Below are 56,880 nucleotides of genomic sequence, written 5' to 3' on the forward strand. Positions count from 1 at the left end.
AGATTCGATACCTCGGCGTCGGCGCCATGATCATAGGCGGCCTGTGGGCGCTTTTGTCGTTGCGCGGTTCCCTGGTTGAAGCCTTCCGGCGCGGCTTCGGAAAATCGGGCGCAGCGGCGTCCATAGCGGAAACCGATCGGGACACGCCGATGCGGATCGTCGTGATCGGCGTCGCCTGCATGGCGCTGTTCATGTGGCTGATCTACTACAACGTCGTGGAAAACGCGGGCATCTCGCTGGCCATGACGCTCCTGATGGCCACTACCGGTTTCCTGTTTTCCGCGGTGGCCGCGTACATGGCGGGCCTGGTGGGTTCCTCCAATAACCCGGTATCGGGCGTAACCATCGCCACCATCCTGTTTTCGTCCCTGCTGATGTTGTTGATGGTGGGCAGAGGCGACGTCACCGCGCCGGCGGCCGTGATCATGATCGGCGCCGTGGTCTGCTGCGCGGCTGCGATCGGCGGTGACAACATGCAGGACCTCAAGGCCGGGCGAATGGTGGGATCAACGCCCTGGAAACAGCAGATCATGCAGGTGGTTGGTGTCGTCTCCGCCACTTTCGTGCTCGCGCCCATACTGAACGTGCTGCTCAGCGCATACGGAATCGGGCCCGCCACCGACGAGAATCCCGATTCCCTGCTTGCGCCACAGGCTACGCTGATGGCCTCGGTTGCGCAGGGAGTCCTCGGCCAGGGTGCAGACCTGCCATGGGGGATGATCTATACCGGCATAGGCGTGGGCGCCGTGATCATCATCTGCGATGAAGTGCTCAGAGTGCGAAAGGCGTCATTCCGGATGCCGGTTCTGGCCGTGGCGGTGGGCATTTACCTGCCGGTCGAATTGGCGGTTCCGATCTTCATCGGCGGGCTGGTGTCGTACATCGCCAAGCGGGCTCGCGGCGGCGAAGCGGCGCGTCCGGGTTCGCTCTACGCGGCGGGACTCATTACCGGCGAGGCCCTGATGGGCATTCTCATCGCCGTCCTGATCGTCGGTTTCGAGAATCCGGCGCCGTTGGCGCTGGGGTTATCGGCCGGAGTGTTGCCCGGCATCGTTGCGCTTGCGGTGATCGTGGCCCTGCTGTACCGTGCTGGCGCGCGCAACAGAGCCGCAGGCTGAGTTTGCGTTTCATTGGCTTTCTGACGGGGAGGATCTTTCACCCATGTCCCATTACCTGGTGGCGGTGTGCCACATCACCAACTTCAACGACAACATGAAGAAATACGCCCAGCTCTCAGCCGAGCTCGTGGCGCAGAACGGCGGCGAGTACGTCATCCGGGGCCCGGCGGAAGAAGACGTCGAGGGCGACAAGCTGGCCGGCTGCTACCTGATCGTCAGCCGCTTCCCCACCCGCGAACAGCTCGACGCCTTCTGGAAGGGCGACGAGTACCGCAACAACGTCCGCCCGCTTCGCGCCGGCACCGGAAAGTACGACATCGCGATCTACCCCTCCGCTCCCTGACCCGCGCGGCTTCCTGCAGCCGCAGTCGCCGGCCCTAGCGAGCCGGCTTCCGGCGTCGGCGCACGTACCAGTTGGCAAGCAGGATTGCCGCAAGAACGCCCGCAATCCAGGGGTTGTAGAGTGGATGCACAAGTGAAACTATCAGAGGCTGGATAAACAGGACGAGGGGAGCGGTCAGCAGGAAAAGTTCAAATACCTGCGTATCGTTCAAGCTGTGGGTTAACGCCACCCAGGCACAAAGAGAAGCGTAGGTAGCGAGTGTTCCCAGGCGCCAGGAGCCGCATCCAATGCTGGTCGCTCCCGCCAGGAAGGCGCCGGATGCAAGCATGGCCACTTCTCTTCCGTTTGGAGCGAACCCCCGGAATTTTTGAGCCACGTGGCCGTCGAAGATGCTGCAATACCCGAAATCAAATTCCAGCCACACGATCAAACCGAGCGTCAAACTAACCAACCCCAGAAGCGTACCAAGTCCACGCCGAAATCCGGAAAGCCATGCCGGCGCCAGCGGCTGGCCTTCGAACGTTCTGTTCTTCCGGTAATTCGCCCAAAGAAAATACCCGAGCAGGAAGCCTGCTCCGATGGCCCCACACAGGAGCACGAACTGCCAAGAATAAAAAGGTCGCCGCGCGGTGGCGGCTAATACACTGCTGCAGATCGAGAGGAAACCGGCCACCGAGGCGAGCCGCCAGGAACCATGCACAAAGGCGATGAGCGAGGCGCAAAAAGCGATCGGACCAAGAAAAAGAAAGCTGAAGCCCGATACCCAGTAGAAGATCGCCAGATTGCTGATTGCGATTGTCATGCTGATCGCACCAGCAACGAGTCCGGAACGCTGCATTCTTCCCGCCCTCATTCACGCTCTCCAAATGTTTGCGTCCTGCCCGGACACTCGACACAGGTGTTCAGGGGTCTTGGTGTGTCATCGGTCTTTTGCGGTTCCTGGATTGCTGGTGGTGCCAGAGAAGGAACGCGCAAAGCGCGGCAAGCCCCATCAGCGGGTAGATTACCTGGTACTCGGCCGGGCCGAACCACATGGGCATTAGAGTGGCCATCGTAGGGATTGCGAGAAATATCGCCAGCGCGGCCGTTCGCCAGGCTCCGCACAGAATCGCAATTATTGCCCCAAGCAGTCCCAACAGCCCCATCATCGGCGTGTACATCAAACCGGGAACAGTCGCGTACAACGCACCGAAACCTGAGCTTAAGCCCGTTGTCGGCACGGAAAAGAGCATCCCGAGCGCGAACCGAAAACGAAGATCGGCGGATAGCGCGATCAGTGCCAGCGCGACACTCAATATTCCAAAGCAAACACCGAGCCGCTTGCGAACCACGCCTCTCGCCTCCGGTAATTGCCGTTGAGTTTGCGCCGCCCTGGCCCGCAGGTAATTCATGCCCAGCGGAATTGCCATCGCGGCGCCCATCATAAAAACAATGGCAGTAACCAATGGGTCAGGTTCACTTGCAAAAGGCGAGTCGGCGACCAGGGAAAACCCGGCCGGGCCTGCAGCTCCGAACCACACGGTAAGAATCGCGAGCCGCCACGCTCCCAGGACCAAAGCGACCAGCGCCCCCAGCAAGGCCGGAAGGATCAGCACCGGGCCAGGCGTGGTCGGAGACCAGGCAACTACCGGAGCGGCTATTGCAAGCAGAAGGCTTGCGGCTCCGATGACGAAGCCGTAATGCGCCGAACGGGTCACCGTATGGTCATGTAGCGTTCCAGCCGGGCGACTTCGGCGTCGTCCACGTACTTTCCGATTTCACGGCGGAACTGCTCCATGTTGCGGTACGGGCGATACTCGAGAAACTCGTGCACCATGCGCCTTCCTACGCCGGGAATGCCGGCGAAGTCGGCCTCGCTCGCGGAATTCAGGTCCAGCGGCACGAAGACATACTGTTCGAGCCGGGCAACCTCCTCGTCGTCCACATACTTGCCGATTTCGCGCCTGAACTGCTCAAGCGAACGATATGGCCGGTACTCCTCGAACTCGTGCGCCATGCGCCTGCCCACGCCGGGGATCAGGAGAATTTCATCCTCCGTGGCGGAATTCAGATTGATGGGAACGAACAGTTGCCCGTATACCTCCGCTCGCTGACTCTCGTTCAATGATCCGCTCAATAGAACGTCCAGTTCCGCCGCACCGGGAAAGGGCCGGCCATCGACGATGTCCCTCACCAGCCCGGGGTCAAGATGGATGACGCCCTCAAGCTGATCTTCGTCGGCCACGTTGGGGTTGAGAATGCTCTCGTTATTGCCGACTTGCGCCTGCGCGGCGCTCCACAAGAACGCGGTCGCCACGCAGAGGGCTGACATTGACCGATTCATTCGTGCTCTCCCGAGAATTGCCGCCATACTAGTGGCGTGCCTCAAAAGGGGTCAAGATTTTCCCGAACAACCGGCGGGAATGCCGGAACGGGACTTCGCCTTTGCTCCGCCGACTGATCGATTCGCCCTACCTGCTCTGGTTGCTGCTCGCGCTGCCGGGCGCGGTCACGATCTTTCGGTACGCTACGGGCGCCACGTTCTACGGGGAGGTGGTGCTGGGAACAGGAGATATCTCGGCGAAACTGCTTATCGCAACCATGGCCGTTACGCCGCTGTCACTGATGTTTCCGGGACGTTCATGGGTCAGGTGGTTGCTCAGGCGGCGGCGGTATCTCGGGGTGGCTGCGTTCGGCTACGCGGCTTTGCATACCGTCGTGTACCTGTTTCGAAAGGGCTCGTTCGGACTCATACTGGCTGAAGGCGCCGAACCCGGACTGCTCGCCGGCTGGATCGCGCTGGCCATTCTCGTGCCGTTGGCGATCACCAGCAACGACGCCGCCGTCCGGCGCCTGCGTAGGCTCTGGAAACGCCTGCACCGATGGGTGTACGCGGCGGCCATACTGACTTTCGTGCACTGGGTCATCGAGGCCTACGATCCGGTGCCCGGACTCATTCACCTGGCCGTGCTGGCCGCGCTGGAAGGATTCAGGCTCTGGAAGACGAATCGCGGCCGGAAGCGCCGGCCAACATGAAGCGCGCCTGCGCAGTTGCCACGAGTGCACCATTGTCGTCGCGAAAGGCCTTGCCTTCCATTTCCATCATGCGGCCCCGGCGGCGCAGCAGCCTTCCTTCGAGTTTCAGTCCGACCCCCATCGGCACCGCGTCGCGGTAGCGGACCTCGCAGCGCGCCGTGTGGGCGCGCTGGCCCTGCAGGAAACTCCAGTTGGCCATGACGTCGTCCAGCAGCGAATAGAGGATGCCGCCGTGGAGCATGTCGCTGTAGCCCACATGCGTTGGACCCGGCGTGAATTCCGCGCGGCAGATCTGCTCGCCGCCTTCCTCCTCCAGCCGGAAACGCACCCTCAGGCCCCCCGGGTTGGAAGGCCCGCAGACGAAGCAATGATTGGCCGGATCCCAGAGTTCGCCGGCGTTTTTTTCCATGGACTGTTTTTGTGCGCCGGACACTACGTAGGGCATGATAGAAACAAACGTGGAATGATACGCGGGCCCGACCCATGACTTACGATTCCGGCAACATTTTCGCACGCATCCTGGCCGGTGAGGCCAAGTCCCACCGCGTTTACGACGATGAGCATGTTCTGGCGATCATGGATGTCATGCCGCGCGCCGACGGCCATACGCTGGTGCTGCCCAAGGCCCCGTGCGCGGATTTTCACACGCTTCCCGCGGATGCCGTACCCGGCGTGTTTGCGGCCACTCAGAAGCTCGCGAATGCGGTCAGGCAGGCGTTCGGAGCGGACGGGGTACTGGTCACGCTGCGCAACGGCGCCGCTGCCGGCCAGGTCGTCTTCCACATGCATGTGCACGTCATCCCCTGCCATCAGGGCCAGCCGGTGAGGCCGCCGGGGCACGCACTGGCCGATGACGAAGTTCTCGCGGAGCATGCCCGGCTGATTCGCGAGGCGCTGGCCCGCCAGCCAGCGGACTAGTCGCGGGACTTATGCCTGCAAGTCACCTCAAGTGGCCGTTTTTCGAGCAACGGCATGGCGACCGGCAGCGCAGGCTGGACGCCTGGTGCGGCGAGCAATCCTGGGAGCAGGAACCGGCCGCCGCCGAACTGGACGCAAGCTGCCGGGACATCGCCGCCCGCCTTGGCGAGGCCGGGTTCCTGAAGTTCGCAGTTCCGCAGCCGTTCGGCGATGATGCCGGCCTTGACGCCCGCAGTCTGTGCCTGATGCGCGAGACCCTGGCGCGGCACGAGCCCCTGGCCGATTTCGTCTACGCGATGCAGGTTCTCGGCAGCGCGCCTATCAGCCTTTACGGGAACTCCCCACAGAAGGCGGCATGGCTGGGCGATGTTGCCGCGGGGCGGAAGATCGCGGCCTTTGCGCTCTCGGAGAAGGAAGCGGGTTCGGATGTCGCCGCCATGACCATGCGCGCGGAGCGGCGCAATGGCGACTACGTGCTCAATGGCGCCAAGGCCTGGATTTCGAACGCCGGAGTTGCCGATTTCTACGTCGTGTTCGCCCGGACCGCCGAAGGCAAGCGGGGTTTCAGCGCGTTCGTGGCGCCGGCCGATACGCCCGGCCTCCGGGTCGCCGAGCGCACTCCGGTCATTGCGGCGCATCCGCTGGGCAACCTTGAATTCAGCGACTGCCGGTTGCCGTCCTCCTCGATGCTGGGTGCGCCGGGAGACGGGCTGCGCGTAGCGCTCGGCACTCTGGACCTGTGCCGTTCCACCGTGGGCGCGGCCGCGCTGGGCATGGCGCGCCGGGCCTACGGTGAAGCGCTGCAGAGAGCACGGCGAAGGGAGCTGTTCGGCGGGATCCTGGGCGACTTGCAGCTCACGCAGGCGGCCCTGGCCGATATGGCGACGTCCATCGACGCGGCGGCCCTTCTGGTGTACCGGGCCGCCTGGACGCGCGATTCGGGGCAGGAGCGAATAACCCGCGAGGCTTCGATGGCCAAGCTGTTCGCGACCGAGCACGCGCAAAAGGTGATCGACCGCGCGGTGCAGTTGTTCGGCGGCGAGGGGGTCCGGGCCGGTTCCGTCGTGGAGCGGCTGTACCGCGAGATACGTGCGCTGAGGATTTACGAGGGTGCAAGCGAGATTCAGCAATTGCTGATCGCGCGCCACGAGCTCCAGGAAAACTGACGCCGTGATGCGCCGGTATCGGCAGTACGCCCTGCCATGGCTGCTTGCGCTTGCCCAATGCCTGCTGCTGCCTGCCGTCCATGCCCAGGACAGCAACGGCGCCAGCGCCGATGTCGAGGAAATCGTGGTGACCGCGCAGCGGCGTCCCAGCGATGCACAGAGCGTGGGACGCAGCCTCAGCGTGCTGGACCTTGAGCGCCTCGGCGGACTGCCCGGACAGACGCACGTGCAGGAGGCGCTGGCGCGGGTGCCCGGCGTGAACCTGCAGCGGGGCAACGGACAGGAGTACCTGCCGGCGCTGCGTTCGCCGGTGCTCACCGGCGCCGGCGCCTGCGGCGCGCTGCTGACGGCCGAGGACGGCATTCCGCTCACGTCGCCGGGCTTCTGCAATATCAACGAACTTTTCTTCGCCCATCACGAGGCGGCTTCGCGCATAGAGGTGCTGCGTGGGCCGGGCACGGCCGTGTATGGAGGCAACGCGCTGCACGGTGTCGTGAACGTCATTACCGCGCGCAGCGCAGGGTCTTCGCTTGCCGGCCTTGAGTTGGGGTCGTACGGTCTGGCCCGGTTCCGGCTGAACCGGTTCGGCGCGTCGGACAGCGGCCTCAGGTTGACGGTAGTGCGCGACGGCGGTTTTCGCGACGATTCCGGCTACCGGCAGTTCAAGCTCAATGCGTTCCGTTCGGGGAGCAGGCGAACCTGGGTCTGGACCGGCGCCGTGGCCATGAGCGGGCTGGACCAGGACACCGCCGGATACATCACCGGACTCGAAAGCTATCGCGACCCGCGAACCGCCCGCTCCAATCCGGACCCCGAAGCCTTTCGCAAGGCGCTCAATCTGCGTGCCTGGGCACGCCTTGAGTATCGCCGTAATGAAGCCTGGTCGCTGGTCCTGACGCCGTACCTGCGCTACTCGCGCATGCGCTTTCGGATGCACTTCCTGCCCGGCGACCCGTTCGAGCGCAACGGCCATTCCGGCGCCGGCCTGCAGACGGCCGCCTATATCGACGGTCCGGCCGGGCGCCTCATTGCCGGGTTGGATTTCGAGTACGCGCAGGGCGATCTGAACCAGTGGCAAGAGGGCGATGCCGCCGGCAGCGCGTTCGTGCGGGCCGTCTTTCCAGCCGGCGATCACTACGACTACGAGGTGGACGCCGGCTGGTTCGCGCCGTTCGCGCATCTGGACCTGCGTCTTGGTGGCCGATGGATCGCGAGCTTCGGGGCGCGTTACGAACGTGCTCGCTACGACTACCGCACCATGCTGCCCGCGGGGCGCACGCGCGACGACCTGACGCCCTGCGGCTTCGGTGGGTGCCGCTACAGTCGCCCGGCCAATCGCGCCGACAGCTTCGGGACGGTCTCGCCCAAGGCAAGCATCATCTGGAGTCCGTCAGTCAGCGCACGCGCCTGGCTCAGTCTCTCGCACGGCTTTCGCATGCCGCAGGCCACCGAGCTGTACCGTCTGCAGGGTGCACAGGCCACGGCCGACTTACGTCCAGAACAGCTTCGGGCGGCGGAACTGGGCGCGTCCTTCCGCCGCGAAGCCTTTGCCGCGCAGGTGGCGCTGTATCACATGCGCAAGCGGAACGTCCTGTTCCGGGATGCGGAGCTGTTCAACCGCGCGGGCGGCGGCACCCGCCACGACGGGTTCGAGATCGACGTTTCCTGGCAAGCGATATCCGGGCTGACGGTGGAACTTGTCGGCAGCGTTGCCCGGCACCGTTACGACAAGGATTACCTGCTTGGAGGCGTCAATCTGAACGGCCTCGACGTGGACACGGCTCCTCGCTGGTTCGGCGGGACGCGCATTCGCTGGCGGGACGAGTCAGACTGGCAGGTGGAGCTGGAGTGGCTCTGGACTTCAGGCTACTTCATGGAGCCCGAAAACCTCCATCGCTACCCGAGCCATGAAATCCTGAATCTGCGCGCGCGCGCGGCGCTGGGGCCCAGCGTCATCGCCTACCTGCGCCTGCTGAACGTCACCGGTCGCGCATACGCGGACAGAGCCGACTACACGGTCTTCAGCGGAGAACGCTATTTCCCGGGACGGCCACGGTCCTTGTATGCCGGTCTGGAATGGCGCTGGGGAGTGTCCCTCCCGAAGTAGCCGGCGCCTTGGCGGAGCTTCGATCCCGCCCTTCCTTTGCCCGCCTCCTCGTAGGAGACGCCATCCTGGCTCGATTCTCGCTGTCCCTGCTTCAACGCTCCCACGAGGAGGCGGGCAAAGGAAGGGCTTAAGCCGGCTCCGGCGGGTGCGGGCCGGGGCTATTCTTCCGCTTCGTCCCCTTCGGAGGCGATCCATTCACCGCCCTGGAAACCGCAGCCGATTTCCAGCGCGAAGGCGTCTCCGGTGTAATAGTGTTGCTTCGAATCTCCCAGATCGCAGATCCCCACCGTCTCGCGCTCGGCGTTGCACTCGGCGCCCTCGGCGAAGCTTGCGTCATGGTTGTCGTCCGTCTGGCCCAGTTCCGTGCAGGCGGCTTCCGTTACCGGCGCCTGGCAAACGTCGAACGGACCCGCGAACATGTTTTCCTGGACATAAGTACAGGCACCCACCGGTTCGTCGTCACCAACCGCGGCACTCATCAGCACCAGAAACAGGCCCGGCAGCCAGTGTTTTCTCGTCATGGGTATGCTCCCCCTCCTCAGAACAGCGGCGAATGATAAACCACCGCTCTGCTATGCTGCGGAGCACAATCCGCGCAGTGGTCCTTGGGAGGAATGTTCCGCCTATGTGGATAAAGAAAAACCGCCTCGACCGGCCGCAGGACGGCCGCCTGCCCATTCCGACGCAGATCATCTCCAATGAGGAATATTTTCCGACGTCGCAGACGCCCGAACAGCGCAAGGTGGAATTGCTGCTGAAGGAATGGTCCGCGCAACGCAGCAAGACCCTGGGACTTTCGCGCCGCGAGTTTCTGGCAGGAAGCTGCGGAATGGCGATGGCCTTCATGGCGATGAACGAAGTGTTCGGTCCCTGGTTCCGCGTGCACGCGTCGGAAACCTACGATCTGGAGGCGTACCCCGAGCTTTGGCCCAAGAGTTCATTCGTTTTCGACGTGCAGACGCATCACGTGCGCACCGATGGGGTGGAGCCGCTGTTTTTCCGCAAGCTCTCGGCGCCGTTCAACAAGGAGCTGGCCGGGGTGGAGCCGCAGAAGGGCGACCTGCAGTTCCGCAACTTCATAAAGGAAGTGTTCTTCGACAGCGATACACAGGTGGCGGTCATCAGCGGTGTGGCCTCCAACCTCTTCAACGTGCTCAACTCGGACGAGATGGTGGAGGGCCGCGAGCGGATCAACGCGATGGCCGGATCGCAGCGGCTGCTGGCGCACGGGCTGACGGCGCCGTTCTTCCCGAATTTCCTCGAAGAGACCGAGCGCATGGCGCTGGAACTGAAGGTGGATTCCTGGAAGTTCTATCCCGGCGTGGTGGAGCGCAAGGGCGAGTTCCCGTTCTGGATGGACGACGAGGAGTTGATGTATCCCTTCTACGAGAAGATTCTCGGCTACGGCATGGATCTGGTTTGCGTGCACAAGGGCCTGCCGCTGCCGGGCAGCAGCCTGGAGCACAACCATCCGCGCGACATCGAAAAGGCGGCCCGCGACCACCCCGACATCAACTTCATCATCTATCACTCCGGCTTCAAGGCGGCGAATTACGAACTGCCGCCCGGCGACGGCTACATACAGGAAGGCGGCTACCTGCCCTGGACCACCGACCTGGTGCGCATGCGCGAAGCCAACCCCGACATGACCAACGTATACATGGAACTCGGCACCACCTTCGGCCACACGGTCATTACCCATCCCAACGTGTGCGCGCATTTCCTGGGGCAGATCCTCAAGGCGTACGGCGCCGATCACGTGATCTGGGGCACGGACGCCATCTGGTGGGGATCGCCGCAATGGCAGATCGAGGCCTTCCGCCGCTTCAGGATGCCCGAGGAGCTGCAGGAGGAGTTCGGTTATCCCGATCTGACGGACGCCGACAAGGACAAGATCCTGGGACTGAACGCCGCGCGCCTGTACGGCATCGATCCCGACGAAGCGCGCAAGGCTCTTCCCGCCGACGGGCTATCGCAACTGAAGAACTGGTACGGCCACGAAGGCGGTCAGCCCAGCAACACCCAATACGGCTGGATCAAGACCTGACCGAGGTTGATACGAGCTTGATGATTTGTCCGCCGCTGTCGTGTTCCAACAGGAGATAAATCTCCCCGGCCGCTCCCACCTCGATATCGCGAAACCGCACCACGTCTTCCAGCAGCGTTTCCTGATGCACCAGTTGATGGTCCGTCACTCGCATGCGCAACAGGTCGGAAGCCCGCAAGGTACCGACAATGAGGTCGCCGTTCCATTCGGGAAACATGTCGCCCCGATAAAACACAAAGCTTGACAGGGCAGGCGCGGGCGTAAAGTCAATCAAAGGCTGCCGGATGTCGGCAACGTCGAATTCAATGCCGAGCACTCTGCCCCAGGCGACCGGCGTGCCGGTGTAGTTGACCCCGAGAGAGAACAGCGGCCAACCGTAATTAAGCCCGGGTTCGATGAGATTGATCTCATCGCCCCCGCGCGGACCCATCTCGGTGCTCCACAGTTCGTTGCTGTCGTGATTGAACTCCAGGCCCTGAGGATTGCGGTGGCCATAGGTCCAGATCGCCGGTTCGGCGTCGGGCGTGCCGACATAGGGATTGGCCGCCGGCACGCGGCCGTCGTCATGCAGGCGCATGATCTTGCCGTAGGGCGTGCTCAGGTCCTGTATGCCGATGTGTTCCATCGGACCCTTGATGCCCACGCCGAAGTACACGTAACCATCGCCGTCGAAAGCGATACGGCCGCCCGCGGCGATTTCCGGCATCAGCGTGTAGTGTGCGTGGTCCGCCTGCCAGAGCACCTCTTCGTCCACCCAGGCCCCGTCCCGAATGCGCCCGCGCACCAGTTTGTTCATCGACACGTCCTGCCCCGATTGCCGGCTGAGGTCGTTGCAGCCGGAGCACCGGTCGCCGTAGTGGAGATAAACCCAGCCGTTGTTCGCGTAGTCGGGATGCAGGGCCACTTCCATCATCCACCCCAGGCCCATCGGCTGGCCGACAAAGTTGAAGGAGTCGTCCCAGGCTTTGGGCGCCCCCCGGATCAGGTCGGATTGCTCCCCTTCAGCGCTGACGATGCTCAGGCCCCGGCGCTTTTCCGTAAGCAGCAGACCGCCGTCGGGCAATGGTTCAATGGAGAACGGCAGAGGATCAAGCCCGTCGATCACCGTTTCGACAACGAAGTCGTGGTGTTCGCTTTCAATGGTGCCTGCCGGTATTTCCAGCGGGGCGTTGTAGCGGAAATCCTCCAGATTGGTGCCCTGGCGCTGCTCGGAAATGTAGAGGGCCAAAGCCCGGATCTGCTGATCACTGAGCGTCGCAGAAAACCCGGGCATGCCCCGATCCGGAAATCCTCTCGCGGTGCTCCCGGCAATTTCGTCTATCGAATCGCCATGAAGCAATTCGGCTCCCCTGAGCGCCGTCCCCTGGGGCGCTCCCTGCAAGGCCTCCCCGTGGCAGACGGCGCATTCCCGCTGGTACAGCCTGGCAACAAGATCGGGCGGCGCCTCGGCCATATTCAGCTCGCGCAGGTTGACGACCCGGGGCGCCCCTTCAGGCTGTGCAACTGCGGCGTTGAAGACGCCGCAAGCCGCGGAAGCCAGCACGGTACAAATTGCGGTTCTAAGCACTCCTGGAACCTCGTCCTTCTAAAATGGCGTGGAATCCACAGGACACAAGCTTATGCCAGTTGCCCGCGATCAGGAGAATAATTCTCTACGAACAGGTCCTTACGACTCGCTGCGCGATTTTGTCCACGCCATCGAGGCTCGGGGCAAGCTGATGCGCCTCAAGGTGATCGATCAAGACAAGTATGAGGCCACCGGCGTCATGTATCGCCTGATCGACAAGTACGGATATGAAGACGCGCCCGCCCTGTTGATCGAGCGCATGAAAATCGACGGAGAGTGGCGCGACGGCCCGGTTGTCGCCAATCTCTACGGCAACTGGGACATCGAGGCCTTGCCGTTCGGTGTCGAAGACATCAGCGACAACGACGAGCAGATGTACCGGGCGACACGCGACAAGCTGATGACGCGCATCGATCAGGCCGGGAACTGGATGAAGATAAAGCCCGTTCATGTCGAACCGTCCAATGCTCCTTGCAAGGAAGTTCGACTGAAGGGAGACGATATCGATCTGCTCAGGTTTCCCTGGCTCAAGAACAATCCGGCCGATGCCGCCCGTTACATCAATACGGGGGCCGTATTCATGCACGACAGGCGGCTGGGGGCGAACGTCGGCACCTATCGCTGCCAGGTCAAGGGAAAGAACAGGATCGGATTGAACCCGGAACCCGGTCAGGATGGCTGGAGGCTGCTCATGGGCATGAAGCGGCGCGGAGACCGCGCATGCCGGGTGTCCATCGCGGTTGCCGTGGATCCCGCCGTCTGGTCCGTGAGCAGCACCAAGATGGCCGGTTTCGGCGAAAGCGAAATTGAAATCGCAGGCGGGCTGATCGGCAAGCCCATCGAACTCGTCAGGAGCGAGACCAACGACATCATGGTGCCGGCCCACGCCGAGATGATCATCGAAGGCGAGGTGCCGCTGGACCAGGCGGAGGACGAAGGCCCGTACGGGGAAATGTACGGCTATCTGGGCCTGATGAAGCGGAACAATTTCTTTGTCAACATTACGGCCGTCACGCACCGCCGCAATCCGATGTTCTTCAATTCCTTTACCGGCGTTGCGGCCGACATGCCCAAGGGTCCTTCATGCGCGGCCGAATACCACCGCTACAGGAAACTGATTCCCGGACTGAAAGCGATCTACACGCCGCGCGGCGCTAACGGCGTCAGCCTCGTCAGTATCGACAAGAAGTTTCCGGGGGAGGGCATGGCGGCCGGGCAGGCGGTGGCCGCCAACCCCGGCCTCAACAAGGTGGTCATTGTCGTCGACAAGGACGTGAACATTCTCAAGCCGCTCAACATCCTGCATGTGCTGGGCGCGCGCTGGCAGCCCAGCGCCAGCGTCGTAATACCGCAAACGCAGATGCGCATGCCCGATCCCAGCATGCAAACCACGGGGATCACGAGCAAGATTATCATCGACGCTACGCAACAACTTCCCGGCGAGGGCGGACCTGACGTCTGGCCACCCGTATCGCGCGTGCTGCTGGAGGAGAAATGCCCGGACCTGCTGGACGAAATCGACCGGAAATGGCCTGAGTATCTGGAGGGTTGGATGAAATAGCGGATGAATTCGGGTAACCTTACGTCGGGCAGATTCAACTTGCCCGGGGTCGGGGGAGCCTCGCACAACCTTTTAAGGGGGGGTTGGCATGAAAGCAACTTGTAGCCGAATTCTTTCACTTTCCATCGCGATTGCAACGGGAGCGCTGATGGCGCTGCCCGCGGCGGCGCAGGTCGATACGGCCTTCGAGGAAATTGTCGTCACCACGCGGAAGAAGGAGGAGAACCTCCAGGACATTCCGATCGCGGTGAATGCATTGAGCCGCGAAGACATGGAGCGCGCCGGCGTCAAGGAGTTGAACGAGATCGCCCACCACGATTCCAGCCTGCAGTTCGACAGGGGTTTTTCCGCTGCCGATACGCGGCTGGTCATTCGCGGCCTGGCGCCTACGCGAGGGCGCCCGAACGCCGCCACTCTGATTGACGGCATCGATATTTCCAGTGAAACGATCGGTGTGGCCGGGGGCACCAACCTGATCAATCCGCGCATGCTGGACATCGAGCGCGTCGAAGTCGTGAAGGGCCCGCAAAGCGCCCTCTACGGTCGAAGCGCTTTCGCCGGCGCGGTGCAGTACGTAACGCGCGACCCGTCGGATGAAACGGAAGGCGAGTTCGGCCTCGACGGGGCGGAGGAAGGCTATTACACGTTCAAGGGCAGCCTTTCGGGGCCGATGGGGGAAAGGGCCGGATACCGTCTGAACGCGCTGTACTGGGAGGAGGGCGGCTTCCACCAGAACTCGATTACCGGCAACGACATCGGCGGCGGCAATGGAATGGGCATCGCCGCCACATTGAAGTTCGAACCCAACGACTCATCCAGCTACAAGATGCGCGTGGAATACTCCGACGACGAGTTCGAGGTGGCGCCGCAGGCCAACATTCCCTTCAACGGCATCAACCGCGTGCCGGCCGCGGCATCCCGGTGCAACGGGGGATACGTGAACGACGACGATTGCGACGGGCCTGCGAAAATCATCCAGGACCACCTGTTGCGCACCCGGGCGGCGGATCCCAACGATCCCGCGGTGTTCGATGACATGGATCATCCCGGCGTAATTGGCGAAATCCCCGATGGCGATGAACTGGAAGTCACACTGACTCCGGATTATCGCAGGGGCATCGGCAATGACGATTTTCCCGGATCGACGCGCGAAGTGCTTCGGTTTTCGCTGGTTGCCGACTGGTCCGTGGGACCAGGCACGCTGAGTGCGCTCACCGGAGTGGCGGATGCGGATGCGACCGACTCGATGGATCTTGACAAGATAGCCGAAGCCGGACCGAACGGAATGGACATAAGCATCGCCAGTCAACACTCCAATATCAGCACAAACACCTCGCTCCTGAGCCAGGAGTTGCGCTACATATCGGAGTTTGAAGGTCGATTCAACTTCGCCGTGGGCGCGCAGTTGTGGCAGGAGGACGTGGAGCAGAACGAACGCAACAACACGCTTATCACCGGCGGCACCTACTGCAGCCTGCTTCGCATCAAGCCCAGTCCGTTCGCTCCCGCGTTCACGATCGACACGTTTGGCGGGAATCCGCGATTCGGAATTCCACCCAACCCCGCCCGGAATACCTGCAAATACAGTAGTTATCCCGCTGCATTGATCGCCCAGCAGGTCTATGACCAGACGGGGGTGACCTCGGTACTGCGTGATACGGACCATCGTTCCGCTTACCTGGCATTCGATTTCGATGTGACGGAGACGCTTTCGCTTCGCGCTGAAGCGCGCTGGACCGACGAAACGACGGACGTGACCGCACCCAATACCTACAACCCGGCGGCACGCCGCGCGGAGGGCACGGGGTCGCTGCAGGCCTGCGGAAGTTCCGGCAACTGCATTCCGGGCGTGTCCTGGGGCGCCTATCCGCCCAATGGTTTCGGCACTCCCGGAAACTTCTCCACGCCACTGTCCTTCAGCCGCAGCGACAGCTACGTCACGCCCAAGGTGGGTTTGCAATGGGACCAGTCGGACGACACGATGTGGTACTTCTCCTGGGCCATCGCCAAGAAGCCGGGCGGATTCAGCACGCTGGGATTCGGCGGATTCGGGGCGGACGCCAACGGTAACGGCGAGCCCGACGAGATCGAGTTCGAGCCCGAGGAAATGCAGGTCTGGGAAGTGGGCATGAAGCGCACGATGCTGGACGGACGTTTACGCTTTAACGGCGCCTATTTCTTCCAGGACTTCACCGACAAGCAGATCAGCATCCAGAGAGTGGTTCGCGGCCAATTGGGCACCGTGATCAGCAATGCCAGCGGGGCCGAAATACACGGCCTGGAACTGGATGTGAACTGGCTGATTACCGACAACTGGAGGCTCTCGGGCGGTTATACCTGGCTGAACGGGGAGTTCACCGATTACAAGGTTCTTACCACGAGTTCGGCGGATCCAGCCCGCATCGGCAACTGCAACCTGGTCATGGCCGGCGGTCGCGCCGTCTGCGAGGTGGATCGCAGCGGCTTCGACCTGGAGCGCACGCCGGATCACGCCTGGCAGTTCACGCTCTCGTATCAGGGGCCGTCCAGGATTCGGCAGGGATGGGACACCTTCGCGTCCTTCAGCGCCCTCTACCAGAGCGAACGATTCATGGAGGACTTCAACAAGAAGATCCTCAAGTCGTATATGCGCGCCAACATGAATTTCGGCCTGGCGACGGATGAGTGGGAATTCGCGGTTTACGTGAACAACTTATTCGACGACGACACGATCACATGGGCCGGCGGCGGCCCCGGCATGCCGGTCAGCGACTGGCGGTTCGCCATCCTGGTGGACACGACGGGACTCGGAGCTCCGTTCACGATTCTGCCCGCGCCGCGAATCGCCTCAACCGTGTATGGCTATCTGCCGGATCCGCGGCAGATCGGCATACGCCTGAACTACCGCTTCTAACGCCGGAGAAACCCCGGGAGAGAGGGCAGGACGCCTTCTCTCCCATGCGCACGCTTGAAAAACGCAGGGTCCGCCCCCAGAAAATGATAAAATCCATTGCGCAATGGCCAATGATTCGATGAACACCGCAATTGCCGCGACCAACCGCGACCTGATCCTGGCGGGCCCGCTGGGCAGCCTGGATGCGTACATTCAGGCGGTTGGATCGGTCCCCTCGCTCAGCCAGGAGGAAGAGCGGGAACTTGCGACCCGGCTACGCGAGGACGGCGACCTGGACGCCGCCCGGCAACTGGTCCTGGCGCACCTGAGGTTCGTCGTGCACATCGCCAGTCGTTACCAGGGTTACGGGCTGCCGATGGCCGACCTGATCCAGGAAGGCAACGTGGGCCTGATGAAGGCAGTCAAGCGTTTCGATCCCGAAGTCGGCGTTCGCCTGGTGACATTCGCCGTCCACTGGATTCGGGCCGAGATTCACGAGTTCATCCTGCGCAACTGGCGCCTGGTCAAAGTGGCCACCACCAAGGCCCAACGCAAGCTGTTCTTCAACCTGCGCAAGCTCAAGAAGAGGCTGGGCTGGATGTCGCCCGACGAGCAGGAGGCCGTGGCCGAGTATCTCGGGGTCAAGCCCGAGGAAGTGGCGGAGATGGAAATGCGCCTGGCCGGTCAGGACATCACCTTCGATCCGCCGACGTCCGACAGCGAAGAGCAGACGTATTCGCCGTCGCAGTATCTGCCGAGTTCCGACCTGGATCCGGCGGCCGAGTTGGAAGAGGCCGATGCCATGGAGCGGGCAAGCGAACAGTTGGCGGAAGCGCTCGCGGGTCTTGACGAGCGTTCGCGGGACATCATCACTTCCCGCCGGCTGGTCGAGAAGAAGACCACGCTGCACGAATTGGCCGGCCGCTACGGTGTGTCCGCCGAACGAATCCGGCAGATCGAAAACCAGGCGCTGAAGCAGCTGAGTTCGGCGATAACCGCGCCCTAAGGGCCCCGGTTTTCATGTTTCACCCGTGGGTATCTCCCGTAAAGGAGATGCCCCGCGTCCCCGCTTCGGTCGCCCGCCCGCCCGGGCTTTCGAATTTTTCTTTACACTAGGCGCTCGGCGCTACAACCTGGGGGAGGCGCAGTCATGCATCGCCAACAAATCCGTTCCAACTCCCGTTCCGTTTTCGGGACCCTTCCAATTGCGGTAGTTCTCGCCTTTGCCGCGTATGGGCTTTCGCCGGCCCTCATGGCCCAACCGGCCGGAGCGGCGCCCGCCGAGGCGGCGACTCCGGACAGCATCGAGTGGCAGACCGACGAGATGCTCCCGTATTACGAGATACCGAACATCCCGGTATCGGCCGAGGCCTACTTCGCGCCGGACAGTTATCACCTGATCGCCCAGACCCGCGATCCCGACGCGGTACAGGGCGCAACCGGAAGACACGGCAACCTGACCTACACCTACACGATCGAAGGCACCGAGATTACCCGCATCAACGACAAGGATCAGGACGCCTGCTCGTACTTCTTTCCCGATCAGCAGCGGGTGATTTTCACATCCACCCGGGACAACCTGCATCTGCCGGTCGGAAACTGGTCGGATGAGGACGAGTATCCCACGGGCGGCGAACTCTATATTGCGAATGTCGACGGCAGCGACCGCCGCCGGCTGACCCACAACGAGTGGTACGAAGCGGAAGTGGTCGTATCGCCCACCGGCGAGTGGATCGCTTTCGGCCGCAACATCGACGGCCGGCAGGACCTGTGGCGCATACGCCCTGACGGTACCGACGAGCAGCGCATCACGGACACCGACGACTGGCAGGAAGGCTCTCCGTATTTCATGCCCGACGGCGAGCACCTGATGTTCCGCTCCTGGCGCGACTCGGATTACAAGAGGATCAGGCCCACGCCCATGATCGTCATGACGATCAACATCGACGGTTCCAACTGGCGCGGCTACACCTTCGACGGGGACATGAACTGGGCGCCCAACCCGGCGCCGGACGGACGCCATTACGTTTTCGTGCGCGTTACGGAACAGGACGCCGGCCCGCTGGGTAACTGGGACATATTCCTCGGCGATCTGGCCGGTGGCGAACCCGTGCGTCTGACCACCTTTCCGGGATTCGACGGCTTGCCCGGCATGGCCCCGAACGGAAAACTCCTGGCGTGGGCGCGGGCCAAGGCAGGAGGCTTCATGGCGGGAATCAAGACCCACATCATGGACGTGTCTTCGCTGGAAATCGGCCCCGAGAACTACGAGCCGCTGAGCTCCGAATGGGGCCGGCCGATGTTCGACGACCCGCCGGCGGCGGAGTAGCAGTCTCAGTCCGATCGATAAGCAGGACGTTCCGCCGTCCGGCTTGACGCTTACACGGTCCTATGCAAATGCGCCGTGAGGCGCGGATGTCCAGTTGTAGCGGCCGGATTCCCCGGCGCTTGCACTCGTATATCATCCCGGCGAAAGAAGGGGAGTGACTGCCGTGGATGTAATGAACTTCTTCAACGCCCTGAATGCCGTGATCTGGCACAACTGGATGCTGTACGCGGTACTGGGAACAGGTGTCCTGTTTACCATCTGGAGCGGCTTTTGCCAGTACCGCGCGCTGACCCATGGAGTGGCCATAACGCGCGGAAAATACGACGACAAGGACGACCCCGGCGCCATTTCCCATTTCCAGGCGCTGTCCGCGGCCCTGTCCGCCACGGTCGGCCTCGGCAATATCGGCGGCGTGGCCCTGGCGATCAGCCTGGGTGGTCCGGGCGCCGTTTTCTGGATGTGGGTCGTGGGGTTGTGCGGCATGGCCGTCAAGCTCACCGAAGTGACGCTGACCATGTTGTATCGCAATACGGACGACCCGCGGAATCCCCATGGTGGACCCATGATGGTAGTGGACCAGGGGGTTCCCGCACGCTGGCCGAAGCTGCGTCCCGCCGGGAAAGTGTTCGCGGTGATTTTCAGCATTTCAGTGATCATTTCCGCGATAACCGGGGGCAACCTGTTCCAGGCATGGAACGTCGGCGACGTGACCGAGAGCTATTTCGGCGTCCCGGCCTGGATGTGCGGTCTCGCGCTGGCGGTCGCGGCGGGCCTGGTGATCATCGGGGGCATCCAGCGCATCGGGCAGGTTGCCTCGCGCCTGGTGCCGTTCATGGTGGTGCTCTACTTCTTCGGCTGCATCACGGTGCTGGGGCTGAGTTACGAACAGATTCCCGAATCGTTCGCGCTGATCTTCCGCGGCGCCTTCTCGTCGCTGGAAGGCACCGGCGCCTTCATCGGCGGCACGGCCGGCGCGGCGTTCATCTTCGGGATGAAGCGCGCGCTGTTCTCGAGCGAGGCCGGCCAGGGTTCCTCGCCGATCGCGCACTCGGCGGCGCGCACCGACGAGCCGGTGCGCGAAGGCATCGTTGCCGCGCTTGAGCCGTTCATCGACACGCTGGTCGTGTGCACGCTGACCGCGTTGGTGATCCTGAGCACCGGGCAATGGAAGCGCGGTCCGGAAGCCGAATTCCCCGTTGCGCCTGACGTGGTCGCGGCCGAGACGGCCGGTTCCTGGACGATTGCGGAAACGGCGGCCCCGGAGCGTGCCGGTGGCGATTGGTCAGGCGGCGAGTCGGTGTTCATGGTGGCGGTAGCGGATTTCCGCCCGGACACCGACAACAACCTCCACAAGTTGTCGGGCGAGATCGTGCTTGCCGGCGACGGGGAGGCGACGATCCGATGGCAGTCCATCGACAGCAAGGTGGCGCCGGTATTGAGGGACGTCGGGGTATACGTGTCCTATGAGGGCGCGACCATGACCGCCCAGGCGCTGGATTCGGCTGTTCCCGGCCTCGGCAAGTGGCTGGTCAGCCTGGCCGTGTGGCTGTTCGCCTTCTCCACCATCATTTCCTGGAGCTACTACGCCGAGCAGGCGGTTTGGTTCTTGGGCGCGCGCAAGGTCGGAATCATGGTCTACAAGATCTGCTACTGCCTGCTGGCGCTGGTCGCCACGCTGGGATGGCTGCGCACGGACGCCGAACTCGATACCGTCACCACGCTTGGTACGGGATTGATGCTGGTCGTGAACATGCCGATCATGTGGCTGTTCGGCTGGCAGGCGATGCGCGCCTACAAGGAGTACATCCGCAGGTTCACCAGCGGGCGTATGGACCGCGGCGAAGGCGCCCCGAAGCTGGAGGACCTGATCCGAGGCTGACCCGCCCTTCCTGCTTCCTCGCCCTTCGTTCGTCCCCCTCCTCGCTGGAGGCGCCATCCTGGCTCGATTCTCGCAGTCCCTGCTCCAACGCTCCTGCGAGGAGGGGGACGAACGAAGGGCTTCAGCTGGCGAAGGCTAGGCGCCGGCGCGGCGCACGGCGCGCCTGAGGCTGCCGGCGCGGATGGCCACGCAGCCCAGCGTCAGCACGGAGAAACCCAGCACGCAATAGACCATGGGATAGGCCGAATCGGTAAGGACCGATCCCACGAGCTGCATACCCAGGGCGCCGAATGCGTGCTGCAGGGCCGCGGTGATCGCGGAAGCGGTGCCGGCGTGCCGGCCGGCGCTGGTCAGCGAACCAGCCTGCGAATTGGGCATGAAGACGCCGGAGCCGAACGCCCATGGCGCCATGCCGATGAACAGTACGGTCAGGCTGGCGCCGAAGACATAAAGCAATGCGAGCAGCAGGAAGGTCGTGACGGTGGTGATCGTCATGCCCAGCATCATCGAGCCGTTCACGCCCAGCCGCGGCCCGAGCCAGATGGAACTCATCGTGCCCAGGAAGTAGAAGGAGCTGAGCGCCATGGTCCAGACGCCGTAGGTGGAGGCGCTGTGTCCGAGCATAGTCTCTATGACGTGCGGCGCCCCGGCGCCGAAGCAGTAGTAGGCGCCCACAATCATGCCGGTGGCGAAGGAGTAGCGTAGAAAACGCGGGTTTGCGAGCAGGGTGCGGAAGGCCCGCCTGCCCCCGCCCGGGCGCGCGCCGTGCGTTTCCTCGATCCGCCAGAACAGGCCGATCAGCAGGATGAAGAAGACGGTCAGGAACACGAAAATGCTCCGCCAGCCCAGGGTGTCGGTCATGTAGCCGCTCAGGGCCGGCGCCACCATGGGCCCGATCATCATCGCCATGGTCAGGATGGCCAGCATCCGGGGCAGCCGTTTCTGGCCGAAGGCGTCCTTCAGCATGACCCGCGCCAGCGTGAGGCAGCCGGCCGCGCCCAGGCCCTGCATGCAGCGGCCCGCGATCAGGGTTTCGATGTTCGGGGCCAACATGCAGATCACGCTTCCCGCCCCCATCAGCAGCAGGGCGGCGAGCAGCGGCGGACGCCGCCCAAAGCGGTCGGCCAGCGGGCCGTAGATGAGCACCCCCGGAGCGATCAGGAAGGTGGCCAGGGAAGTGGTGACCTGGACCATGGCGCGGGAAACCCCGAACTCGACTTCGAGCACCGGAAGGGCCGGGAACAGAATGGTCAGCGACATGGGCCCGCTCATCGTGATGAGCGCCAGCACGAAGACCAGCATGCGTTCGGATCGCGTCAGCAGCATGCGCGTAAGCCGGCGTTCGACCAGCGGCCGTGGACCGGTCGAGTGGGCCTAGTCCAGGTACAGGGAACTGACCGATTCATCCAGGCTGATTCTGCGCATGGTTTCGGCCAGTAATTCCGCGACGCTGAGCTGGCGTATCTTGCCGGAGGCGGCGGCTTCCTCGGTTAGCGGGATGGTGTCGGTGACTACGAGTTCGGTCAGGTCCGAACCGTTGATCCGCTCCAGCGCCTTTCCGCTGAGGACCGGGTGGGTGATATAGGCGACCACTTCCTTCGCCCCTTCGTCCAGCAGGCTGCCGGCCGCCTGACAGAGGGTGCCGGCGGTATCGATCATGTCGTCGATCAGCACGCACACCTTGCCCCTGACCTCGCCGATGATGTTCATGGCTTCGGCAACGTTGGGCTTGGGCCTGCGCTTGTCGATGATGGCCAGGTCGGTATTGTCCAGCCGGCGCGCCAACGCCCGCGCGCGCACCACGCCGCCGACGTCCGGGGACACCACGACCACGTCCTCTTCCAGCCGCTTCCAGGCGTCGGCCAGCAGCACCGGGGAGGCGTAGACGTTGTCCACCGCGATCGAGAAGAAGCCCTGGATCTGGTCCGCGTGGAGGTCCACCGTCACCAGGTGGTCGATGCCGGCGGCGCAGACCATTTCCGCGACCGCCTTTGCCGAGATCGGCGCCCGCGTGGCCCTGGAGCGGCGGTCCTGCCGGGAATAGCCGAAGTACGGCACGACGGCCGTGATCCTGTAGGCGGACGCGCGCCGGCAGGCGTCCGCGAGCAGGATCAGCTCCATGAGGTTGTCGTTGACCGGCGGACAGGTGGACTGCACGATAAAGACGTCCCGCCCACGGATGTTGTCCAGCACCTCCACGCTGATCTCGCCGTCGCTGAAGCGCTGCACCTGCGCCCGGCCAAGGCGCACGCCCAGCGCCTTCGCTATCGCTTCGGCCAGCGATGGCGTGGCGTTGCCGGAAAGAATCGTGATTCGTGGAAGCTCTACGCTACGTTGTTCCGCCATGAAGAATCTCGCCGTGACTGACCCCGGGTTGGCTGGGGCGGCAGGATTCGAACCTGCGATTCACGGGATCAAAACCCGTTGCCTTACCACTTGGCTACGCCCCAATGCGCCAGGACATTTATTGTCTTGCCGCTCGCCCGCGGCTGTCAATGACATGCACGCATCGCCAGCGCGGCCTGTGATAAATTCACGGCGCGCGGGAGGCAAGCAGCCTGATGATTGGAATTGGCGCTGGAAATACATGGCGAGCCTGCGCCGGGCTGGCCCTGCTCGCAAGCCTGGTCCTGGCCGTTCCCGCGCGGGCCCAGGTCACGGATGATGCCTACCGCGACTATTTCCTCTATGGCCCCTTCGGCGAAGTCTGCACGATGTGCGAAGTTGTCGTCCTGTGTCAGGCGGGTGAGAGTCTCCCGCGGGAAGACTTCGTGCCGCCCGAGGGAGATTTCACGCTGTACCACATACAGAAGCGCACTTTCTGGGCCCAGGTCGGAACCATTTGGGAGTGGTTTGTTTCCAACATCCGGCAGGATGTGCTTGCGGCCCGCGGGCACAAGCGGCCGGCGCATGTGTATCGCGTAACGGGAGGATCGTGGTCCGCCAGGGAGATTGTCGAGGCCCGCCTTGTGCTCGATCCCGGCGTGCTTGAGTTCGGCGATCGCAACATCGACCGCGTTACCCGTGCCTGGATCGGCGCGGATACGGATGCCGGTCTCGGTTTTTGCTCGCGCCTCCCCCTGTGGGATGCGCTGGAGAGTATCGAGGCCAGCGCGCCGGAGGCCGAGCGGTGAAACTGGCCGTCCGCGAGTTCCGGCGGATCTGGGAGTGGACGTGGATAAAAGCCCACCCGGTGCGGTTCGCCGGCATCCTGGTCCATCTGCTGCTGTTGCGAACCCCGTTTGCCCTCTTCTGGCTGATTGCGGGCTTAAACAAGATCGAGAACGACTGGCTGACCAGCGATTACCTGAGAGACGTCTTTCTGCACCGTTTGACGGAGATGCCGCCCGATGCGTTCGCGTCCCTGTTTCTGCAGAATTTCGCCATCCCGCTGTATGTGCTGGTGGCGTGGGTGATCACTCTCGGCGAGCTCTATTCGGCCATCGGGCTGCTTCTGGGAGTGACAACGCGCATCGCCGCGGGCGTGAGCCTCTTCATCCTTTGCGGCTTTGCGGTGGGCGGATACTACGACGCGTCGCTGATTCCGTTCTTCATTGTCGTCGCTATGTTCCTCTGGTGGCCGTCCGGCCTGTGGCTGGGAATCGACCGCCCGCTTGCGCAGCGATATCCCGGCAGCCGCTGGTTCCGCTAGGGAAACTGAAGCCTGGTGGCCAGGGGCAGAATCGAACTGCCGACACGCGGATTTTCAGTCCGCTGCTCTACCAACTGAGCTACCTGGCCTTGGGAAAGTGCGCGGATTATAGCGTCGCGCCCGCGTTTGCGAATGTCCCGCGCGAGGCGCTGCGGAGTTATTCCGACGGTGGCCGATATCCTTCCGGTTTGCTGGATCCTCCGCCGAAAAAGAAGGACTCCATTTGCTCCTCCAGGAACTTTCGTGCGGCGGGCTCGATCGGGGTGAGGCGATACTCGTTGATCAGCATGGTCTGGTGGGACAACCACTGCCGCCATGCCTGTTGCGAGACGTTCTCGAAGATGCGTTGCCCCAGCTCTCCCGGGTAGGGCGGACGCGGCAATCCTTCGGCTTCCGTGCCCAGGAGCACGCACTGTACGGTTCGGGTCATCAACGAGGATTGTGCAAAAGGCGCGCCGGCGCGTCAACGCGAACCGGTCGCCTCGACTTCCATCGATTCCACCAGGCGGCGAATGGGCGCCGGCATCCCGAGGGCTTGCGCGCCGTCATGCCAGCGCCATTGATCGCCTTCCATGATCTCGGCGGGCGGCGTGCTCACGGTCAGATGGATCGGCTGAATCTCCAGTTCGAAGTGACTGAAGCTGTGCCGGACCGGCGTGAGTTCGGCTTGGCTTTGCGGTGAGCATCCGAGAACTCTGCTGCACCAGTCCGGGGCGCTTTCCTCCTCCTGAAGAGTGGGCAGGCTCCACAACCCGGCCCAGATGCCCACTGGGGGCCGCCGGTACAGCAGCACGGCGCCGTCCGGTCGCTGCACCACGAGCATGGACCTGCGTTTGAGCGGGCGGTTCGCCTTGGGTTTGGACGCCGGGATTTCGGCAGTCAGGCCGTGCTTCCTTGCGCGGCAGTATTCGGCAAGCGGACACGCGTCGCAGCGGGGGTTGCGCCTGAGGCAAACCGTGGCGCCCAGATCCATGATCGCCTGCGTGTAGTCGCGCACCCTTTCCGACGGTGTATTGGTCTCGGCCAGGTTCCATAGCGCCCTGCTGACCGCGGCCTTGCCTGGCCAGTCCTCCACGGCGTGCACGCGGGCCAGAACGCGCCGCGCGTTGCCGTCCAGGATGGCCCTGCGCTGCCCGTGCGCCAGCGCAAGAATGGCGCCGGCCGTGGAGCGGCCTATGCCGGGCAGCGCCACGAGCGAGTCGAAATCGCGGGGGACGTCGCCCCCGTGTTGCGCAACCACGACCCGCGCAGCCTTCAAAAGGTTGTGCGCGCGCTTGTAATAGCCCAGTCCCGCCCAGATCGCCAGAACATCGTCATCATCCGCAGCGGCCAGCGCCTGCACGTCCGGGAAGGAGGCCATGAAACGCTCGAAGTACGGCATCACGGTTTCCACGCGGGTCTGCTGAAGCATGATTTCCGACACCCAGATGCGGTAGGGGGTGCGGTGCTTCTGCCAGGGAAGATGCTTTCTTCCGTGCTTATCCCACCATGCCAGCAGTTGCGGCGCGATCATCCGCCGCATTGTAGGGCCGCGCCCCGGGAGCGAATGCGGACAGTTCGATCACCTGGTCGGCGTATCGCAGGATGGCCGGGCGGTGCGCGGCGCATACCACCGTGATTCCGAGATCGCGGAGCGTACCCACGACCCGCTCCTCGGTAGCGGGATCGAGGTGGCTGGTCGCTTCGTCCAGGATCATCGCGCGCGGGCGCCGGTAAAGGGCCCGGGCCAGCAGGATCCTCTGCACCTGCCCGCCCGAGAGGTTCGAGCCCATATCGCCGATCTGGCTGGCCATGCCCATCGGGAACTGTCGGATTTCCTCGTCCACGGCCGCCAGACGCGCGACTTCGCCAATCAGTTCCGTGTTTGGCGCCGGGTCGAAGAAGCTGATGTTCTCGGCAATACTGCCCCGGAACAGAACGTCGCCCTGCAGCACCAGGCCAAGTTGTCGGCGATAGTCGCGCAGATGCAGGCGTCCCACGTCCGTTCCGTCGGCCAGAAGCCGTCCTTCCGTAGTCGTTTCCAGTCCCGCCAGGAGCTTGAGCAGGGTGCTCTTTCCGCTGCCGGACGGTCCCGTCAGCACGACCAGTTGACCAGGTTCAATGCGGCAGGAAAATCCGCGCAGGACGAATTGCTCGCCGCTGCTGTAGGCGAAGCCCATCCCTTGCGCCTCGAACGCGCCGACAAGCCGGCGAACCGGCAGCCCGTTCTCCGGTTCGGCCTCGTGCTCCACGATGTCCCCCAGCCGCTCGGCGTGCAGTCTCAGCATGTAAGCCTGCTGGAACAGTGAGATGAGCGAGCCGAGTGCCGCACTGAATCGGCCCCGCAAGGTCATGAAGGCAAACAGCGCGCCCAGCGTGATCTGACCGTTGAACAGTGCCAGCACTCCCACACCCAGAAACGCGATCTGTTCGGCTTCTCCGAGCGCGTTCAGCCCGGCCCCCGAGTACATGCTTATGCGCGCGTTGCGCACATCGAGGTTCAGCTTGTCCACCAGGTGCGTTTGCCAAACGGTGAGGCGTTCGCTTTCTCCGGCCAGCGCCTTGACCGTTTCGCTTCCGCGAAGCGATTCCAGCAGCGCCGAGCTTTGCCTGGCCCCCGCTACCAGCCCGTCCCGCGACAAACGCCTCTGCGCGGGAAGCACGCTCCACACCAGACCGGTTCGAAGCGCCAGCCCGGCCAGGCTGATCATCATCAGAACGGGGCTGTAGATCAGCATCACCACGCCGGTAAGGCCGACCTTGAGCAAATCGATAATGCCCGTGACCACCGAGCCCGTCGCGAACTGGATGATCGGCGACTGCGACTGCATGCGGGAAACCACGTCGCCGACATGCCGTTCCCGGAAAAAGCGCACCGGCAGGCTGAACAGGTGGCGCGTGAGGTTGCGGGAGGCCTGCAGCGAGATCGAGGTCGATAGCCAGATTCCGATCCAGCCCTGGAGCAGCCGCAGCGGAATCGCTATTGCCGCCAGCAGCGCCATCGCGATCAGCATGGAGCGCAGCAGCTCGGAGTCCTGAGACGTGGTTACCTCGTCGATCAGAATTTGCGACAGTATGGGAGGCGCCAGACTGAGCACCTGCAAAGTCAGAGCGATCATTGTAAGTCCCGCCAGCGTGCGCGCGAGACGGTCGAATGAACGGGCTATGGACCTGAGCGGCAGCACGCCCCGCAGATCCTCAGACTTGAAATCCGCGCGCGGGGTGACTTCCAGCGCCACGCCCGTGAAGTGCGCGTCGAGTTGCGCAAGACGCCACCAGCGACGTTCGCTTGCCGGATCCAGGATCAGTGCCCGCTGCTTGCGCACTTTTTCCAGCACGACGTAGTGGTCCAGGTCCCAGTGCAGGACGCAGGGAACCTTGAGTTGACGAATCTCCTCAAGCTCCAGCCTGAGAGGGCGGCCACTCAGGCCCAGTTTCCCGGCCGCTTCCATCAGCGTCTGCAGCGTGTGTCCGCGTCCTGCGCTCCCGGCCCGGTCGCGAATTGCGGTCAGGTCCAGACGCAGTCCGTGAAAATCGGCGATCATCGCCAGGCAGGCCAGCCCGCACTCGGACTGCTGGTGTTGGGGAATGTGCCGCAGCCGCCTGGGGCGGCCGATAGCGATGTCAAATGTCTGCTTGAAGGTTCGCAAGCGCAGGCTCCTCAATGTCCTTTGAGGTGTCGCCGGCGCCGCGAATGAGCGGATCCAGCAGCCAGCGGATAAGGGTGCGCCGCGTCTCGACAATGGTGGCGTCCACACCCAGCCCGGGGCGTAGCGGCCAGCGGCGGCCCTTGGACTGCATATGCTGTTGCTGGAGACTCACGCGCGCCTCGTAGGCGGGAGCGAGCACACTGGGGACCAGGCGAATGGCGTTTGCCTCAAGCGGGCTGGACGTCATTTCCGTCACGGTGCCCCGCAATACGCCGAACTGCCTCGACGGAAAGGCCGGGAGTTTCAGCACGGCCTCCTGACCGGCCTCCGCTCGTCCGGCAGCCGCTGAAGGGAGGTAGAGCCGAGCTTCCATCTCCGCGCCGGGCGGATGCATGGTGACCAGCGCACTGCCCACGTTGACAGGCTTGCCGGCGCTCACCAGCACGTCCGCCAGTTGCCCGCGCATGGGCGCGACGACCGCCCGGCGCGACAGCCCGTCCAGTTCCACGGCTCGTTCCGCCAGGCGTTCCGATTCAATCTCCAGGTTCAAATCCAGCGCCTGGAAGGACTGGCATTCAGCAATGATTTCCTGGGAAATGCGGCCAGCGGCGGCCTCAGTCTCAATCTGCGCGGAACGGAGTTGATCCAGCAGGGCCATGGCCTGCAACCACCGAAGTTCCGCAGGTTCCACGTCGCGGCTGGCCGCGTGTCCCTGAGAAGCGAGTGCCTTGAGCCGCCTGTAGTCGGCGTCTGCAAGTTCAACCTGGCGGGCCGCATTTTTCCCCCGTGCCAGAAGCAATACCAGCGTGGAATTCAGCGCGGTCTCCTCCAGCCGCATGGATCGCATTCTCGCCTCGAAGGCGTTTCGTTCCCTTTCCCTGCGCTCCAGCAGCAATCGCCTTTGATGCGCCGCCGATAACGACCGGGTTTGATAGCTGCCGATTCCGTCGGCAAGCGCGCGGTCCACGACCAGCGTCATCAGCGTGCTGCCGGGCGCCACGATGTCGCCCGGCTTCACCAGCACCTCGTCGATCACGCCGCTTTGCTCGGCGGGTATCGTAGTGAGGCCGCCTACGGGCAGGAGCACGCCGGGCGCATGCAGCCGGCTCGGCACCTGTATCACGAAGGCCAGCGCGATCAGCGCCACAAGGCAAGCGCATGCAATCAGGACTGCAAAGGGTGTGGAGGCCGGCCCGGCCAACAGCACCTTTCCTAGGAAGCGATGCTGCCGGCTGGCCAAAGCGTTCTCGCGGAACAGACCGGGGTCGTCGGCGGAACGCCTTGGAGGATGGTTGGCCACCGGGCCGGCCTCTATGGTTGCTGCCTGTTCGGCGTCAGAACATTTCCGGCCATTCTTCGTCGCACGGCAGCCAGTGCAACGGAACCGGTTCGGAGGTTTGCTGAGCCACCGTGTCCTGCGGACTCACCGGCTGTGTTTCCGCCGGACTCTCCGGCGACAGCGCCCAGTGATTGGGGGTTTCGTTCCAGCGCGGAATCTTGTGCCTGACGAGGGTGCGAAATTCCTCCGGTCTCCCGCCTGCCGCCAGGCGAACTTCCCGCGGCGTCAACTCTCTCATATCAACCTCCTTGTCCTGGTTTCGGCTTCCGGCAAAGAGGCCTAGAAATCCGAAGTACTGACGACGAGTTGAAGCGGCGCCCCCGAGTCCATCGAGACATTGCCAGCCGCCCCGGTCTGCGAATGGGAGGGTGCGCGGAAAGGATTGCCGGAGGCGCTTCCCTCCTCGACATCTGAGTCGTCATCTTCCGATCTCCGATTCTCGTCCCAACGGCACAAAGGCGGCCCCGCAACCTGCGCGACAAGCGAGCCGACGCCAGCGCCCGCAAGGGTGCCGGGAACGGCGCCAATGCCGAACGCCATACCTCCGGCTACCCCGCCAATGACTGCTCCAGTGGCAATGCCGGCCAATTCCACGTTTCTTTCACATTCGGCTTGGCTTCCGCCGGCAACGGCGGTGCATTCCTGGTCGAGTAGTACTCTCATGATTACCTCCTTGTATGGTTTGAAATATGCGGCGCAACCCTTGCGCCGCTACGAGCTACAGAATCGGTTGCCACTTAGAGAAAGGAAACCGGCAAATCGTCTGCGTAATGCGAGTATTTCTTCCCAGCGCGACTCATACCGGAACGCAGCCGAAACGAAGAATGCGAGAGGGGGTTCGATGCGCTCGCAGGAACTGGAGCGGACGATGGGAATCGAACCCACATCATCAGCTTGGGAAGCTGAGGTTCTGCCTTTGAACTACGCCCGCGCCGCGGCAAAGTCTATGCTAGATTCCAACTGCCGCCAAGTGGCGGGCGCGCAGCCACCGCGAGGGTATGGATCGCTTGAATTCGCAGACCGGGCAACGGGCGCCGCCGCGCAGTTTCGTGCGCCGTTCGGGGCGTATTACCCGGGCGCAAAAGCGGGCGCTTGAGGAACTCTGGCCGGTCTACGGCCTGGAGGAATCAACGGACCCGATCTCGTTCGAGCAAGTGTTCGGCCGCAGTGCGCCGACGGTCCTGGAGATCGGATTCGGCAACGGCGAAACGCTGGTTCGCTCGGCGCAGGAATCGCCGGATGTGAATTTCCTCGGCATCGAAGTCCACTTGCCCGGCCTCGGCCGCTGCATGCTGCTGGCGGAGAAAGCGGGGGTACAAAACCTTCGCCTGATCCAGGGCGATGCCGTGGAAGTGCTCGGGCAGCGGATGCCACCTGCCTCGCTCGCGATGGTTTGCCTGTACTTTCCGGACCCCTGGCCGCGCAAACGGCACCACAAGCGCCGGTTGGTGCAGCCCGAATTCGTGCGGCTGATCGAGCGCGTCCTTGAGCCGCGGGGCGTTTTCCACGTGGCGACCGACTGGGCGCCGTACGCCGAGCACATCGAAACCGTCATGAGCGGCAACGCCGCCTTCGAGCGCTTGAGCCGCCCGCCGTCCCGCTACACCACGCGGTTCGAGACGCGCGGCAGCGCCCTCGGCCATGAAATCTGGGAAACCGCCTACCGCGTGCGGCGGGAGCGCTAATTCGACCCGATCGCCTCGGAGGACTGGAAGAACTTGAGGCGGGTCACGTAGATCGCCAGCAGGATGGCGGGGATGCCGGCCAGGCACACGAGCACGTAGAAGTTGACCCAGCCTATATCCAGCGAGACAAATCCGGCCTGGCTGGATAGGATCTTACCGGGCAATGCCATAAGAGAACTCAGCAGAGCGTACTGCGTGGCGGTATGTTGTCGGGAAGTCAAACTGGACAGGAAAGCGATAAACGCGGTTCCGGACAGACCTACAGTGAAGTTGTCGCCAGTGATAACGCCCGCCAGTAACCAAAGATCCGTTTCCCCGGCCAGGGCCAGGGCTGCGAAGGCAAGATTGGTGAGCGGGAGCAGGATCGCCGATGCGATCAGCGGCCCACGCAGTCCGAACCGACTTACCACCAGGCCGCCGACCAGGACACCCGCGAGCGTCGCCACCGTTCCATAGAGTTTCGCAACCGCTGCGATTTCGCTCTTGGTATAGCCCATGTCCAGATAGAAGGGCATGGACATGATGCCCATCAGATAGTCGCTTATTCGGAAAAGTGCGACAAAGGCCAGTATCGCCAGTGCGTATAGTCCGTATCGACGAAAAATGTCGGCGAACGGCTGCACGATATGGGAGTTGGTCCATTCCCAGAAGCTCCTCCTCGCCGGCGCCGATTCGTCGTGCTCCGGCTCCCCGATCGAAAGTACGGCCGCGATTCCGACGACCATAAACACGGCCATCAAGAGGTACGTTAGCCCCCAGTCGTATTGATCGGCGAGGAAAAGCGCGCCGGCGCCGGATACCAGTATGGCTATCCGGTAACCGTATTGATATCCGGCGGCCATGGCCGCCTGACGCTCCACCCTGACCGCCTCGATCCGCCAGGCATCGATAGCAATGTCTTGGGTGGCCGACGAAAATGAGGCCAATAGTGCGAACAGGGCTACGGGAATTACGTTTTCCAGTGGATTGGTTGTCGACAGCAGCACCAATCCCGCAATGGTTCCCAGTTGCGCCAGCAGCATCCACGAGCGTCGCCGCCCGAGCAGTCTGTGAAGAACTGGTAATCGGAAGCCATCTACCAGCGGGGCCCAGAGAAACTTCAATGAAAAGGTAAGACTGACCAAGGCAAACATGCCGATGGTTCCGCGATGCACGCCTACATCAGCCAGCCAGGCCGTCAATGTGCTGAAAACAAGCAGGTACGGAAGTCCGGACGAGAAGCCTAGGAACAGCATCGCCAGCACCCGAGGGTGCAGGAAGGCGCCAAAGCCACCGTATTTCTCTACGCGTATGCTCATCGACGCAGGGACACTAACACGCTGCTTGCGTACGTTCGTGACTGCGCGTTTTCAGTCGGCATAGTCGAGGATCAGCGGCGCGTGGTCGGAGAAACGCTTGCGCTTGTAGATCGAGGTGGAGGTGGCCCGCCCGGCCAGGTCCGGCGTGGCCACGTGGTAGTCGATGCGCCAGCCCACGTTCTTGGCCCAGGCCTGCCCCCGGTTGGACCACCAGGTGTACTGGTCCGGCTCGGGGTTGATCCGCCGGAAGCAGTCCACGAATCCGAGTTCGCCGAACAACAGGTCCATCCAGGCGCGCTCCTCGGGCAGGAAACCCGAGTTCTTCCGGTTGCCGCGCCAGTTCTTGAGGTCGATCTCGCGGTGCGCGATGTTGAAATCGCCGCAAAGCAGGTATTGCCGCCCGCTGTCGCGCGCCGCCTCGAGCAGCGGCGTGAACTCGTCGAGAAACCGCCACTTGGCTTCCTGGCGTGCTTCCGACGATGACCCCGAAGGCAGGTACAGCGACACTACGCTCAAGCGACCGAAACGGGCCTCAAGGTAGCGGCCCTCGGCGTCGAATTCCGCCGAACCGTAGCCGCGCAGCACTTCGTCCGGTTCCTGTCGCGAATACAAACCCACGCCCGAATACCCTTTTTTCTCGGCGCACTCGTAAAAGCAGTGCCAGTTGCGCGGCCAGAACTCGCGGCCCTGAAGCTGGTCCTCCTGCGCCTTGAGCTCCTGCAGGCAAACGAAGTCGGCCTTCTGCCGTCGCAGCCAGTGGTAGAAACCCTTGCGCGCGGCCGCGCGGATGCCGTTGGCGTTAAGGGTGATTACGCGCATCGCGTCCCGCGTTACCAGCGCAGCCCCCCGTCCAGGTCGATCACGCGTCCCGAGATGTAGTCGTTCTCCAGGATGAACTGCGCGGTCTGGGCGACTTCGTCCGGTTCGCCGAGGCGTTTCGCCGGCACCATTGCGGCCAGGCGGTCGCGGGCCTCGGGCTTCATCGCCGCCACCATCTCGGTGTTGATCAGGCCGGGCGCTATCGCGGCGGTGCGGATGCCGTGGCGCGCCAGCTCGCGCGCCCAGAGGACGGTCAACGCGGCGACGCCGGCCTTGGTGGCGGAGTAGTTCGACTGGCCGAAGTTGCCGGCCCGCGAAAGGCTGGAGATGTTGATGATTACGCCGCCGGCGCCAAAGCGCGCCATGTGCACGGCGGCTTCGCGGGCGCAAAGGAAGGTGCCGGTCAGGTTCACGTCGAGAACAGCCTGCCAGTCTTCAAGCGACATCCTGCCCAGCAGTTCGCCGTCCTTGTACTTCATCAGCAGGCTGTCGCGGGTAATGCCGGCGTTGTTGATCAGCACGTCGAGCGCGCCGCAGTCCGAGGCCACGGCGTCCATGAACGCCTCCACGTCGCTTTCGACGGACACGTTGGCGGCGTAACGCCGCACTTCCGCGCCCGCCGCGCGGCAATCGGCAGCCGTATCGTTCAGGCTGTCCCGCTTCAGATCGCACAGGGCCAGGTTCGCGCCCTGCGCCGCCAGCCGGCGCGCCATGGCCGCTCCCAGCCCGCGCGCGGCTCCGGTAATCACTATCGTCTTGCCCTTTATGTCCACCTGAATAACTCCTTGAGGAAAGTCGCGCAATCCTACTCCATTGCGGCCGCTTCTTCCGCACGCGGCTTGCGGCCGGCCAATGCCCAGCCCATCAGCGCCTCTCCCCGGTAAACCAGCGGGAACCAGCCGTCGACAAGCAGCCCCGCCGAACGCAGGTGGTCCAGAAGACGGTCGAACTCGCCGGCGTCGGGCGTCGCCGCCAGGAGGTCCTCCATGCGCAGGCAATAGGCGTCGCTCGCCTTGCGCAGCCGCCGGATCGTCGCACGCCTCTCGGCCGCTTGAAGCCCCGGAGCAAACACGCTTTGCAGCCCGTTCAGGACAAATCCGATTCCGTTGCCCGGATCGCTGAATTGCCCCGCCTGCTGCTGGACGCGCGCGACTGCCGCGTTCAGCTTGCGGCGCAGGTTTTCCGTTCTGGTGTCATGCTTGAGCATCCGCTTCTCGAAGTCCGATTCCGCCGATGCCATCGCGTCGACGACCCGGCGCGCCCGGGTCAGCAATTGCTCCCGCCTGAGGCACAGGCGATGCTGTTCCAGTCCTTCTCGGGCCTCCCTGACCACCACCGAATTGGCGTGGTGGGTGATGAGCGCAATGCGCCCGCCGGGTTTGAGAATCCGCATTGCTTCCCGCGCGCTGGCCGAGGGGTCGCCGTACTCGAAGCCGTACTGCGAAGTCACCAGGTCGGCGCACCCGCTTTCCAGACCGGTGCTTTCGTTGGGCGCTCCGCCACGAAACCGGACGCTTTTAAGCCACTCCCGCGCCGCCTTGGCCTCCTTGAGGTCCTTCTCGGGCCGAATGCCGGCCCTGTCCAGCGCATCGACACGGAACTGCCTGTCGTGCGTTGCGGAGTATTCCGCTGCCAGGAGAGCCACGGCGCCGTTTCCGGTGGCGAGATCGACAATCCGGGCGCCTTCGCGCAGCGTCGCGAACTGGCGTTCCCAGAACTCCCGGATCTCGCCGTCGTAATTCGGATTGCCGCTGCGTTCGAAGGTGGTTACGCTGCCGTGGCGCCAGAATTGCTCCCACTCGTCGTCGGTGAGAAGCCTGCGCGGCACGTTATTCGCCGGTGAAGCTGGGCGGTCGTTTCTCCAGGAAAGCGGCCACGCCTTCCGCGGCGTCGGCGGAGTTGCCGCACTTCTCCTGCGCTTCGGCCTCCGCCAGGAATAGCTCCTCGTAGGAATGCGCGGCCGCCTTGCGCATCAGGCGCTTGGTTGCCGCCAGCGCCAGCGGGGCCTTCTTCGCCAGTTCCGCGGCCCAGCTTTCGGCTGCCGCAAGGGCCTCGCCGGGCGGCGCCAGACGGTTTGCGAGATTCAGTTCCCTGGCGCGCGCCGCCGGCATTCGATCGCCGCCGGCGGCGAACTCGAAGGCCGCCCGGTGACCGATGGCCTGAACAAGCGTCCAGGTGGAGCCGCCGTCGGGGATCAGGCCGATGTTGGTGAACGGGGAAAGCAGGAACGCTTTCTCTTCCATCACCACCAGGTCGCAGGCCATCGCCAGCGACATTCCGATGCCCGCGGCGCCTCCCTGCACTGCGGCGATCACGGGCTGCGGCGCCTGCACGATCGCGTCGAAAATGGGTTTGTATTCATTGATGAGTATGTAGCGAATCGACCCGGCGCCGACCGTGCCCCGCTTCAGGTTCGCGCCGGCACTGAAGAACCTGCCGCTGCCGCCCAGGACGATGGCCCGCACGGAGCGATCCCGCGCCGCTTCCTCCAGCGCCGCGGCCAACCCGGCCCGCAACTCGGGAGTAAAGCTGTTGAGGGCGTCCGGCAGGTGCATCAGCACCGTGCACACGGCGCCTTCGCGCCGCGTCAGGACAACGGAGTCCGGCTTGTCCGTGTCCTCGCCGGTCGAATGCACCGCGGCTTCCGCCACGAACGGCTAGGGCGCGCCCCGGGAGCGTTGGTAGGCCGGCCGGTCCCTGCACGCCGACACCCACTTGTCCACCTTCGGCCACGCCTCGAGACTGAATTGCAGCATCACCAGCATGTCCAGCACCGAAACGCAGATCAGGTCCGCCGCCGTGAATTGCTCGCCCATCAGATGGGAGCGTTTGGCCAATTGCTTCTCGAGCACGTCCAGCGGTTCCGCCAGCGCCTGTTCCGCTCCCTTGACCGCCGCCTCGCTGTGGTCGTCGCCGGTGTGCACGAATTTCTGCATGAAGAGCGTAACGATGGGCGGCTCCAGTTCGGTCATCGCAAAGAAAGACCACTGAAGCACATGGGCCCGTTGCGCCTGGGTGGCGGGCCACAATTCGCGGTCGTCGTACTTGGCGGCCAGGTACAGGTTGATGGCGGTGGATTCGAACAGCTTGAGCGAGCCGTCCTCCAGCGCGGGCGCCTTGCCCGTGAGGGTGATCTTGCCGAGCGATTTCCTGCGTTCCTCGCGCGACTGGCCGTCGAGCGGCACATGCTCGTACGGTATTGCCAGCTCCTCAAGCATCCACAAGCAGCGCGCAGCGCGCGATTGCTGCGGACCGTGTAGGCGAATCATCTCATCTCTCCTTGGAGTATTGGTCGTATGTAGTTCACTGATTACGGGCCGAACACCGTGCCCGAGAACGCGGCCACGATCGTCATGGCGTAGATAAACAATACCCATCCGTAAACGGGTTGCAACTGCGTATGGTATTGCTGTTCCAGCTCCGGCGTCGAGCCCGACTGCGCTATGGTCGCGAAAGTGACCGTCGCCGGGGCAAAGCCGCGGTCCAGGGGCACCACGGCGAAACCGATCAGGCCCACCGCGACCAGTTTGACGGTCAGCCAGGCGGGGGCGGCAACTGCCTCGACAGTCATAGTGGCGACCGCGAATACAAGCGCGCCGACGCACAACAGCAGGCTGAACGGCATATTGGTTTTCTCGAAGAGTTTTTCGGCAGCCGTTCCCGGGTTGAGAAAGCCGCGCCACATGATCAGCACCCAGACCAGCCCGACCAGCCAGACTATCGTGAGCACCCATACGGGAACGTCCAGTAAACCGATGCCGTGGATCAACTGAAGGCCGCTGGGGAATATCAGCGCGTTGCAGGTGCGCGGCAGGCGGTCGAGCACCAGGCCCAGCTTGAGGACGCTGGACCGAGTCTCCATGCTGAGCGACGAGTTCTCCGACATCTTGGCCGCCAGGAACACGCCCAGATCGGTGCCCAGCCAGAACACCCACAGCGAGATATGAAAGAAGACCAGTATCTTGTGTTCCAGCATCATTGCGACTTCTCCTCGCCCAGCTCCTCAAACGGCGCCAGCACCTTGCGGATCATCTCGGCGTTGGCCGTTGCCCAGGCGCCGGCCTGCTCCGCATCCGGCTCGAACTCCTCGATTTCCTCGCGGGTCAGCAGGCCTTTGCCCCGAATCAGCGTCTCCAGGCTCATCAGCCGCTCGCGCACGACCCAGTGCTCGGCCATCAGCTTGAGTAGGCTGGCGAGCAGCGCGTCGGTAGCGGGGTCCTGAAAAAAGTACTTGCGCCCGCCCTTGATTCGGCGGCTCAGCCGTTCGCCGGCGGCGTCCACGCTCAGGCCTGCTTAACCGAACCGAAGCCGTACCAGAAGATCACGTCGGAGAGCCGGCCCGTGTCCTCGCCGAACTCCGGATCGGCCAGGGCCATCGCGATGAAATCTTCCTCGTCGGTATAGGTGTAGCGCGGCATTACCCCTTCGAAGTACCCGTCCGAGGGGAAACCGGCGGCGACCGTCAGTTCTTTCGGATTCTGGTCCCGGAAGTCCTTGTAGAACGGCTCGTTGTTGTAATAGCTGTCCCAGTCCAGGTAGAACTGGTCGTAGGCTGCCATGCGGTCGTTGGGCGGCAGCTCCATGTTGAGCAACACGCCGCCCGGGCGCAGCACGCGATGAGCTTCGGTAATGTATTGCCGGATCGCCTTGTTCGGCAATTCGTGCAGGAACATGGAACTGAACACCACGTCCATCGAGTTGTCGGGAAAGCGGATGTCCTCGGCGCTCTGCTGGTGGAAATGCGCCTTGACGCCCATCGCCTCCGCGCGCGCGTGGGCATAGCGCAGGCAGGGCGCCGCCACGTCGATCCCATGCACCTCGGCATCCGGAAAGACCTGCTTCCAGGGCAGGGTGTTATGGCCGATGGTGCAGCCCGCATCGAGGATCCGCCGGGTCTGGCGGCCGGCGAAGCGGTTCTTGTAGAAATTGGCCATCGACCAGCCGATATCGTTCAGTTCCTTGCCCATGGCGCCGAACGCGAACACGTTCAGCCCCTGGTCGTAAAGGGCGCCCGCCGCGAGGTCTTCTCCCCCGTACTCCTTGTAGTAGCAACCGGGCATCAGGTGAACGTCCACGGCTTCCACGTAGCGCGGAATCTCCAGGTTCGGATCCAGCTCCAGGGTGCCGCCGGCATTGGTCTTGTCCGCAAGGCTCTTGCCCGTGTCGTTGAGTTGCTCGCGCTGTTTCTCGATGCTGTCCATCACCACGTCCCAGACCATTTGCTGAGCGGTGCATCGGGCGGAGGAATACGCCTTGAAAATCTCCCGGCCACGTATCGCGCGATGCACGTCGGCGCCGTCCAGGTTCTTGTCGCCGGACTCCTTCTCCAGGTTTGTGGCAACGGCGGACTCGAAGTCCGTGCGCATGGTTGCGGCGAGATCGTTCAGTACGAAACCGCGAAGTCCGGAAACAAACCTCTCCCGTGCCCGCGTGTCGCGATTCCGGTCCAGGGCCAGGGCGTGGGTGATCGGTTGTGTCATGGCTTTCCCCCCAGAGTGGTAACGTCCGATTGTTGCGGATTCGGCAGGAAAATGCAAAGCGAATACAATCTCGCGCCGTGCCTGCGACCTTACGCCCAATAACGAGACGCAACAGATGACAGCCGGACCTCTGGACGGGATTCGCGTGCTGGAACTCACCAGCGTCGTCCTCGGTCCCTGGGCCTGCCAGTTGCTGGCCGACATGGGCGCCGACGTCATCAAGGTGGAGCCGCCCTACGGAGACTCCAACCGTACCCTGGGCGCTTCGCACAACCCGGGGATGGCCGCGCTCTACCTGACCTGCAACCGCAACAAGCGCGGCCTGGTTCTGGACCTCAAGAAACCTGCCGGAAGGGAAGCGGTGCTGCGCCTGGCGCGCGACGCGGACGTGCTGGTTCACAACAACCGTCCCGGCGTAATGACGCGCCTGGGCCTCGAATACGACGACCTCCGGGCGGTCAACCCGCGGATCATCTACTGCGGGACCTACGGCTACGGCAAGGAAGGGCCCTATGCCCAGCGGGGCGCGCTGGACGACTCGATCCAGTCGGTCAGCGGCTTTGCCATGCTGCACGCGATGGTGCAGGGCGAACCGCGCTACGCACCCAGCGTGGTCGCGGACAAGACCACGGCGATCACGGTGGTCTACGGCGTTCTGGCTGCGCTGTTTCACCGCGAACGGACCGGCGAGGGGCAGGAGCTGGAAGTGCCGATGTTCGAAACCATGGTGTCATTCGTCATGGCCGAGCACCTGTGGGGCCAGGTGTTCGATCCGCCGCTGTCCACGGCCGGCTACAAGCGGCTGATGAGCAAGCACCGCAAGCCGTACAGGACGCAGGACGGATACATTGCCGTGCTGCCGTACCTGGACCGGCACTGGGAACTCTTCTGCACCCGGGCCGGGCGCCCCGAACTGATCGAGGACGAGCGCTTCCGCACGCTGTCGGACCGGGTGCGGAATATCGACGACACCTACGAGGAAACGGGCCGGATTCTGGCCACTCGAACCACGGCCGAATGGATGGAATTGTTCGAAGGCAGCAGCGTGCCAGTCAACGCGGTGAATTCTCTCGACGACCTGCAGAACGACGAACACCTTCGGGCTGTCGGTTTCTGGAGCGAAATGGACCACCCGACCGAGGGGAAGCTTCGCATGCCGGGATTCCCGGTGAATTTCTCGGCCACCCCGGCCGACATTCGCCGCCACCCTCCCCAACTGGGCGAGCACAGCGTGGAGGTGCTGGCCGAGGCCGGCTATTCCCGCGCGGAAATAGACGAAATGCTCGCCAGCGGAGTTACCCGCACTCCCCCGCAATAATCCCGCGCCCGATCTACGCGAGCCGGGACAGCAACACGCCGGTGGCCACGGCGATTGTCGCAATCACGATTCCGGTGGCCGTGAAGGCCGCCTTCCAAATCTCGCCTTTGAGAACGGCGATGGCGCCCAGTGCCGCCCCTTCCCCCCGCTGACTGATGGCGAGCGCGATCGCTTCGGCGTGCTGACGTTCCATGCCCGCGCGCTCAATGTCGCGGGCCGCGCGCAAGGAATCGAAAGCGGCGCTGACCATGCCCCTAATCTAGCACGGTCTCTGCCCAAGGCATAAGGAAAAAGCGGGCGGCTAAGCCCCCTTTTCCCTGCCGCGTGGAAAAACGCACAAAGGCGCGCGCGTTTCTGCCTTGGAGAAGGTGGCTTCGGGTCAGAAGTCCTTGCGGAAGTTCACGGTCCAGGTGCGCGGGTCCTGAAGGTAGAGGCCGATGAAGAACGACGTGCCCTGTTCGCGGTCCGAGCAGTTCTGACATTCCGCGCTGATCGACCAGTTCTGATCCAGGTTGCGCAGCGTAACGGACGCGGTAATCACCGAGTAGCCATCATTGAGCGCGTTCGGCGTGCCGCTAGAGCCGACGCTGTGCTTGCCGAGTTGATAGACGTAGGCGCTCGGGGTGAGCTCCCAGCCGTCGGCAATCGGGATGTCGTAAATCGCGCCCGCCGTGAGCGTGTATTCCGGCGACCGGACAGGGTCGGCGATCTGCCCCAAGTGGTTCACCACGCCTGCCCCGCAGAAGGGAGTTGCCGTGTAGGCAATGCCCGCCGCCAGGTCCGCGTTGCATTGATCCTGCTGCCGCACGATGGAGGGGTTCAGCTCGGCGTACTCCGCGTCCTGGGTTCCAAGGTTCACGAAGACGGTCAATCCGTCGATCAGGGCTGCCGTCAGTTCCACCTCTACGCCCTGGTTTTCGAGCGACGCGTAGTTGCGCGTGTTGAACGTGGGGACGCCGGAAGCGTCGTAGACCGCCGAGGGCAGTTGAAAGTCGGTCACGTCCGCGCTGTATGCGGTGACATTCAGGCGAACGCGTCCGTCCAGCCAGTCCGAGCGCATCCCGAGCTCGTACGACCAGACCTTTTCCGGCCCGAACACTTCGATGAACGATGCGGCCGCGCCCCGGGCGTTCCAGCCTCCGGACTTGAAACCGCGGGTCGCTGATGCGTAGAGCATCAGGTCGTCGTTGACGTCGTATTCGAGCGCCAGCCTTGGCGTGCTGATCTTCGAGTTCTGCTCCAGTGGATATCCCAGGGCGGCGATGTCCGAGGAATTGAATCCGGTGGGCCAGCCGGGATTGGCGGAATAGCCGACATCCTTGGTCTCGTCAGTCCAGCGCACGCCCCCGGTAAGCGTGAGCTTTTCGGTGGCGTTGTAGTCCACCTGCACGTAGGCGGCCAGGGCGTCCGTGTCATTGAAAAGGACGCGGTCCCTCAGGATGAATCCGAAAATGATGTCGGCGAAATCCGTTTCGTTCTCCTCGCGGATGTAGAACAGGCCCGCCACGTAATCCAGCATTCCGTTGTCCGTGGAGCCGGTCAGCTTGATCTCCTGCGTGAACTGATCATGCTCGCCTTCGTTGGCAATGGTGAAGCCGCCGGTGGGAATGGGAGTGTTCAGGAAGTCCAGGGTGAAATCGTGGTCCAGAAACCGCTGTCCGGTAATGAAATTGAGCGTACCGAAGGGTGTTTCAGCTTCGATGTTGGAGTAGATCGAAAGGGAGTTGACCCAGTTGCCCAACGGTTTGCCCGCCTTGGCGCCCGAAATCGGAACGGCCCAGGCGGGCGGAGCATCGGAGCGCAAGCCCGTGAGGGTGAAGCGGTCGTCCGTATCGGGATCGTTGAAATTCAGCAGGTTGGCGTGTTCCTGGTCTACGTATGAAACGGCCGCATCCCAGGTCACGACTTCGCCAAGCCAGCGAACGGCCGCGCGCACGCCGACGTTCTTCTCGTAGTTGATGCCGTCTTCGTCGGTGGTGCGGTTCTCCACGAATCCATCATCGTCGATGGCGTAGGCCGACAGCTTGACCAGCAGGTTGTCCTGGACCGGAAGATCGACGCTGCCGCGGAAGCGCACCTGGCTGAACCGGCCGAAGCCCAACTCGACGTAACCGCCGAGTTCCTCAGCCGGCTTCTTCAGGATCACGTTTACGGCGCCGCCCGTGGTGTTGCGCCCGAACAGCGTGCCCTGCGGACCTCGCAGCACCTCGATGCGGTCGATATCGAACAGTGCGTAGTTGTTGGCGTTCTGCCGGCTTATGAAAACATCGTCGATGTAGCTGCCCACAGGAGGGTCGAACGTGGGTATGGACTCGGTGTTGTTCAGGGCACGGAGCGAATAGACATTGGCCGATCCCAGTCCGGTGTTGTTGCTGCCCATCAGGTTCGGCACCAGGCGGGTCATGTCCAGCCCTTCGGTGACCTGCAGCGTGCGCAGTTGCTCGTCGGAATACGCGCTGACCGCGATCGGAACTTCCTGCACGCTTTCGGCGCGGCGCTGGGCGGTCACGATGACCTCTTCGATCATCTGGTCGTCCTGGGCGAATCCCGGTGCGAGAAGCGCGCAGCCGATAACGGCGGATGTGAGTTTGTAAATCGATTTCATAGGGAGATGTCCCCTGTATTTCAAAAGGAATTGGCGCCAAACGCGCGAAAGCCCGCGCATTCCGTCCCCGAAGGCTATTGGCGGGCTAGCGCGGGATTATATACAAGCGGCGATTTCTTGTCTTTCCGGCGTCTGTAGGGCTCCATGACAGTCAGCAGGCAAGCGAGGTTTGCATTGCCGGGGCCTTTGTGCCAGTATTCTGCGCCTGCTGCCGGGCAGCGGGTTCCGGGAATTTGCCCTGACCTTTTGTGCCGGCGGCATGCGCGGCCAAGTGTTCGCCGCAATCCGGAAAACAATGGGAGGCCATCACGTGGCGAAGAATCTGATCGAATACGAGAAATCCGCCGAGGCGAAGCAGTGGATCAGCGACGAGAGCGCCGAACAGGAGCAGCGCTACCAGCAAATCGTCAAGGATATGGATGATCTGTCCGACGAACGCGATGTGTGGGTGGAAAAGTTCTTCGAGCGCATCCAGACGCGCGGCTTCAACGTTCACTACGACAATCGCCGCCAGATCCCCGATGACGAACTTCCCACCCGTCCCGACCGGCCGTTCAAGGTCGTATTTTAGAGATAAGGGAGCAAATCAAGATGGGCCGTCCACATATCGAACCCTACGTAGAAACCGACGTTCCCTTCCGGCGCATGACCCTGCCCGGTTTCGGCAAGGGCATGCACTACAAGGTGCTCAGCCTGGACAGCGACACGGGCGCCTGCTCGCTGGTCGTGAAATTCGACTCCGGTTATTCCCTGCCCCCGGGCATGAGCTACTCCGAAATGGAGCTCTATGTCATGGAAGGCAGTCTTCAGGTTGGAGACAAGACCTTCGAGACCGGCCACTACGTGTGGCTGCCGCCCGGCGTTTCTATGCCCGCCATCAGCGCTCCGAACGGCGCGCGCTGCATGATGTTCTACAACTACGGCGAGCCGAGTTTCGTGGAGTCCGACGAGGACCATCCGCGCGCCGAGCGCCACAAGATGGTGAGCGTCAACGCGCTGGAAGACATCGTCTGGGGGCCGGCCAACGTGTCGCCGTCCGTGGCGCCGGGCTGCTTCGTGAAGGTTCTCAAGTTTGATCCGCTTACCCACGGGTTCACGTTCATGTATTGCATGACACCGAACTTCTGGCAGGACAACATCTCGTACCACGACTGCATGGAAGAGGGCTATCACGTCTGGGGCACTTCCTGGATGATGCAGTTCGGCTACCTGCCCACAGGCGGCTATTTCTGGCGCCCGCCATGGATCAACCACGGCGCGTTCCAGAGCACCTACGGCTGTATCGCGATCGGGCGGACGGACTCGCAGTTGCACAATTACTTCCACTTCAATCCGTGGACCACGCCCGAGGAGAACCAGGAGCGGGCGGCGGCCCAGCTATACCGGCAGAAGCGGAACCTGTACGAGTGGGTCCGGGCCCAGGACGGCCACAACCACCCGCACGACTTCGAGCACCCGCACTACCACGAACACGTTCACCACGACGACCACGACTGATTCCGGCCGAGCCCGGCGGGGGGCGGGGCGCCGCCCAAGCCGGTCATGATCCCGGTCCCGCGACCGGCAATCCTGCTTGGGCTCGCAGCTTTCCTGGTGCTGCCGTCGCAGCCTGCCCATGCCGATGAGCATCCCGGCAGTCCCGGTGAGCCGACCCATTGCGTCGTGCTGCTGCACGGCATAGGGGGATTCGCGCTGCTCCTCAAGCCGATGGAATTGAGCCTGGAAGAGCAGGGCTACTTCGTGGCCAACGTCACCTATCCCTCGCTGTCGGACCCGATCGAATCACTGGCGATCGAAGCGGTGGAGGAGGGCCTGGAACGGTGCTCGGCGCAGGACCTGTCGCGGATTCACTTCGTGACCCACTCCATGGGAGGAATACTGGTCCGTCAATACCTGTCGCAGGAGTCGATAGCCGGACTTGAGCGGGTGGTGATGCTGGCTCCTCCCAACCAGGGCAGCCGGTTTGCCGACTATGTGGGCGACAGCCCGCTGGGGAAGGTGTATGAACCGGATGCGCTGGCGCAACTGGGAACCGGCGAAGAATCGGTGCCGCGCCGCCTGGACGCCCCCGATTTCGAACTGGGCATCATTGCGGGCACCCGCAACCTCAGAAAGCTGATCCCGGGCGCCCCCTCCGATCCCAGTGACGGTGTGGTCACCGTGGACGAGACGAAGGCGCCCGGAATGAAGGATTTCCTGCTGGTGCCGGCAACGCACACGACCATCATCTGGAACGACGAGGCTCAGCGCCAGACGGCGCACTTCCTGCGCAACGGCCGATTCGACCACCCACGGCAAGGCAGCTGATCCGGTTGCATTGGCAGGAAAAAGCCTGCAAATGGCGCGTGCTAGTATCTTCCATAAGGGAGGGGACAAATCATGGCGCGTAATCCGTTTGCGGTGGTCACCGCAGTCATTTCATTGGTATTCCTGCCGGGTGCGGGGGCAATTTCCCAGGAGCTTGCTCTGGAGGAAATCGTAGTTACGGCCCGAAAGGTCGAGGAAAACCTCATGGAAGTGCCGCTGGCGGTTACGGCGTTCTCCGCCGAGGAACTGGAAGCCATCGATATGGCGCAGCTGGTCGACCTTCAGTTATTTACGCCGAGTTTCCATTTTTCAGACCAGGCGGGGGAGGCGGGCGCCCGCAATGACCGGTCTTCCAACTCCCTGGTGTTCCGCGGCCTGTACCTGAACTTCAACGTGGGCATCAATGCCGGCGGCCTGCTGTTCATCGACGGCGCTCCGGTGGTCGGCGCTTTCATGCCCAGCATTGTCGATACCGAGCGAGTTGAAATCCTGAAGGGCCCGCAAAGCGCGTACTTCGGCCGGTCCACTTTCGTCGGCGCCGTGAACTTCGTCATGAAGGAACCCGGCGATGAATTCGGCGGCCGGGTTTCCGGCGAATTTGCCAAGTTCGGAACGAACGAACAGCACATCATGCTTGAGGGCCCGATCGTCAAGGACAAGCTGTCAGCCCGCGTCAGCGGCCGCCACTGGAAACAGGGCGGGTACATCGACAATTTCGGCGTGCCGGGGGAACGACTCGGCGGCCGCAGCACCAATTCCGTTGCCGCAACGGTGCTGTTCACGCCCACGTCCGCCCTGAAGGCGAAGCTGTTCGTCAACTACTTTGAAGACGAGGATTTCCACGGCGCGCAATTCGCACTCAAGCAGGAGTCCTACAACGGCCGCGCCAACCCGGACGGATCCTGCGATCCCCTGAGCGCACCGCTTCGCGAAGGACTGAGCCCAAGGTCCCGCGCCGCGGGAGGCATTATTTGCGGCGAGTTGCCGGGCATGGGCGAACTGGACCCGGCGATCTTCTCCGCCGATACGGTGATCGATTCGATCCTTCAGAAGACCCTGTTCGATCCGAACCCGAACTGGCCGGCGTTCGATCCCGGCTTCCATCCGGAAGTGGGCCTGAAGCGGGAGGCGTTCCAGGCCAGCCTGCGGGTCGATTTCGATCACTCGTCCGGCTATGCCTTCACGTCTCTGACGGCAGTCCACAAGGACAAGAACCAGAACATCCTCGACCTGAACTACCGTGACGGACGCACGCGGCCCAATCCGCTCGCCCCGGTTTTCATAGGCGTTCTTGGCCGGACCGATATCCGGCCGGACGCGAACGGAACGATGCTGGCGCAGGGCCAGCAGAGAGACTGGAGCCAGGAGCTGCGGGTTACCTCGCCGCAGGACAGGCGCCTGCGCTGGACCGCGGGCTTCAATTACACTGACGCTTTTTCCCCGGGCGGCACGGTGTACGGGCAACTGGTCATCGGGCCGTTCTTCGTTGCGTCCAGCGTAGAACGCTCGTCGGAAACGCCCGCCGTGTTCGGCGCCGCGTACTACGACATCACGGCGAAACTGACCTTGAGTGTCGAAGCCCGCTACCAGCGGGACAAGATCTGGCAGAACACGCGTCGTGACCGCACGGGCAATCCGCCCACGGTGCCCTCGGAGTTCAGCACGACATTCAGCAGCTTCGCCCCGCGTGTCTCCCTGGACTACAACTATGCGGAGAACGCCATGGTTTATGCGCTGTTCTCCCGCGGATATCGCCCCGGCCGCTTCAATGCGGACCTGGCTACCGAGGGCCAGGCCGTGGTTGACGCGCTGCGCGCGGTTGCGCCGAACGCGGGCATCAACATTGAGGAAGAAAAGCTCGACAACTACGAGTTCGGCTGGAAGGCCACCTGGCTTGGCGGACGCGCCCGGACCACGCTGGCGGTGTATTACGACAAATGGCTCAACGGCCAGGTCGGGCAAAGCGTTCCGATCGTCGTCGAAGGCGTCGCCAACCTGATCAACATAACCCTCAACACCGGCGAGGCGACACTCAGGGGAATCGAGTTCGAAGCGCAGTGGCAGGCAACGGAGAATCTGACGCTGGCCGGCACGTACGGACTCAATGACACCGAGATCAATTCCTACAACTGTGTGGACTGCAATAATGTTTACGGCAGCTTTGAAGGCGTGGAGGGCAATAGCCTGCCGCAGGCGCCGCGAATCACCTGGACTCTTTCAAGTCAATATGAGGACAATCTGACCGGCGACTGGAACTGGTACGGCCGGATGGACTGGGCGCACCAGGGAAGCCGTTATACGGACTTCTCCAATATCACGACGACGGCGCCATACGACCAGGTCAACCTGCGTCTCGGCGTTCGCACTGAAACGATTACCGTCGAGGCCTTTGTGCAGAACGCTCTCGATCACGACGAGTTCCTGCAGGGTGTCGTCGGCATTGACCTGTTCACCTTTATTCCCGGTCCGATAAAGAATGAACTGCGGGTGTCCGCTCCCATTCCCCGGACCTACGGCATTCGCGCCTCGTACAACTTCTAGCCGACCCTTCGGCCTATGCGCTCCCCACTCCTGTGTGGAGACGCATGACTGCTTGAAGCTTGCCCCGGAGGGCAAGAACCCATCCATGGGGCTCGGCGGCGGCTGTCCTGCCGCCGACGCTCCACACAGGAGTGGGGAGCGCATAGGCCTTTAGCCGGAGTAACTGGCTACTCGATGGGTGCGAGTAGCTCCGCCGCTGTTACCAGTTGCCGGACGCCGTGCGACTTCGTTTCGTTGAACACGTTGCCCGAGGCGGCCCAGCGGTGTAGTGAATTGATGTCGAGCCTGGCGCATTGCGGGCGCACGTTCCAGGTTACCCGTACGGGAGAGCAGTTGACCTGGTCGTATGAGGGGCCGGTCGTCGAACCGCGGAACAGCACCGGATCGCCGGTGGTCGCCGGGATCATCTTCGCTCGATGCAACCCATCCGCCTCGCCGCCGGTATAGCCCATTTCAGTGAAGTCGAGCGCCCCCGGGTCGTTTACCACCAGAAACACCTGCGCCTCCACCCGCAACAGTGGGCTGTCGCAGCCATCCGGCACACAGGCGCCAAGCCCCTCGCCGGGCGACGCGTCGCATGACGTGTGCACCCAATGCACTTCGATGGTATCGCCGGGCTTGACGCCCTTGTAAGCGCCCTCGGCCGGCGCCAGTTCCGCGGCGCTGAGGTCCGCGGTCTCGTTGCAGGCGTATCCGCCGTCGTCCGCATCGCTTACGAATACGCTGAAGCCCGGACCCTTGTGCTCCGCATTGGTGTGCGTGTGGATGTTGCAGAGATTCATCTGGTCTGCCGGCGGTGCGAGCGGGAAAGATTCCAGGTTCAGGCCCATCGCGCTACTGATATCGCGCGGAGTTTGCGGCCCCATGTTTACGCAAGGCGTTTCGGCGGCGGCCCCCCCGCTGCCGGAAATCAAAAGCGCGAACGCAAGGCCAGAACGCAAAAACCCTCTCATGAAGATGTCTCCCAAAGTTACTCTTACGGGCAGTATAGTCCGCCGCAGATTCTCGCCGCGCAGGCTATCCGGGTCGCTGATTGACTTCGAGGATGAAGCCGTCGGGATCGAATATCGTCATCGACTGCATTTGCGCCGGCTTGCCATCGGCTCCGGTAATGGTGAAGGCGTGGGGCTGGGAGAAAATCCTCGCGCCCGAGGCCTCACATTCGCGATGCACGCGGCTCAGGTCGTCGGTGTGCATTACGATGACTGAATCGCCGATGCCCACAGCCCGTTCTTCCGGCTCGGGCAGCCTGGGGTCGAGGTGCTCCAGCAGGCCGATCATGCTTCCGGCGGGGTCCTTGCCCTGCATCATTACCAGCCGGACCCGGTCGCCGGCCTCGGCGGCAGGGTAGCCCGCGCCTGCCATCGTGATCTCCTGATCGAACGCGGCCGTGAATCCGAGGACATCGCGGTAGAAGGCCATCGAACGCTCCACGCTTCGGACCACCAGCGTTGTCCGCTTGACTACCGTGCTCATGAATCTCCCCTTGAATTGCAATCCAACGCCCGCCCCGACGGCGGCCCGGACAGTTTGCCGTCCTTCCAGGCGACCGCGCCGTTGACGAAGGTCGTGTCGATCCGTGCGCTGAAGCGATGGCCTTCCAGCGGCGACCAGCCGCACTTGTACAGAATGTTCCCGGGATCCACTTTCTGACCGCCTTCGGGGTCCACCAGTACGCAATCGGCGTAGTGGCCTTCGCGCAGAAAGCCGCGATCGGCGATGCCGTACAGGCGCGCCGGAGCGTGACAGGCCGCCTCGACCGCGCGCTCTGCCGTGAAGTGGCCGGCGCGCGCCAGGTCCAGCAGCATGAGCAGCGAATGCTGAACCAGCGGAAGACCGGCGGGCGCGCTCATGTAGTCGCCCGATTTTTCCTCGGCGGTGTGCGGCGCATGATCGGTAGCGATGACGCTGATGCGGCCGTCGGCAAGCGCCTGCCGCAGCGCATCGCGGTCGGCGGCGGACTTGATCGAGGGGTTGCACTTGATCCGATGTCCCAGGCGCTCGTAGTCCCCCTGGTCGAACCACAGGTGATGCACGCAGACTTCCGCCGTGACGCTGCGGGCGCTGCGGAGATCCTCTTGAGGATCGAACTGCTCCAGTTCCTTCGTCGTGGTCAGGTGCAGCACATGCAGCTTTGCGCCGTGCTTTCGGGCCAGTCCTACGGCCAGGCTGGAGGAGCGGTAACAGCACTCCGCATCGCGGATTTCGGCATGCGCGGCGGGCGGAATGGTATCGCCGTAGGCTTTACGGGCGCGCTCAAGTTGTTCTTCGATGCGCGTTCGGTCCTCACAATGAGTCGCGATCAGCAGCGGGCAGTTTGCGAAGATGCGCTCGAGCGCCTCGGGTTTCTCCACCAGCAGGTCTCCCGTGGAGGGCCCCATGAAGACTTTCACGCCGCAGGCCTCGCTGCCCTTAAGCGCCTGGATTTCCTCAAGGTTGCTTTCGGTGGCTCCCAGGTAAAAGGCGTAATTCCCCCGGGCGCGTCCTTTGGCGGCGGCGTACTTGGCGGCGAGTCTCTCCCGGGTGACGGTGGCAGGCGAGACATTGGGCATGTCCATGAAGCTGGTGACGCCGCCGGCCACGGCGGCCGCCGATTCACTGGCGATGTTGCCCTTGTGCACGTGCCCCGGTTCGCGGAAATGCACCTGGTCGTCGATCAGTCCGGGCAGCAGCCATTTTCCTCCCGCCTCGATCTCGGTAACCGCACCTCGTGGGCGGAGAGAGCCGCCGATCTGCTCGATGCGCTCGCCCCGGATCAGAACGTCCTGTTCGGAGCTCATTCCTTCGTTGATCAGGGTCGCGCCCCGAATCACCGTGTCGCCGCGCCCCTGCGCGGCTATGGAATTCAAAGCAGCCCTGCCTTGGCGAGCCGCTCGATGTCCGCGGCCAGGCCGGCGCGCAGTTCGCCGACTTCCGGCGTTCGAACGCCGCCGTCCGCATCGAGCAGGCTTCTGCCGGTGCGCATGACCCGCTCCGCGTAGGTAGAGGCAAATGCCTGCATCGGCATTCTCACCAGGGTGTTGGTCATGCCGCCCATGCGCCTGCGGGCGCGCAGGGCCGCAAGGTCCAGGCAGGCATGCGCGACCATGCTTTCGCCGCCGGGAGCCGCTTCGGCCAGCACATGACCCTCGAAGTCCACCACCTTGGACATGCCCGTGGTCGAATGGGACGGGATCGCCAGGTTTTCCAGCCAGGCCGAATTGGCGCTGACCACGTAGGCGATGTTCTCCACAGCCCGCGACCGCCTTGCCAGTTCCTTGCCGGTACTGCGATTGCTGCCCGCCTCGCTGGTCGGATGCACGAAGATTTCCGCGCCGCGCACGGCGTGGGCACGGGCGATCTCGGGATAGAGAATTTCCTCGGAGGCGATCGCCGCGATACGTCCCAGCGGCGTGTCCGCAACGGGAAATACGCCGTCCTCGCCGTACAGGTCCAGGTAGGCATCCCAGACGTCGAAGGGCGTGGGGGCATTCAGGGAAATCATTCGCCGATAGCGCAATATGACCTCGCCGGACGGATCGATGAGAAAACAGGTCTGGAAGAACAGCTCCGGAAAGGCCGGATCGGTTTCATAGCAATTGCCCGCCAGGTAGATGGAGTGGCGAACGGCGATCTTCGCCAGCTCCTCGTATTCCTCGCCTTTCGGGTCCAGCGCGGCGTTGCGCCGCCACTGTTCGACCGGGGATCCCAGCGGGAAGCCGGTCAATGAGTACTCGGGCAGCACGACGAGCTGCGGAGCCTCTCCGATGTACTGAAGCGTGAAGGCGCAGCCTCCGGCAACGGAGCGCGCCGTGCGCTTGAGGTTCGTGCGCATCAACTCGCGCGCCTCCTCCCGGGTCTCGCACTCGCTGACGGTCAGCGAGCCGGTCTGCAGGGCAAGGGCGGTGTATCGATCCAGATCAGCCATGGCGCAATTATGGCCGCTAATCCGTTCTCCGGGCCAGATTTATTTTTTTGCCAAGGCTGCCCAACTTGTATAATTCAGCATTCAAGCATCCGGCCGTTCCTCCCACGGGGCTTGCATGCAGCCCACCGATATAAGTAACCCAGACTTTTTCCATCGCGTTGTCGATTGCCAGTGGGGCTGCCCGGCGCACACCGACATCCCCGAGTACATCCGGCTGATTGCACAGGGGCGCTACGCCGATGCCTACATGCTCAACCGCAAGTCCAACGTGTTCCCCGCGATTCTGGGCCGGGTTTGCGACCGCCCCTGCGAGCCGGTCTGCAGGCGCGGCCGGGTGGAGGAAAAGCCGGTCGCGATCTGCCGGCTCAAGCGCGTGGCGGCGGACCTGCGCGGCAATATCGACCACCGGCTGCCCACCGCGCCAAACGAAAAGAACGGCAAGCGCGTGGCGCTGATCGGCGCCGGCTGCGCCTCGCTGACGGTGGCCAACGACCTGGCGCCGCTCGGATACGAGCTGGTCATGTACGAATCGCTGGACAAGCCGGGCGGCCTGATGCGCACCAATATCCCGGCGTTTCGCCTGCCCGTGGAAGTCCTCGACGATGAGATGGACCAGATTCTGCGCATGGGCATCGACCTGCGTCTGGGCCACGGGATCGAGAGCATGCGCGATCTGCTGGATAACGGCGGTTATGACGCGGTATTCGTGGGCACCGGGGCGCCCAAGGGCAAGGAGCTGAACCTGCCCGGGCGGCACGACACGAAGTCCATACATATCGGTATCGAGTGGCTGGAAAGCGTGGCTTTCGGCCACCTCGATTCCATCGGGGAGCGGGTGCTCATCATCGGCGTCGGTAACACGGCCATGGACTGCTGCCGCACCTCCCTGCGCCTGGGCGCGAATGACGTAAAGGTCATGGCGCGCAAGCCGCGGGGGTTTTTCAAGGCTTCCGACTGGGAGCTGGAAGATGCCGAAGAAGAAAAGGTTGAAATCATAGTTAACCACTCGCCGAAGGAATTCGTGGTAGAGGACGGGAAGCTGAAGGGCATGGTCTTCGACCTGATGGAATACGACATCGTTGACGGAAGGATTGCCGACAGCCGCATCACCGGCCAGGAGTTCTTCCCCTGCGATGACGTGATCCTGGCGATCGGCCAGGAAACCGCCTTCCCCTGGGTCGAGCGGGACATCGGCATCGATTTCGACCGCTGGGACGTTCCGGTCGTCGATCGCGTCACTTATGAGTCCACCCGCGAAGGCGTCTTCTTCGGCGGCGACGCGGCCTTCGGACCCGAGAACATCATCTGGGCCGTGGAGCACGGCCACCAGGCGGCCATTTCGATCCACAAGTACTGTCAGGGCGAGCCGATTACCGAGCGCATGCCTCCCGGCATGAATCTGCTCGCCGCCAAGATGGGCATCCACGAGTGGAGTTATTCCAACGATTACGAGGCCGCACCCAGGCGGGCCATGCAGCACATGAGCCTGGAGAAGAGGTTCCGCAAGCTGGATATCGAGGTGGAGCTGGGCTTTACCCCGGAACAGGCCGCGCGCGAAGCGCAGCGTTGCCTGAACTGCGATATACAGACGGTATTCGAGGCACCGCTTTGCATCGAATGCGACGCCTGCGTGGACATCTGCCCGGTGCACTGCCTGACCATTGCGCCGAACGGGGAAGAGGAGGACCTGCGGGAGCGTCTTACCGTTCCGGCGCGCAACCTCGACCAGCCGCTTTACGTATCGGCTGATCTGCCCCAGACCGGAAGGGTGATGGTCAAGGACGAGGACCTGTGCGTGCATTGCGGACTCTGCGCCGAACGCTGTCCGACGGCGGCCTGGGACATGCAGAAATCCGAATTGCTGACTCCCTACGTGCACCACGAAGCCGCCGGTCAGCCGCCCCGGGGTTCGCTCGGCAAGCGCAAGGCCGGGGCCGAGACGAAGGAAGCCCCGGTTCGCACGGCGGCGTAGTTGAACGGCTTATGCCGGCAGACAACGATTTCACGATTCGCATCGCCAACGTAAACGGCACTGGCTCGGCCAGCGCCAATTCGTTGCTGATGAAGACCCTGTTCAGGATGGGCATTCCGGTCGCGGGCAAGAACTATTTCCCGTCCAATATCCAGGGCTTGCCCACCTGGTATGAGGTGCGCGCCAGCCACCGCGGCTACCTGGCGCGCTCGGGCAGCGTGGATATTGCGGTGGCAATGAACGCCGAGACGTATCAGCGCGACCTTCGCGAACTGACCTCCGGCGGTTACCTGCTCTACGACTCCACCTGGCCGCGCCGAGAGGTGCTGCGCCGCGAGGACGTGCACATCCTGGGCGTTCCCCTGGCGCGCATGTGCAACGAGAACTTCGACAATGCGCGCGCGCGCATCCTGATGAAGAACATCGCCTACGTGGGCGTGCTGGCCGCGTTGCTGGAGCTCGATCTCGACATCATCCGGGAGCTGCTGCGGCAGACGTTCGCCCGTAAGAAGCCGCTGCTGGAGGCCAATCAGATCGCCATCGGCCTCGGTTACGACTACGCCCGCGAGCACCTGCACTGCCCGTTGCCGTTCACGGCCCGCTCGATGGACGGGCCGGGCTCGCAAATCATCATCGACGGCAATACGGCTGCGGCCCTGGGCTGCGTTTATGCCGGCGCCACGTTCGGCGCCTGGTACCCGATTACGCCGTCCACTTCGCTGATGGACGCGTTTCGCAGTTTTTGCGCCCGCTTCCGCACAGCCAAGGACGGCTCCCGCGATTACTGCGTGATCCAGGCCGAAGACGAACTGGCCGCGATCGGCATGGTGCTGGGCGCCGGATGGAACGGCGCGCGCGCCTTTACGCCCACCTCCGGTCCCGGGATCTCGCTGATGTCCGAATTCCTCGGTTACGGCTACTACGCGGAGATTCCGGCGGTTCTGTTCGACGTGCAGCGGGTGGGTCCGTCCACCGGCATGCCGACCCGCACGCAGCAGGGCGACATCCTGTCCTGCGCCTACGCCTCGCACGGCGACACGCGCCACGTTCTGCTCTTCCCCTCCACCCCGAGAGAGTGCTTTGAAATGGCGGCAACGGCCTTCGACCTGGCCGAAAGACTGCAGACGCCGGTGATCGTGCTTTCGGACCTGGACCTGGGCATGAACGACTGGATGAGCGAGGAGCTGACCTGGGACGACGAATACCGGCCGGACCGCGGCAAGGTGTTGCGCGCCGAACAGCTTGAGGACATGGAGGCCTTCTATCGCTACCTGGACGTGGACGGCGACGGCGTGCCGTACCGCACGCTGCCGGGCGAGCATCCAACGGGGGCGTTCTTCACCCGCGGGTCGGGACACAACATGCACGGCGGCTACACCGAGAATGCCGGCGAGTACCAGGAGGTCCTGGATCGCCTGCGCAGGAAATGGGATCATGCGGCCACCATCGTGCCGCGGCCCGAAATTCGCACGGCCCCCGGCGCGCAGGCCGGGATGATCACCCTGGGCACCGGCCATTCCGCCTGCCGCGAGGCGCTGGACACTCTGGCCGGCCGGGGCGTGGCGCTGGACTACATGAAGATCAATGCATTCCCCTTCGGCGCGGAAGTCGAGACTTTCCTGAACGATCACAAGCGTATATACGTCGTGGAGCAGAACCGCGACGCGCAGTTGCGCACGCTGCTGATCAACGAGGCCGGTGGCCGCGCCGAGCAGCTCGTGGAAGTACTGCACTACAACGGCATGCCGATCCCCGCAACCTCGATCGTCAGCGCGGTGGAGGCGGACATGCTGCGGGACCAGGCGGCTTAGCCGCCGCTGGATGAAGAACACGGCATGAGTTACATCGCCCGTCCCAAGGTCAGCCACCCGGCCCTGGCCCGCAACGAACTGGGCCTGACCATGCGCGACTACGAGGGCGGCATGTCCACGCTCTGCGCGGGCTGCGGGCACGACTCGATCACCGGCGCGCTGATCCAGGCGGTCTTCGAGTTGTCCATACCGCCGCATCGCATGGGCAAGCTCAGCGGGATCGGATGTTCGTCCAAGACGCCGGCGTACTTTGCGGCCTCCTCCCACGGCTTCAACTCGGTCCACGGGCGTATGCCATCGGTATCCACCGGCGCCGCCGCGGTCAATGGCCGACTCCAGTACATCGGAATATCAGGCGACGGCGATTCGCTGTCCATCGGGGTCGGTCAGTTCGTTCACGCCATGCGCCGCAACCTCAACATGCTGTACCTGATCGAGGACAACGGCGTCTACGGACTCACCAAGGGACAGTTTTCCGCCTCCGCCGACACCGGCAGCACCGCCAAGCGCGGCGAAGTGAACGAACAGCAGGCCATCGATCCCTGCCTGCTCGCGATTGCCTCGGGTTGCGGCTTCGTGGCCCGCGGATTTTCCGGAGACCGCTCACAACTGGTGCCGCTGCTCAAGGCCGGACTGTCGCACCGCGGATTCGCGATGATCGACGTGATTTCACCCTGCGTCACGTTCAACGACCACGAGGGCTCGACCAAGAGCTACCGCTTTACGCGCGAGAATGCGTATCCGATCGGCCACACGGACTTCATTCCGCCTGAAGTCGAAATCAAGGCCGAAATCGGCGTGGGCGAGGCGCAGCAGGTTCAGCTGCACGGCGGAGGCAGCATCCTGCTGCGCAGACTGGACCAGGATTACGATGCAAGCGACCGGAGTGCGGCCCTGGCTTATCTGAGCCGCCGCCAGGGTAATGGAGAGGTGGCTACCGGCCTGCTGTTCGTGGAGGAAGGCGGCGCGGACATGCATGAACTCGCGCGATTGGGCGAAACGCCGCTGGCGGACTTGCCGTACGATCGGCTTTGTCCGGGCTCAGGCGCACTGGCGAACTTGCAGGACCGCTTGCGCTAGTTGATTTCCGAGGGCGGGACGCCCTCGTTCCCAGCGGGGGGTTTTTCGGGCAGGGGTGGACAGCGCACCCAGGCGTCCAGTGCAACGGACGTCTGCGCGCTCGTTTGCTTACCCGTCGACGCCCGGCATACCAGGACGCCCTGCGCGGTGAACTTCGACTTCAGCCGCAGCACCGGTCCGGGAGCGACGACGGGCTCGGGACAGAAGAGTTCCGGCCTCAGGCCACGCAACTGCCGGGCAGGAACCCGAACGGAAAACACCCTGCGCCCGGTGTCTTCCTCCGCCGAAAAAGCGGCGCGCACCGTCGTATCGGAGATGGAAACCTGCAGATGCCCTCCCGTGGTGTCGGGCGGGCAATCGAAGTCGGCAGTCACTGAAAACGAGTGCTCTTCGGCCGTTTCCCCCGCCACCCAAACAGGCGCGTTTGCGGGGGGTTCGTTGTCTGTAGCGGGGAGGTAGGGACCTTGCAGAAGTGAGAGCAGAGCGGTGGCCAGTACGGATGTCATCGCACCGCA

General features: G+C 63.4%; 50 protein-coding genes and 3 tRNA genes (1 of these 53 only partly in view). 23 read left to right on the forward strand and 30 right to left on the reverse strand.

Annotation, left to right across the window (positions count from 1 at the left end; all coding sequences use genetic code 11):
* Positions 1–1,118 carry the 3' portion of an oligopeptide transporter, OPT family gene (locus tag F4Y72_05875; protein ID MXZ27817.1) on the forward strand. 769 nt of this gene lie to the left of the window's left edge, so the window shows 1,118 of its 1,887 coding nt (coding positions 770–1,887); the start codon falls outside the window, past its left edge; its stop codon occupies positions 1,116–1,118.
* Between the two features lie 43 nt (positions 1,119–1,161).
* Positions 1,162–1,461, forward strand: a complete 300-nt coding sequence (locus F4Y72_05880; GenBank protein MXZ27818.1) for a DUF1330 domain-containing protein — start codon at positions 1,162–1,164, stop codon at positions 1,459–1,461.
* A gap of 34 nt (positions 1,462–1,495) precedes the next feature.
* Here the strand turns inward: F4Y72_05880 and F4Y72_05885 are convergent, their stop codons facing one another.
* From F4Y72_05885 to F4Y72_05895, 3 genes are all read right to left on the reverse strand, one after another.
* Positions 1,496–2,263 (reverse strand): hypothetical protein, encoded by a 768-nt coding sequence (locus tag F4Y72_05885; GenBank protein MXZ27819.1) that lies wholly within the window; start codon positions 2,261–2,263, stop codon positions 1,496–1,498.
* 100 nt (positions 2,264–2,363) lie between these two features.
* Complete coding sequence (locus F4Y72_05890) at positions 2,364–3,158, reverse strand: hypothetical protein (GenBank protein ID MXZ27820.1); 795 nt, start codon at positions 3,156–3,158, stop codon at positions 2,364–2,366.
* Positions 3,155–3,811: a helix-hairpin-helix domain-containing protein gene (locus F4Y72_05895; GenBank protein MXZ27821.1), complete on the reverse strand. Its 657-nt coding sequence runs from the start codon at positions 3,809–3,811 to the stop codon at positions 3,155–3,157. Before F4Y72_05895 ends, F4Y72_05890 begins: the two co-directional genes overlap by 4 nt.
* Before the next feature lie 230 nt (positions 3,812–4,041).
* Here F4Y72_05895 and F4Y72_05900 point away from each other — a divergent pair, with 230 nt between their 5' ends.
* Positions 4,042–4,476, forward strand: a complete 435-nt coding sequence (locus F4Y72_05900; protein MXZ27822.1) for a sulfite oxidase subunit YedZ — start codon at positions 4,042–4,044, stop codon at positions 4,474–4,476.
* Here F4Y72_05900 and F4Y72_05905 read toward each other — a convergent pair.
* Entirely contained in the window at positions 4,430–4,921 is a 492-nt protein-coding gene (locus F4Y72_05905) for a PaaI family thioesterase (protein MXZ27823.1), read from the reverse strand. The two genes, F4Y72_05900 and F4Y72_05905, sit on opposite strands and share 47 nt — an antisense overlap.
* Before the next feature lie 38 nt (positions 4,922–4,959).
* Between F4Y72_05905 and F4Y72_05910 the strand changes: the two genes are divergently transcribed.
* From F4Y72_05910 to F4Y72_05925, 4 genes are read left to right on the forward strand one after another with little or no spacing between them, the layout of a single operon-like run.
* Positions 4,960–5,394, forward strand: a complete 435-nt coding sequence (locus tag F4Y72_05910; GenBank protein MXZ27824.1) for an HIT family protein — start codon at positions 4,960–4,962, stop codon at positions 5,392–5,394.
* A gap of 11 nt (positions 5,395–5,405) precedes the next feature.
* On the forward strand, positions 5,406–6,560 hold the full coding sequence (locus tag F4Y72_05915; GenBank protein MXZ27825.1) for an acyl-CoA dehydrogenase: 1,155 nt from the start codon (positions 5,406–5,408) through the stop codon (positions 6,558–6,560).
* A gap of 7 nt (positions 6,561–6,567) precedes the next feature.
* Positions 6,568–8,667 (forward strand): TonB-dependent receptor, encoded by a 2,100-nt coding sequence (locus F4Y72_05920; GenBank protein ID MXZ27826.1) that lies wholly within the window; start codon positions 6,568–6,570, stop codon positions 8,665–8,667.
* Complete coding sequence (locus tag F4Y72_05925) at positions 8,624–10,714, forward strand: amidohydrolase family protein (protein MXZ27827.1); 2,091 nt, start codon at positions 8,624–8,626, stop codon at positions 10,712–10,714. Before F4Y72_05920 ends, F4Y72_05925 begins: the two co-directional genes overlap by 44 nt.
* On the opposite strand, the gene F4Y72_05930 is transcribed toward F4Y72_05925, so the two are convergent.
* Positions 10,704–12,257, reverse strand: a complete 1,554-nt coding sequence (locus F4Y72_05930; GenBank protein ID MXZ27828.1) for a c-type cytochrome — start codon at positions 12,255–12,257, stop codon at positions 10,704–10,706. The genes F4Y72_05925 and F4Y72_05930 overlap by 11 nt on opposite strands.
* A 76-nt stretch (positions 12,258–12,333) precedes the next feature.
* Here F4Y72_05930 and F4Y72_05935 point away from each other — a divergent pair, with 76 nt between their 5' ends.
* The 5 genes from F4Y72_05935 (at position 12,334) to F4Y72_05955 (ending at position 20,922) form a co-directional block, all read left to right on the forward strand.
* Entirely contained in the window at positions 12,334–13,842 is a 1,509-nt protein-coding gene (locus F4Y72_05935) for a UbiD family decarboxylase (GenBank protein ID MXZ27829.1), read from the forward strand.
* An 88-nt stretch (positions 13,843–13,930) separates the two neighbouring features.
* Complete coding sequence (locus F4Y72_05940; GenBank protein MXZ27830.1) at positions 13,931–16,735, forward strand: TonB-dependent receptor; 2,805 nt, start codon at positions 13,931–13,933, stop codon at positions 16,733–16,735.
* 118 nt (positions 16,736–16,853) lie between these two features.
* On the forward strand, positions 16,854–17,720 hold the full coding sequence (gene rpoH, locus F4Y72_05945) for an RNA polymerase sigma factor RpoH (GenBank protein ID MXZ27831.1): 867 nt from the start codon (positions 16,854–16,856) through the stop codon (positions 17,718–17,720).
* A gap of 144 nt (positions 17,721–17,864) precedes the next feature.
* Positions 17,865–19,043: a hypothetical protein gene (locus F4Y72_05950; protein ID MXZ27832.1), complete on the forward strand. Its 1,179-nt coding sequence runs from the start codon at positions 17,865–17,867 to the stop codon at positions 19,041–19,043.
* 154 nt (positions 19,044–19,197) lie between these two features.
* Entirely contained in the window at positions 19,198–20,922 is a 1,725-nt protein-coding gene (locus F4Y72_05955) for a sodium:alanine symporter family protein (protein MXZ27833.1), read from the forward strand.
* Positions 20,923–21,057: 135 nt separating this feature from the next.
* Here F4Y72_05955 and F4Y72_05960 read toward each other — a convergent pair whose 3' ends face one another.
* From F4Y72_05960 to F4Y72_05970, 3 genes are all read right to left on the reverse strand, one after another.
* Positions 21,058–22,248: a multidrug effflux MFS transporter gene (locus F4Y72_05960; protein MXZ27834.1), complete on the reverse strand. Its 1,191-nt coding sequence runs from the start codon at positions 22,246–22,248 to the stop codon at positions 21,058–21,060.
* 48 nt (positions 22,249–22,296) lie between these two features.
* Positions 22,297–23,268 (reverse strand): ribose-phosphate pyrophosphokinase, encoded by a 972-nt coding sequence (locus tag F4Y72_05965; protein MXZ27835.1) that lies wholly within the window; start codon positions 23,266–23,268, stop codon positions 22,297–22,299.
* Positions 23,269–23,297: 29 nt separating this feature from the next.
* A tRNA-Gln gene (locus F4Y72_05970) sits at positions 23,298–23,372 on the reverse strand.
* A 111-nt stretch (positions 23,373–23,483) separates the two neighbouring features.
* Here F4Y72_05970 and F4Y72_05975 point away from each other — a divergent pair.
* Together F4Y72_05975 and F4Y72_05980 are read left to right on the forward strand one after the other, a co-directional pair.
* Complete coding sequence (locus F4Y72_05975; protein MXZ27836.1) at positions 23,484–24,056, forward strand: hypothetical protein; 573 nt, start codon at positions 23,484–23,486, stop codon at positions 24,054–24,056.
* Positions 23,951–24,574: a DoxX family membrane protein gene (locus F4Y72_05980; protein ID MXZ27837.1), complete on the forward strand. Its 624-nt coding sequence runs from the start codon at positions 23,951–23,953 to the stop codon at positions 24,572–24,574. Before F4Y72_05975 ends, F4Y72_05980 begins: the two co-directional genes overlap by 106 nt.
* Positions 24,575–24,587: 13 nt before the next feature.
* Here F4Y72_05980 and F4Y72_05985 read toward each other — a convergent pair.
* From F4Y72_05985 to F4Y72_06015, 7 genes are all read right to left on the reverse strand, one after another.
* A tRNA-Phe gene (locus tag F4Y72_05985) sits at positions 24,588–24,663 on the reverse strand.
* Positions 24,664–24,731: 68 nt separating this feature from the next.
* Positions 24,732–25,004, reverse strand: a complete 273-nt coding sequence (locus F4Y72_05990; GenBank protein ID MXZ27838.1) for an oxidative damage protection protein — start codon at positions 25,002–25,004, stop codon at positions 24,732–24,734.
* Positions 25,005–25,037: 33 nt separating this feature from the next.
* Complete coding sequence (gene mutY, locus F4Y72_05995) at positions 25,038–26,096, reverse strand: A/G-specific adenine glycosylase (GenBank protein ID MXZ27839.1); 1,059 nt, start codon at positions 26,094–26,096, stop codon at positions 25,038–25,040.
* Complete coding sequence (locus F4Y72_06000) at positions 26,053–28,203, reverse strand: peptidase domain-containing ABC transporter (protein MXZ27840.1); 2,151 nt, start codon at positions 28,201–28,203, stop codon at positions 26,053–26,055. The genes mutY and F4Y72_06000 overlap by 44 nt, the downstream gene beginning before the upstream one ends.
* Positions 28,178–29,503, reverse strand: coding sequence for an HlyD family efflux transporter periplasmic adaptor subunit (locus tag F4Y72_06005; protein ID MXZ27841.1), 1,326 nt, complete (start codon positions 29,501–29,503; stop codon positions 28,178–28,180). The genes F4Y72_06000 and F4Y72_06005 overlap by 26 nt, the downstream gene beginning before the upstream one ends.
* A gap of 34 nt (positions 29,504–29,537) precedes the next feature.
* Entirely contained in the window at positions 29,538–29,780 is a 243-nt protein-coding gene (locus tag F4Y72_06010; GenBank protein MXZ27842.1) for a hypothetical protein, read from the reverse strand.
* Positions 29,781–30,399: 619 nt separating this feature from the next.
* A tRNA-Gly gene (locus F4Y72_06015) sits at positions 30,400–30,473 on the reverse strand.
* Positions 30,474–30,540: 67 nt separating this feature from the next.
* On the opposite strand from F4Y72_06015, the gene trmB reads away from it, so the two are divergent.
* A complete protein-coding gene (gene trmB, locus F4Y72_06020; GenBank protein ID MXZ27843.1) occupies positions 30,541–31,227 on the forward strand; it encodes a tRNA (guanosine(46)-N7)-methyltransferase TrmB in 687 nt (228 codons plus the stop codon).
* Here trmB and F4Y72_06025 read toward each other — a convergent pair.
* The 8 genes from F4Y72_06025 to F4Y72_06060 form a co-directional block, all read right to left on the reverse strand.
* Positions 31,224–32,462 carry an AmpG family muropeptide MFS transporter gene (locus tag F4Y72_06025; GenBank protein ID MXZ27844.1) on the reverse strand — a complete coding sequence of 413 codons (1,239 nt, stop codon included), beginning with the start codon at positions 32,460–32,462 and terminating at the stop codon, positions 31,224–31,226. The two genes, trmB and F4Y72_06025, sit on opposite strands and share 4 nt — an antisense overlap.
* Before the next feature lie 114 nt (positions 32,463–32,576).
* Entirely contained in the window at positions 32,577–33,344 is a 768-nt protein-coding gene (gene xth / locus F4Y72_06030; protein MXZ27845.1) for an exodeoxyribonuclease III, read from the reverse strand.
* Positions 33,345–33,355: 11 nt separating this feature from the next.
* Positions 33,356–34,117, reverse strand: a complete 762-nt coding sequence (locus F4Y72_06035) for an SDR family oxidoreductase (protein ID MXZ27846.1) — start codon at positions 34,115–34,117, stop codon at positions 33,356–33,358.
* Between the two features lie 32 nt (positions 34,118–34,149).
* A complete protein-coding gene (locus F4Y72_06040; GenBank protein MXZ27847.1) occupies positions 34,150–35,298 on the reverse strand; it encodes a class I SAM-dependent methyltransferase in 1,149 nt (382 codons plus the stop codon).
* The gene (locus F4Y72_06045; protein MXZ27848.1) at positions 35,174–35,995 is read right to left on the reverse strand and encodes a hypothetical protein; all 822 of its coding nucleotides are present in this window, start codon (positions 35,993–35,995) and stop codon (positions 35,174–35,176) included. Before F4Y72_06045 ends, F4Y72_06040 begins: the two co-directional genes overlap by 125 nt.
* Positions 35,996–36,001: 6 nt before the next feature.
* Entirely contained in the window at positions 36,002–37,078 is a 1,077-nt protein-coding gene (locus F4Y72_06050; protein MXZ27849.1) for a glutathione S-transferase family protein, read from the reverse strand.
* A gap of 241 nt (positions 37,079–37,319) precedes the next feature.
* Positions 37,320–37,625 carry a hypothetical protein gene (locus F4Y72_06055; protein ID MXZ27850.1) on the reverse strand — a complete coding sequence of 102 codons (306 nt, stop codon included), beginning with the start codon at positions 37,623–37,625 and terminating at the stop codon, positions 37,320–37,322.
* Positions 37,626–37,627: 2 nt separating this feature from the next.
* Complete coding sequence (locus F4Y72_06060; protein MXZ27851.1) at positions 37,628–39,043, reverse strand: class I SAM-dependent methyltransferase; 1,416 nt, start codon at positions 39,041–39,043, stop codon at positions 37,628–37,630.
* Between F4Y72_06060 and F4Y72_06065 the strand changes: the two genes are divergently transcribed.
* Positions 38,940–40,142, forward strand: a complete 1,203-nt coding sequence (locus F4Y72_06065) for a CoA transferase (GenBank protein MXZ27852.1) — start codon at positions 38,940–38,942, stop codon at positions 40,140–40,142. The two genes, F4Y72_06060 and F4Y72_06065, sit on opposite strands and share 104 nt — an antisense overlap.
* A gap of 13 nt (positions 40,143–40,155) precedes the next feature.
* Here F4Y72_06065 and F4Y72_06070 read toward each other — a convergent pair whose 3' ends face one another.
* Together F4Y72_06070 and F4Y72_06075 are read right to left on the reverse strand one after the other, a co-directional pair.
* The gene (locus F4Y72_06070) at positions 40,156–40,392 is read right to left on the reverse strand and encodes a hypothetical protein (protein MXZ27853.1); all 237 of its coding nucleotides are present in this window, start codon (positions 40,390–40,392) and stop codon (positions 40,156–40,158) included.
* A gap of 129 nt (positions 40,393–40,521) precedes the next feature.
* Complete coding sequence (locus F4Y72_06075; GenBank protein MXZ27854.1) at positions 40,522–42,807, reverse strand: TonB-dependent receptor plug domain-containing protein; 2,286 nt, start codon at positions 42,805–42,807, stop codon at positions 40,522–40,524.
* 250 nt (positions 42,808–43,057) lie between these two features.
* Here F4Y72_06075 and F4Y72_06080 point away from each other — a divergent pair, with 250 nt between their 5' ends.
* The 4 genes from F4Y72_06080 to F4Y72_06095 all read left to right on the forward strand — a co-directional run bounded on the left by F4Y72_06080 (position 43,058) and on the right by F4Y72_06095 (position 47,595).
* Complete coding sequence (locus F4Y72_06080; GenBank protein MXZ27855.1) at positions 43,058–43,318, forward strand: hypothetical protein; 261 nt, start codon at positions 43,058–43,060, stop codon at positions 43,316–43,318.
* Between the two features lie 20 nt (positions 43,319–43,338).
* Positions 43,339–44,244 carry a DUF4437 domain-containing protein gene (locus F4Y72_06085; GenBank protein ID MXZ27856.1) on the forward strand — a complete coding sequence of 302 codons (906 nt, stop codon included), beginning with the start codon at positions 43,339–43,341 and terminating at the stop codon, positions 44,242–44,244.
* A gap of 45 nt (positions 44,245–44,289) precedes the next feature.
* The gene (locus F4Y72_06090) at positions 44,290–45,054 is read left to right on the forward strand and encodes an alpha/beta fold hydrolase (GenBank protein MXZ27857.1); all 765 of its coding nucleotides are present in this window, start codon (positions 44,290–44,292) and stop codon (positions 45,052–45,054) included.
* Positions 45,055–45,126: 72 nt separating this feature from the next.
* Positions 45,127–47,595: a TonB-dependent receptor plug domain-containing protein gene (locus F4Y72_06095; GenBank protein MXZ27858.1), complete on the forward strand. Its 2,469-nt coding sequence runs from the start codon at positions 45,127–45,129 to the stop codon at positions 47,593–47,595.
* Between the two features lie 167 nt (positions 47,596–47,762).
* Here the strand turns inward: F4Y72_06095 and F4Y72_06100 are convergent, their stop codons facing one another.
* The 4 genes from F4Y72_06100 to F4Y72_06115 all read right to left on the reverse strand — a co-directional run bounded on the left by F4Y72_06100 (position 47,763) and on the right by F4Y72_06115 (position 51,502).
* Complete coding sequence (locus F4Y72_06100) at positions 47,763–48,548, reverse strand: cadmium carbonic anhydrase (protein MXZ27859.1); 786 nt, start codon at positions 48,546–48,548, stop codon at positions 47,763–47,765.
* Between the two features lie 64 nt (positions 48,549–48,612).
* On the reverse strand, positions 48,613–49,071 hold the full coding sequence (locus tag F4Y72_06105; protein MXZ27860.1) for a VOC family protein: 459 nt from the start codon (positions 49,069–49,071) through the stop codon (positions 48,613–48,615).
* On the reverse strand, positions 49,068–50,375 hold the full coding sequence (locus F4Y72_06110; protein ID MXZ27861.1) for a dihydroorotase: 1,308 nt from the start codon (positions 50,373–50,375) through the stop codon (positions 49,068–49,070). The genes F4Y72_06105 and F4Y72_06110 overlap by 4 nt, the downstream gene beginning before the upstream one ends.
* Before the next feature lie 65 nt (positions 50,376–50,440).
* Entirely contained in the window at positions 50,441–51,502 is a 1,062-nt protein-coding gene (locus F4Y72_06115) for a nitrilase (GenBank protein MXZ27862.1), read from the reverse strand.
* A gap of 115 nt (positions 51,503–51,617) precedes the next feature.
* On the opposite strand from F4Y72_06115, the gene F4Y72_06120 reads away from it, so the two are divergent.
* Genes F4Y72_06120 through F4Y72_06130 form a run of 3 tightly spaced genes read left to right on the forward strand, consistent with a single transcriptional unit; the run spans position 51,618 to position 56,365 of the window.
* A complete protein-coding gene (locus F4Y72_06120; GenBank protein MXZ27863.1) occupies positions 51,618–53,474 on the forward strand; it encodes a 4Fe-4S dicluster domain-containing protein in 1,857 nt (618 codons plus the stop codon).
* An 11-nt stretch (positions 53,475–53,485) separates the two neighbouring features.
* Positions 53,486–55,285, forward strand: a complete 1,800-nt coding sequence (locus tag F4Y72_06125) for a 2-oxoacid:acceptor oxidoreductase subunit alpha (GenBank protein ID MXZ27864.1) — start codon at positions 53,486–53,488, stop codon at positions 55,283–55,285.
* A 24-nt stretch (positions 55,286–55,309) separates the two neighbouring features.
* Positions 55,310–56,365 (forward strand): 2-oxoacid:ferredoxin oxidoreductase subunit beta, encoded by a 1,056-nt coding sequence (locus F4Y72_06130; protein ID MXZ27865.1) that lies wholly within the window; start codon positions 55,310–55,312, stop codon positions 56,363–56,365.
* Here F4Y72_06130 and F4Y72_06135 read toward each other — a convergent pair.
* A complete protein-coding gene (locus F4Y72_06135; GenBank protein MXZ27866.1) occupies positions 56,362–56,739 on the reverse strand; it encodes a hypothetical protein in 378 nt (125 codons plus the stop codon). The two genes, F4Y72_06130 and F4Y72_06135, sit on opposite strands and share 4 nt — an antisense overlap.
* Positions 56,740–56,880: the final 141 nt, after the last annotated feature.

This window comes from Gammaproteobacteria bacterium (genome assembly GCA_009838035.1).
GTDB lineage: Bacteria > Pseudomonadota > Gammaproteobacteria > Steroidobacterales > Foliamicaceae > Foliamicus.

What these genes read in the sequence shown, in the direction of transcription:
- F4Y72_06105 (MXZ27860.1), bottom strand. Translation starts at nt 49,071, where the DNA reads ATGAGCACGGTAGTCAAGCGGACAACGCTGGTGGTCCGAAGCGTGGAG.
- F4Y72_05895 (MXZ27821.1), bottom strand. Translation starts at nt 3,811, where the DNA reads ATGGCGGCAATTCTCGGGAGAGCACGAATGAATCGGTCAATGTCAGCC.
- F4Y72_05960 (MXZ27834.1), bottom strand. Translation starts at nt 22,248, where the DNA reads ATGCTGCTGACGCGATCCGAACGCATGCTGGTCTTCGTGCTGGCGCTC.
- F4Y72_05915 (MXZ27825.1), top strand. Translation starts at nt 5,406, where the DNA reads ATGCCTGCAAGTCACCTCAAGTGGCCGTTTTTCGAGCAACGGCATGGC.
- F4Y72_06010 (MXZ27842.1), bottom strand. Translation starts at nt 29,780, where the DNA reads ATGAGAGAGTTGACGCCGCGGGAAGTTCGCCTGGCGGCAGGCGGGAGA.
- F4Y72_05885 (MXZ27819.1), bottom strand. Translation starts at nt 2,263, where the DNA reads ATGACAATCGCAATCAGCAATCTGGCGATCTTCTACTGGGTATCGGGC.
- trmB (MXZ27843.1), top strand. Translation starts at nt 30,541, where the DNA reads ATGGATCGCTTGAATTCGCAGACCGGGCAACGGGCGCCGCCGCGCAGT.
- F4Y72_06050 (MXZ27849.1), bottom strand. Translation starts at nt 37,078, where the DNA reads ATGGGTGCTCACGATAGTCTGGCTGGTCGGGCTGGTCTGGGTGCTGAT.
- F4Y72_06110 (MXZ27861.1), bottom strand. Translation starts at nt 50,375, where the DNA reads ATGAGCTCCGAACAGGACGTTCTGATCCGGGGCGAGCGCATCGAGCAG.
- F4Y72_06065 (MXZ27852.1), top strand. Translation starts at nt 38,940, where the DNA reads ATGACAGCCGGACCTCTGGACGGGATTCGCGTGCTGGAACTCACCAGC.
- F4Y72_06060 (MXZ27851.1), bottom strand. Translation starts at nt 39,043, where the DNA reads ATGACGTCGGCGCCCATGTCGGCCAGCAACTGGCAGGCCCAGGGACCG.
- F4Y72_06120 (MXZ27863.1), top strand. Translation starts at nt 51,618, where the DNA reads ATGCAGCCCACCGATATAAGTAACCCAGACTTTTTCCATCGCGTTGTC.
- F4Y72_06090 (MXZ27857.1), top strand. Translation starts at nt 44,290, where the DNA reads ATGATCCCGGTCCCGCGACCGGCAATCCTGCTTGGGCTCGCAGCTTTC.
- xth (MXZ27845.1), bottom strand. Translation starts at nt 33,344, where the DNA reads ATGCGCGTAATCACCCTTAACGCCAACGGCATCCGCGCGGCCGCGCGC.
- F4Y72_05900 (MXZ27822.1), top strand. Translation starts at nt 4,042, where the DNA reads ATGGCCGTTACGCCGCTGTCACTGATGTTTCCGGGACGTTCATGGGTC.
- F4Y72_05910 (MXZ27824.1), top strand. Translation starts at nt 4,960, where the DNA reads ATGACTTACGATTCCGGCAACATTTTCGCACGCATCCTGGCCGGTGAG.
- F4Y72_05935 (MXZ27829.1), top strand. Translation starts at nt 12,334, where the DNA reads ATGCCAGTTGCCCGCGATCAGGAGAATAATTCTCTACGAACAGGTCCT.
- F4Y72_05925 (MXZ27827.1), top strand. Translation starts at nt 8,624, where the DNA reads ATGCCGGTCTGGAATGGCGCTGGGGAGTGTCCCTCCCGAAGTAGCCGG.
- rpoH (MXZ27831.1), top strand. Translation starts at nt 16,854, where the DNA reads ATGAACACCGCAATTGCCGCGACCAACCGCGACCTGATCCTGGCGGGC.
- F4Y72_05965 (MXZ27835.1), bottom strand. Translation starts at nt 23,268, where the DNA reads ATGGCGGAACAACGTAGCGTAGAGCTTCCACGAATCACGATTCTTTCC.
- F4Y72_06070 (MXZ27853.1), bottom strand. Translation starts at nt 40,392, where the DNA reads ATGGTCAGCGCCGCTTTCGATTCCTTGCGCGCGGCCCGCGACATTGAG.
- F4Y72_06100 (MXZ27859.1), bottom strand. Translation starts at nt 48,548, where the DNA reads ATGAGAGGGTTTTTGCGTTCTGGCCTTGCGTTCGCGCTTTTGATTTCC.
- F4Y72_05920 (MXZ27826.1), top strand. Translation starts at nt 6,568, where the DNA reads ATGCGCCGGTATCGGCAGTACGCCCTGCCATGGCTGCTTGCGCTTGCC.
- F4Y72_06115 (MXZ27862.1), bottom strand. Translation starts at nt 51,502, where the DNA reads ATGGCTGATCTGGATCGATACACCGCCCTTGCCCTGCAGACCGGCTCG.
- F4Y72_06085 (MXZ27856.1), top strand. Translation starts at nt 43,339, where the DNA reads ATGGGCCGTCCACATATCGAACCCTACGTAGAAACCGACGTTCCCTTC.
- F4Y72_05950 (MXZ27832.1), top strand. Translation starts at nt 17,865, where the DNA reads ATGCATCGCCAACAAATCCGTTCCAACTCCCGTTCCGTTTTCGGGACC.
- F4Y72_06095 (MXZ27858.1), top strand. Translation starts at nt 45,127, where the DNA reads ATGGCGCGTAATCCGTTTGCGGTGGTCACCGCAGTCATTTCATTGGTA.
- F4Y72_05880 (MXZ27818.1), top strand. Translation starts at nt 1,162, where the DNA reads ATGTCCCATTACCTGGTGGCGGTGTGCCACATCACCAACTTCAACGAC.
- mutY (MXZ27839.1), bottom strand. Translation starts at nt 26,096, where the DNA reads ATGCGGCGGATGATCGCGCCGCAACTGCTGGCATGGTGGGATAAGCAC.
- F4Y72_06075 (MXZ27854.1), bottom strand. Translation starts at nt 42,807, where the DNA reads ATGCGCGGGCTTTCGCGCGTTTGGCGCCAATTCCTTTTGAAATACAGG.
- F4Y72_05975 (MXZ27836.1), top strand. Translation starts at nt 23,484, where the DNA reads ATGATTGGAATTGGCGCTGGAAATACATGGCGAGCCTGCGCCGGGCTG.
- F4Y72_05940 (MXZ27830.1), top strand. Translation starts at nt 13,931, where the DNA reads ATGAAAGCAACTTGTAGCCGAATTCTTTCACTTTCCATCGCGATTGCA.
- F4Y72_05990 (MXZ27838.1), bottom strand. Translation starts at nt 25,004, where the DNA reads ATGACCCGAACCGTACAGTGCGTGCTCCTGGGCACGGAAGCCGAAGGA.
- F4Y72_06130 (MXZ27865.1), top strand. Translation starts at nt 55,310, where the DNA reads ATGAGTTACATCGCCCGTCCCAAGGTCAGCCACCCGGCCCTGGCCCGC.
- F4Y72_06125 (MXZ27864.1), top strand. Translation starts at nt 53,486, where the DNA reads ATGCCGGCAGACAACGATTTCACGATTCGCATCGCCAACGTAAACGGC.
- F4Y72_06025 (MXZ27844.1), bottom strand. Translation starts at nt 32,462, where the DNA reads ATGCTGTTCCTAGGCTTCTCGTCCGGACTTCCGTACCTGCTTGTTTTC.
- F4Y72_05905 (MXZ27823.1), bottom strand. Translation starts at nt 4,921, where the DNA reads ATGCCCTACGTAGTGTCCGGCGCACAAAAACAGTCCATGGAAAAAAAC.